The organism is Falsiruegeria mediterranea M17, assembly GCF_900302455.1.
GTDB classification, from domain to species: domain Bacteria; phylum Pseudomonadota; class Alphaproteobacteria; order Rhodobacterales; family Rhodobacteraceae; genus Falsiruegeria; species Falsiruegeria mediterranea.
The window spans coordinates 171515-226847 of record NZ_ONZG01000004.1 but is presented as its reverse complement, the minus strand read 5'-3'; the positions used below and the strand labels follow the sequence as shown (position 1 = coordinate 226847).

The 55333-nt window shown below is 60.4% G+C and carries 56 protein-coding genes (2 of these 56 cut by a window edge); 25 read left to right on the top strand and 31 right to left on the bottom strand.

Going from position 1 to position 55333, the window contains the following annotated elements; all coding sequences use genetic code 11:
• Positions 1 to 193: the end of a LysR family transcriptional regulator gene (locus tag TRM7615_RS09595; protein WP_108787290.1), read on the top strand. It extends 773 nt beyond the left edge of the window; 193 of the gene's 966 nt are visible here — the last part of the coding sequence; its start codon lies beyond the left edge, outside the window; the stop codon is at positions 191 to 193.
• Positions 194 to 348: 155 nt separating this feature from the next.
• Here the strand turns inward: TRM7615_RS09595 and TRM7615_RS09590 are convergent, their stop codons facing one another.
• Positions 349 to 789 (bottom strand): low molecular weight protein-tyrosine-phosphatase, encoded by a 441-nt coding sequence (locus TRM7615_RS09590; protein ID WP_108787288.1) that lies wholly within the window; start codon positions 787 to 789, stop codon positions 349 to 351.
• A 44-nt stretch (positions 790 to 833) separates the two neighbouring features.
• Here TRM7615_RS09590 and TRM7615_RS09585 point away from each other — a divergent pair, with 44 nt between their 5' ends.
• Positions 834 to 1529: an NAD-dependent deacylase gene (locus TRM7615_RS09585; protein WP_108786856.1), complete on the top strand. Its 696-nt coding sequence runs from the start codon at positions 834 to 836 to the stop codon at positions 1527 to 1529.
• A 145-nt stretch (positions 1530 to 1674) separates the two neighbouring features.
• Here TRM7615_RS09585 and TRM7615_RS09580 read toward each other — a convergent pair whose 3' ends face one another.
• From TRM7615_RS09580 to meaB, 5 genes are all read right to left on the bottom strand, one after another.
• A complete protein-coding gene (locus TRM7615_RS09580) occupies positions 1675 to 2142 on the bottom strand; it encodes a copper chaperone PCu(A)C (RefSeq protein WP_108786854.1) in 468 nt (155 codons plus the stop codon).
• Between the two features lie 44 nt (positions 2143 to 2186).
• Entirely contained in the window at positions 2187 to 2537 is a 351-nt protein-coding gene (locus tag TRM7615_RS09575) for a hypothetical protein (protein ID WP_108787286.1), read from the bottom strand.
• A 164-nt stretch (positions 2538 to 2701) separates the two neighbouring features.
• Entirely contained in the window at positions 2702 to 2989 is a 288-nt protein-coding gene (gene rpmB, locus TRM7615_RS09570; protein WP_085794823.1) for a 50S ribosomal protein L28, read from the bottom strand.
• 122 nt (positions 2990 to 3111) lie between these two features.
• Positions 3112 to 3879 (bottom strand): alpha/beta hydrolase, encoded by a 768-nt coding sequence (locus TRM7615_RS09565; protein WP_235824053.1) that lies wholly within the window; start codon positions 3877 to 3879, stop codon positions 3112 to 3114.
• Positions 3880 to 3929: 50 nt separating this feature from the next.
• The gene (gene meaB, locus TRM7615_RS09560) at positions 3930 to 4907 is read right to left on the bottom strand and encodes a methylmalonyl Co-A mutase-associated GTPase MeaB (RefSeq protein ID WP_108786849.1); all 978 of its coding nucleotides are present in this window, start codon (positions 4905 to 4907) and stop codon (positions 3930 to 3932) included.
• Positions 4908 to 4987: 80 nt separating this feature from the next.
• Here meaB and TRM7615_RS09555 point away from each other — a divergent pair, with 80 nt between their 5' ends.
• A complete protein-coding gene (locus tag TRM7615_RS09555; protein WP_108786847.1) occupies positions 4988 to 5704 on the top strand; it encodes a DUF3108 domain-containing protein in 717 nt (238 codons plus the stop codon).
• A 32-nt stretch (positions 5705 to 5736) separates the two neighbouring features.
• Positions 5737 to 8187 (top strand): ATP-dependent helicase HrpB, encoded by a 2451-nt coding sequence (hrpB, locus tag TRM7615_RS09550; protein ID WP_108786845.1) that lies wholly within the window; start codon positions 5737 to 5739, stop codon positions 8185 to 8187.
• A 114-nt stretch (positions 8188 to 8301) separates the two neighbouring features.
• On the opposite strand, the gene TRM7615_RS09545 is transcribed toward hrpB, so the two are convergent.
• Both TRM7615_RS09545 and gnd read right to left on the bottom strand, forming a co-directional pair.
• Positions 8302 to 9051: an SDR family NAD(P)-dependent oxidoreductase gene (locus TRM7615_RS09545; RefSeq protein WP_108786843.1), complete on the bottom strand. Its 750-nt coding sequence runs from the start codon at positions 9049 to 9051 to the stop codon at positions 8302 to 8304.
• A 9-nt stretch (positions 9052 to 9060) separates the two neighbouring features.
• On the bottom strand, positions 9061 to 10476 hold the full coding sequence (gnd, locus tag TRM7615_RS09540; RefSeq protein WP_108786841.1) for an NADP-dependent phosphogluconate dehydrogenase: 1416 nt from the start codon (positions 10474 to 10476) through the stop codon (positions 9061 to 9063).
• A 162-nt stretch (positions 10477 to 10638) separates the two neighbouring features.
• On the opposite strand from gnd, the gene TRM7615_RS09535 reads away from it, so the two are divergent.
• Positions 10639 to 11097, top strand: a complete 459-nt coding sequence (locus tag TRM7615_RS09535; protein WP_108786839.1) for an NUDIX hydrolase — start codon at positions 10639 to 10641, stop codon at positions 11095 to 11097.
• 91 nt (positions 11098 to 11188) lie between these two features.
• The gene (locus TRM7615_RS09530; RefSeq protein WP_108786837.1) at positions 11189 to 12667 is read left to right on the top strand and encodes an inorganic phosphate transporter; all 1479 of its coding nucleotides are present in this window, start codon (positions 11189 to 11191) and stop codon (positions 12665 to 12667) included.
• A gap of 10 nt (positions 12668 to 12677) precedes the next feature.
• Here the strand turns inward: TRM7615_RS09530 and TRM7615_RS09525 are convergent, their stop codons facing one another.
• Together TRM7615_RS09525 and TRM7615_RS09520 are read right to left on the bottom strand one after the other, a co-directional pair.
• Positions 12678 to 13634 carry a 2-dehydropantoate 2-reductase gene (locus tag TRM7615_RS09525; protein ID WP_306417724.1) on the bottom strand — a complete coding sequence of 319 codons (957 nt, stop codon included), beginning with the start codon at positions 13632 to 13634 and terminating at the stop codon, positions 12678 to 12680.
• Positions 13635 to 13817: 183 nt separating this feature from the next.
• Complete coding sequence (locus TRM7615_RS09520) at positions 13818 to 14798, bottom strand: sterol desaturase family protein (protein ID WP_108786833.1); 981 nt, start codon at positions 14796 to 14798, stop codon at positions 13818 to 13820.
• Positions 14799 to 14910: 112 nt separating this feature from the next.
• Between TRM7615_RS09520 and TRM7615_RS09515 the strand changes: the two genes are divergently transcribed.
• Positions 14911 to 15837: a LysR family transcriptional regulator gene (locus tag TRM7615_RS09515; protein WP_108786831.1), complete on the top strand. Its 927-nt coding sequence runs from the start codon at positions 14911 to 14913 to the stop codon at positions 15835 to 15837.
• Here the strand turns inward: TRM7615_RS09515 and TRM7615_RS09510 are convergent.
• The 3 genes from TRM7615_RS09510 to TRM7615_RS09500 all read right to left on the bottom strand — a co-directional run bounded on the left by TRM7615_RS09510 (position 15827) and on the right by TRM7615_RS09500 (position 18921).
• Positions 15827 to 16711, bottom strand: a complete 885-nt coding sequence (locus TRM7615_RS09510) for a GNAT family N-acetyltransferase (protein ID WP_108786829.1) — start codon at positions 16709 to 16711, stop codon at positions 15827 to 15829. The two genes, TRM7615_RS09515 and TRM7615_RS09510, sit on opposite strands and share 11 nt — an antisense overlap.
• Before the next feature lie 20 nt (positions 16712 to 16731).
• Positions 16732 to 17658, bottom strand: coding sequence for an ornithine carbamoyltransferase (gene argF, locus TRM7615_RS09505; protein ID WP_108786827.1), 927 nt, complete (start codon positions 17656 to 17658; stop codon positions 16732 to 16734).
• A 75-nt stretch (positions 17659 to 17733) separates the two neighbouring features.
• On the bottom strand, positions 17734 to 18921 hold the full coding sequence (locus TRM7615_RS09500; protein WP_108787284.1) for an aspartate aminotransferase family protein: 1188 nt from the start codon (positions 18919 to 18921) through the stop codon (positions 17734 to 17736).
• A 201-nt stretch (positions 18922 to 19122) separates the two neighbouring features.
• Between TRM7615_RS09500 and TRM7615_RS09495 the strand changes: the two genes are divergently transcribed.
• The 3 genes from TRM7615_RS09495 to TRM7615_RS09485 all read left to right on the top strand — a co-directional run bounded on the left by TRM7615_RS09495 (position 19123) and on the right by TRM7615_RS09485 (position 22747).
• Entirely contained in the window at positions 19123 to 20433 is a 1311-nt protein-coding gene (locus tag TRM7615_RS09495; RefSeq protein ID WP_235824052.1) for an MFS transporter, read from the top strand.
• 74 nt (positions 20434 to 20507) lie between these two features.
• Positions 20508 to 21392, top strand: a complete 885-nt coding sequence (locus TRM7615_RS09490) for a DMT family transporter (protein ID WP_108786825.1) — start codon at positions 20508 to 20510, stop codon at positions 21390 to 21392.
• 107 nt (positions 21393 to 21499) lie between these two features.
• Positions 21500 to 22747 (top strand): MFS transporter, encoded by a 1248-nt coding sequence (locus TRM7615_RS09485; protein WP_108786823.1) that lies wholly within the window; start codon positions 21500 to 21502, stop codon positions 22745 to 22747.
• Here the strand turns inward: TRM7615_RS09485 and TRM7615_RS09480 are convergent.
• Positions 22744 to 23547 (bottom strand): ABC transporter permease, encoded by an 804-nt coding sequence (locus TRM7615_RS09480; RefSeq protein ID WP_108786821.1) that lies wholly within the window; start codon positions 23545 to 23547, stop codon positions 22744 to 22746. The two genes, TRM7615_RS09485 and TRM7615_RS09480, sit on opposite strands and share 4 nt — an antisense overlap.
• A 139-nt stretch (positions 23548 to 23686) precedes the next feature.
• On the opposite strand from TRM7615_RS09480, the gene TRM7615_RS09475 reads away from it, so the two are divergent.
• Positions 23687 to 24271, top strand: a complete 585-nt coding sequence (locus tag TRM7615_RS09475; protein ID WP_108786819.1) for a GcrA family cell cycle regulator — start codon at positions 23687 to 23689, stop codon at positions 24269 to 24271.
• A gap of 70 nt (positions 24272 to 24341) precedes the next feature.
• Here TRM7615_RS09475 and TRM7615_RS09470 read toward each other — a convergent pair whose 3' ends face one another.
• Complete coding sequence (locus tag TRM7615_RS09470; protein ID WP_108786817.1) at positions 24342 to 25130, bottom strand: hypothetical protein; 789 nt, start codon at positions 25128 to 25130, stop codon at positions 24342 to 24344.
• A gap of 115 nt (positions 25131 to 25245) precedes the next feature.
• Positions 25246 to 25764 carry a YHS domain-containing (seleno)protein gene (locus TRM7615_RS09465; protein ID WP_108786815.1) on the bottom strand — a complete coding sequence of 173 codons (519 nt, stop codon included), beginning with the start codon at positions 25762 to 25764 and terminating at the stop codon, positions 25246 to 25248.
• A gap of 254 nt (positions 25765 to 26018) precedes the next feature.
• On the opposite strand from TRM7615_RS09465, the gene yghU reads away from it, so the two are divergent.
• Complete coding sequence (gene yghU, locus TRM7615_RS09460; RefSeq protein ID WP_108787281.1) at positions 26019 to 26897, top strand: glutathione-dependent disulfide-bond oxidoreductase; 879 nt, start codon at positions 26019 to 26021, stop codon at positions 26895 to 26897.
• Between the two features lie 64 nt (positions 26898 to 26961).
• Here the strand turns inward: yghU and TRM7615_RS09455 are convergent, their stop codons facing one another.
• Positions 26962 to 27750: an SseB family protein gene (locus tag TRM7615_RS09455; protein WP_108786813.1), complete on the bottom strand. Its 789-nt coding sequence runs from the start codon at positions 27748 to 27750 to the stop codon at positions 26962 to 26964.
• Positions 27743 to 28339 (bottom strand): uracil-DNA glycosylase family protein, encoded by a 597-nt coding sequence (locus tag TRM7615_RS09450; RefSeq protein ID WP_108787279.1) that lies wholly within the window; start codon positions 28337 to 28339, stop codon positions 27743 to 27745. The genes TRM7615_RS09455 and TRM7615_RS09450 overlap by 8 nt, the downstream gene beginning before the upstream one ends.
• Before the next feature lie 347 nt (positions 28340 to 28686).
• Between TRM7615_RS09450 and TRM7615_RS09445 the strand changes: the two genes are divergently transcribed.
• From TRM7615_RS09445 to TRM7615_RS09430, 4 genes are read left to right on the top strand one after another with little or no spacing between them, the layout of a single operon-like run.
• Complete coding sequence (locus tag TRM7615_RS09445; protein ID WP_108786811.1) at positions 28687 to 29346, top strand: ABC transporter ATP-binding protein; 660 nt, start codon at positions 28687 to 28689, stop codon at positions 29344 to 29346.
• Positions 29324 to 30982, top strand: coding sequence for a KpsE/RkpR family capsule polysaccharide export protein (locus TRM7615_RS09440; protein WP_108786809.1), 1659 nt, complete (start codon positions 29324 to 29326; stop codon positions 30980 to 30982). The genes TRM7615_RS09445 and TRM7615_RS09440 overlap by 23 nt, the downstream gene beginning before the upstream one ends.
• Positions 30983 to 30986: 4 nt before the next feature.
• Entirely contained in the window at positions 30987 to 31820 is an 834-nt protein-coding gene (kdsA, locus tag TRM7615_RS09435) for a 3-deoxy-8-phosphooctulonate synthase (protein WP_108786807.1), read from the top strand.
• A 20-nt stretch (positions 31821 to 31840) separates the two neighbouring features.
• A complete protein-coding gene (locus TRM7615_RS09430) occupies positions 31841 to 33337 on the top strand; it encodes a phosphomannomutase/phosphoglucomutase (protein WP_108786805.1) in 1497 nt (498 codons plus the stop codon).
• Between the two features lie 227 nt (positions 33338 to 33564).
• On the opposite strand, the gene TRM7615_RS09425 is transcribed toward TRM7615_RS09430, so the two are convergent.
• Positions 33565 to 35517: an AsmA family protein gene (locus TRM7615_RS09425; RefSeq protein WP_108786803.1), complete on the bottom strand. Its 1953-nt coding sequence runs from the start codon at positions 35515 to 35517 to the stop codon at positions 33565 to 33567.
• Between the two features lie 99 nt (positions 35518 to 35616).
• On the opposite strand from TRM7615_RS09425, the gene rimO reads away from it, so the two are divergent.
• The 3 genes from rimO (at position 35617) to TRM7615_RS09410 (ending at position 38606) form a co-directional block, all read left to right on the top strand.
• A complete protein-coding gene (gene rimO / locus TRM7615_RS09420) occupies positions 35617 to 37029 on the top strand; it encodes a 30S ribosomal protein S12 methylthiotransferase RimO (protein ID WP_108786801.1) in 1413 nt (470 codons plus the stop codon).
• A 215-nt stretch (positions 37030 to 37244) separates the two neighbouring features.
• Positions 37245 to 38141: an FRG domain-containing protein gene (locus TRM7615_RS09415; RefSeq protein ID WP_108786799.1), complete on the top strand. Its 897-nt coding sequence runs from the start codon at positions 37245 to 37247 to the stop codon at positions 38139 to 38141.
• Between the two features lie 222 nt (positions 38142 to 38363).
• Positions 38364 to 38606: a CDGSH iron-sulfur domain-containing protein gene (locus TRM7615_RS09410; protein ID WP_108786797.1), complete on the top strand. Its 243-nt coding sequence runs from the start codon at positions 38364 to 38366 to the stop codon at positions 38604 to 38606.
• Positions 38607 to 38831: 225 nt separating this feature from the next.
• Here the strand turns inward: TRM7615_RS09410 and TRM7615_RS09405 are convergent, their stop codons facing one another.
• The 4 genes from TRM7615_RS09405 to TRM7615_RS09390 all read right to left on the bottom strand — a co-directional run bounded on the left by TRM7615_RS09405 (position 38832) and on the right by TRM7615_RS09390 (position 40501).
• Positions 38832 to 39092 carry a DUF6455 family protein gene (locus TRM7615_RS09405; RefSeq protein ID WP_108786795.1) on the bottom strand — a complete coding sequence of 87 codons (261 nt, stop codon included), beginning with the start codon at positions 39090 to 39092 and terminating at the stop codon, positions 38832 to 38834.
• A 9-nt stretch (positions 39093 to 39101) separates the two neighbouring features.
• A complete protein-coding gene (locus tag TRM7615_RS09400) occupies positions 39102 to 39356 on the bottom strand; it encodes a DUF6455 family protein (RefSeq protein ID WP_108787277.1) in 255 nt (84 codons plus the stop codon).
• A gap of 72 nt (positions 39357 to 39428) precedes the next feature.
• Positions 39429 to 39797, bottom strand: a complete 369-nt coding sequence (locus TRM7615_RS09395) for a YigZ family protein (protein ID WP_108786793.1) — start codon at positions 39795 to 39797, stop codon at positions 39429 to 39431.
• Positions 39794 to 40501, bottom strand: a complete 708-nt coding sequence (locus TRM7615_RS09390) for a M48 family metallopeptidase (RefSeq protein WP_108786791.1) — start codon at positions 40499 to 40501, stop codon at positions 39794 to 39796. Before TRM7615_RS09390 ends, TRM7615_RS09395 begins: the two co-directional genes overlap by 4 nt.
• A 120-nt stretch (positions 40502 to 40621) precedes the next feature.
• On the opposite strand from TRM7615_RS09390, the gene TRM7615_RS09385 reads away from it, so the two are divergent.
• A complete protein-coding gene (locus TRM7615_RS09385) occupies positions 40622 to 40861 on the top strand; it encodes a DUF8831 family protein (RefSeq protein ID WP_108787275.1) in 240 nt (79 codons plus the stop codon).
• A gap of 58 nt (positions 40862 to 40919) precedes the next feature.
• Here the strand turns inward: TRM7615_RS09385 and TRM7615_RS09380 are convergent, their stop codons facing one another.
• A complete protein-coding gene (locus TRM7615_RS09380; protein WP_108786789.1) occupies positions 40920 to 41198 on the bottom strand; it encodes a DUF167 domain-containing protein in 279 nt (92 codons plus the stop codon).
• Between the two features lie 73 nt (positions 41199 to 41271).
• On the opposite strand from TRM7615_RS09380, the gene TRM7615_RS09375 reads away from it, so the two are divergent.
• The 3 genes from TRM7615_RS09375 (at position 41272) to TRM7615_RS09360 (ending at position 44018) form a co-directional block, all read left to right on the top strand.
• Complete coding sequence (locus tag TRM7615_RS09375) at positions 41272 to 42396, top strand: histone deacetylase-like amidohydrolase (RefSeq protein ID WP_108786787.1); 1125 nt, start codon at positions 41272 to 41274, stop codon at positions 42394 to 42396.
• A 348-nt stretch (positions 42397 to 42744) separates the two neighbouring features.
• Positions 42745 to 43323, top strand: coding sequence for a nitroreductase family protein (locus TRM7615_RS09365; RefSeq protein WP_108786783.1), 579 nt, complete (start codon positions 42745 to 42747; stop codon positions 43321 to 43323).
• Positions 43320 to 44018 (top strand): EI24 domain-containing protein, encoded by a 699-nt coding sequence (locus tag TRM7615_RS09360; RefSeq protein WP_181893043.1) that lies wholly within the window; start codon positions 43320 to 43322, stop codon positions 44016 to 44018. The genes TRM7615_RS09365 and TRM7615_RS09360 overlap by 4 nt, the downstream gene beginning before the upstream one ends.
• 189 nt (positions 44019 to 44207) lie before the next feature.
• Here TRM7615_RS09360 and TRM7615_RS09355 read toward each other — a convergent pair whose 3' ends face one another.
• Together TRM7615_RS09355 and mce are read right to left on the bottom strand one after the other, a co-directional pair.
• Positions 44208 to 44483 (bottom strand): DUF1467 family protein, encoded by a 276-nt coding sequence (locus TRM7615_RS09355; protein ID WP_108786781.1) that lies wholly within the window; start codon positions 44481 to 44483, stop codon positions 44208 to 44210.
• Positions 44484 to 44537: 54 nt separating this feature from the next.
• Positions 44538 to 44942: a methylmalonyl-CoA epimerase gene (gene mce / locus TRM7615_RS09350; RefSeq protein WP_108786779.1), complete on the bottom strand. Its 405-nt coding sequence runs from the start codon at positions 44940 to 44942 to the stop codon at positions 44538 to 44540.
• 158 nt (positions 44943 to 45100) lie between these two features.
• On the opposite strand from mce, the gene TRM7615_RS09345 reads away from it, so the two are divergent.
• Positions 45101 to 45820: a response regulator gene (locus tag TRM7615_RS09345; protein ID WP_108786777.1), complete on the top strand. Its 720-nt coding sequence runs from the start codon at positions 45101 to 45103 to the stop codon at positions 45818 to 45820.
• Positions 45821 to 46048: 228 nt separating this feature from the next.
• On the opposite strand, the gene TRM7615_RS09340 is transcribed toward TRM7615_RS09345, so the two are convergent.
• The 5 genes from TRM7615_RS09340 to TRM7615_RS09320 all read right to left on the bottom strand — a co-directional run bounded on the left by TRM7615_RS09340 (position 46049) and on the right by TRM7615_RS09320 (position 52448).
• Positions 46049 to 47224, bottom strand: coding sequence for a DUF1501 domain-containing protein (locus TRM7615_RS09340; RefSeq protein ID WP_108786775.1), 1176 nt, complete (start codon positions 47222 to 47224; stop codon positions 46049 to 46051).
• 12 nt (positions 47225 to 47236) lie between these two features.
• Entirely contained in the window at positions 47237 to 48619 is a 1383-nt protein-coding gene (locus tag TRM7615_RS09335) for a DUF1800 domain-containing protein (RefSeq protein ID WP_108786773.1), read from the bottom strand.
• A gap of 109 nt (positions 48620 to 48728) precedes the next feature.
• On the bottom strand, positions 48729 to 50513 hold the full coding sequence (aspS, locus tag TRM7615_RS09330; protein ID WP_108786771.1) for an aspartate--tRNA ligase: 1785 nt from the start codon (positions 50511 to 50513) through the stop codon (positions 48729 to 48731).
• 196 nt (positions 50514 to 50709) lie between these two features.
• Complete coding sequence (locus TRM7615_RS09325) at positions 50710 to 51372, bottom strand: aminotransferase class IV family protein (RefSeq protein WP_108787271.1); 663 nt, start codon at positions 51370 to 51372, stop codon at positions 50710 to 50712.
• Positions 51327 to 52448, bottom strand: coding sequence for an aminodeoxychorismate synthase component I (locus TRM7615_RS09320; RefSeq protein ID WP_108787269.1), 1122 nt, complete (start codon positions 52446 to 52448; stop codon positions 51327 to 51329). Before TRM7615_RS09320 ends, TRM7615_RS09325 begins: the two co-directional genes overlap by 46 nt.
• A 183-nt stretch (positions 52449 to 52631) precedes the next feature.
• Here TRM7615_RS09320 and carB point away from each other — a divergent pair, with 183 nt between their 5' ends.
• Positions 52632 to 55333 carry the 5' portion of a carbamoyl-phosphate synthase large subunit gene (gene carB / locus TRM7615_RS09315; protein ID WP_108786769.1) on the top strand. It continues 643 nt past the right edge of the window, so 2702 of the gene's 3345 nt are visible here — the first part of the coding sequence; its start codon is at positions 52632 to 52634; its stop codon lies beyond the right edge, outside the window.

Below are 55333 nucleotides of genomic sequence, written 5' to 3'. Positions count from 1 at the left end.
GATCGACGCCTACCCGCTGCCGTTCTCGTCTTTTTCGCGCACCATCTCGCTCTTTGCAGGGGCCGATTGGGCCGACCGGGTGCCACGCGACGTGGCCCAGACCATGCGCCGCTTGGTGCAAAGCCAGATGATCGACCCTGCGGTGGCCAAGCTGCCCTGGCTCAACACCCAGCTGCGCGTGATCGACAGCTAGGCTGGCAAGGCGCGGTCTGGCGCAGAGCGGTGACATTGCGGGGCGATCCTGTCGAAAAGGGTGAAGCTATCACTCGGATAAATCCCACGCACCGGCCTTCGGACAAGAGTGGCTGGTTCAGTTTCCTGATCAGCAGATCATTGTTTTGACTTTGCTTAAGTAAGGCTCCGCTTCAATCCCTGTGCCGCCCGTTCGATCAGATCCAGCGCACCGTCAAAATCGCGGGTGTAATAGGGGTCGGGCACGTGATCGATGTCAGGATCGTCGATGTAATCGGTCAAGACACACACCGGCGTGTCATTCCCCACAGTGCGCAGAGCTTCGATGTTTTCGATGTTCTCGGCATCCATCCCGACGATCAGATCGAACCGGTCAAAGTCATCCGGCTGAAACTGCCGCGCCCGCAAATCCCCGATCTCCAGCCTCCTCTGCCGGGCCGCGTCTTGCATGGGGCCATAGGGCGGTTTGCCCACATGCCAGCTGGCCGTTCCGGCGCTGTCGGTGCTGGCCTCGGGCATCAACGCACGAAAAACACCTTCGGCCGCAGGGGAACGGCAGATATTACCAAGACAGACAAAGAGGATTCGGTGGGTCATGGGCATGCTCCTTTGAGCCACCAGTCTTAGGGATTGGAGCGGGCATGGAAAAGATCGTCATTCTCACCGGGGCCGGAATATCGGCAGAAAGCGGGTTGGGCACCTTTCGCGACGAGGGTGGGCTTTGGTCACAACACCGGATCGAAGATGTGGCAACCCCCGAAGGGTTCGCGCGCGACCCCGCTCTGGTCCAGGGGTTCTACAACGCCCGACGCGTGCAGGCAGCTCGGGCGCAGCCGAACGAAGCCCACCGGGCACTTGCGCGGCTGCAACGGGACTGGCCGGGTGAGGTGGTGATCGTGACGCAGAACGTTGACGGTCTGCACGAAGCAGGCGGGGCCAGCGACGTATTGCACATGCACGGCATCCTTGCCGGGGCGCTCTGCGCCAGCTGCGGTCATCGTTGGACAGCACCGGACCAGATGCAGGTGGGCGAGCCCTGCCCCTCTTGCGGGGCTCCTGCGGGCCGCCCGGATGTGGTGTGGTTCGGCGAGATGCCGTATTTCATGGATCAAATCTATGACCACCTGGCCAAGGCCAGCATCTTCGCCGCCATCGGCACGTCGGGACAAGTCTACCCGGCTGCGGCCTTTGTACACGAAGCAATTGCCGCGGACGCGCGAACGGTCGAGTTGAACCTGGACCCCTCGGCAGTGGTATCCAGCTTTGACGAGACACGCTTTGGTCCAGCCAGTGAGACGGTACCAGCCTGGGTCGATGAGCTTCTCGGCAACCGATAGGGCACAGTGCTGACTTCAAACCAGCGTAAAGTGCAGCGCTCTGCGGTGACGCGCCGGGCGCAGCCCGGCGCCCGGCCCAACGGGAGGAGGGCATCTTTGATGCACGAACGACGGGCGGGAGCCTCCCCGCCCACCAGATCGATCTTCAGTGTTTGTGCGCGCCCGCTTCCGGCTTGCGTTCAAGGTCCACCGGCACTTCGATCTCGACCTCACCGGCCTTTTCGAACACCAGTGTCACCGGGATCATGTCGCCTTGTACAAAGGGTTGGTTCAACCCCATGAACATCACGTGGTCACCCCCGCGTTGCAGCCCGTGCATCTCGCCTGCAGGAATGGCAAAGCCCTCTTCCACGTGCAGCATCTGCATGACGCCATCGGCGTTTTCTTTATGGGTGTGCAGCTCAACCCGGGCGGCCACGTCCGATTTGACGTCAACCAGCCGATCATCCTCGGTCCCGTGGTTCATGATCATCATGAAGGCCGCACCGGTCTTGGCCGCTTTGCCGGCCGATCGCGCATAAGGGTCCTTGATCATGATCGCGTCGCCCGCAAAGGCGGATGTTGCAACGGTAACGGCTGCCAGAGCTACGGCGAAAACTTTGGTGAAGCGCATGTCTTCTTTCCTGTATGTTTGTCTGTCTGAAAGGGATTTGGATGTCAGACAGTTACAGGCGGTGCCCGCGCAAACGGGGCCATCAACGGAGCCGGTATCAAGGCTTCAGTCAAACGTGCAGGCGCAGAGGTCTCTACAGGCGCCTCGGGGCGCAATGCCACCTCATCGGGCAGAACTGCACCCAGCAGTGTTAGAGCATATTCAGGACAAAACGCCGGGGCTTGTGTTGGCTGGCCATGTTCATCGACCATGACCACGATCGGCCCGGTGCCGGTACAGATCACCATCTGCCCCACCGCCGCATCCATCCCGCGCGATGCGGCCATGCCCTGTCCGGTCAAAACAACCAGCAGGCTTAGCGCAAGGGCAAGATATGTGCGAAGGGAGGCGCTCATCCTGCCACCGGAGGTGACACCGCGTGGCGCAAGCTGCAAGCTGAAATCGACGCCTGCAACCTCATGACGCAACCCTTGGGCGTACCACCCATGAGGCACCAAAACGAAAAACCCTGCACGCAGCGTGCAGGGTTCTCCTGAAATTCGAAAAGCGCGTGAAGCGATCAGGCCGCGGCTTGTGCCTTGGCGATCTCTTTCTTCACTTTCAGCGCGTTTGCCGACAGCTCTTCGTCCTTGGCCTTGGCCAGGAACGCGTCCAGACCACCACGGTGGTCGACCGAGCGCAGAGCAGCCGCCGAGATGCGCAGCTTGACGCCACGGCCCAGGGTTTCCGACTGCAAGGTGACGTCGTTCAAGTTCGGCAGGAAACGACGACGAGTTCTGTTTTTGGCGTGGCTGACATTGTTGCCAGTCATCGGGCCTTTTCCGGTCAGTTCGCAACGGCGCGACATGGTTTCTTCCTTTGTTTCTGGAGGCTCGGGATCACCCGCAGCCAAATCACAAGGGGCGCTATCCGTTGACGCGCCCGAAAACTGGTTGGATGCGTTTAGGAGGAATCGCTGCCAGCGTCAAGTCATCTGCCAGCCTTTTCCGACGCTTTGTCTTTCATCAGCTGAATATGTCTGCGCTCGGCCGTTGCCGCAAGTTCCTGTCGGCCGCTTTGTTCCGCCCGTTGCGCCAGATGACGCCAGTAAACCGGGCTGCCACGCCGTGACGTGCGATGCAATTTGCACAGCTGCGACACACCAACCATTTCGGTTCTGAGCAGCCTTTGCAGGGCGCCAAGTTTCCCACCCTGGCGCAAGACCTGTGTTGCCGGATGCCCCGAGGCCGCCAAGCGGGCCACGCTCATGCCAGGAAACACCAGATCAATCATCTGCGCATGCACCAGATCCGCCGTTCTGAATGGATCGGCAAGCACGACCCCCTGGACGGGGTGCTCTCGCTCCATCAACCCCCCAAGGTCCGGGTCAAACTCCTTTGCAAACTTTCGATATCGGCGATCAAAAGGCACATGATCAGGTGCGATTGAATACTGTGGCGATACAGCGATCAGGTGCGACAGGTTCAACGCCTTGGCAAATCTGAGGGCCGCATACCCACCCATCGAGAACCCTATCGAATGGACGGCTGCGAACTGTCTGGAAAAACGGTCAAGTTCAGCTTCCAACGCTTGCGTTTCGGAATTGATATACCAATCATTCAACCGCGCTTGCAGGTGCAAATGTGTGTATCCGGCACTTACAAATGACCTCACGGGAACAGCTTCGGAGTAGGCCCCTGCCTCTTGGGTGCGCTGGCGGAAACTGACAAACAGGCGATCCTGTCCTGGATTGAACATGCTGGCGCGCAGCCTGTCCCCATCAAAAAGTCGCGTTTCCGGCAATACACTCAAACTTTCAGGTGCCCCCTCAACATCTGATCTGCAGCAGCCGAGGGGCTCATGGCACCGTCTGCGACATTGCTGCTCAACGAATCCATCATAGCGCGCGCCTCTGGGGCATCCAGCCGCGCCAACAGGGCCTGACGGACCTCTTGGTCGAACCAATAGCGGGCCTGATTTGCCCGGGTCGCCTCCCAGAACCCGTTTTCCTTACGCCAGTTGATCAGCGCCTGCATCTCGTCCCAGGCTGTGACCAGACCGTCCTCTTGCAAGGCCGAGACCATCATGGCCTTGGGAAACTCTTTTGGATCTTGCGGACGTTTGCGCAGCAGGCGCAAGGCACCCGCGTAATCGGCACAGGTGCGAGTGGCCGCCGGTTTCAGATCACCATCGGCCTTGTTGACGAGAATCAGGTCTGCCATTTCCATGATGCCGCGTTTGACCCCTTGCAGCTCGTCCCCCCCGGCCGGGGCCAACAGCAACAGGAACAGATCCGACATCTCGGCCACAACCGTCTCTGACTGGCCAACACCCACCGTCTCGATCAGCACGACGTCGAACCCCGCCGCCTCGCATAGGGCAACGGCCTCGCGCGTGCGTCGCGCCACACCGCCCAGATGGGTCTGGCTGGGGGACGGGCGAATAAACGCGTTCCGCTCGCGGCTCAACCGCTCCATCCGGGTCTTGTCACCCAAGATCGACCCACCCGAGCGGGACGAGCTGGGATCGACAGCCAGAACCGCAACGCGCAGCCCCTGCCCCACCAGATGCATGCCAAAGGCTTCGATGAACGTGGATTTGCCCACCCCTGGTGTTCCCGACAGGCCAATCCGCATCGCTTGTCGCCGCGCGGAACTCAGCTGTTCCAGCAGAGCTGTGGCTTGTGCTCGGTGATCTGCGCGCCCACTTTCCACCAGTGTGATCGCGCGCGCCAAAGCCCGACGATCGCCTGTCAGAATCTTGTCACCCAGCTGTGCGATGTCCATGATGGTTCGACCCTTATTTAATTTGCGCTACTTGACGCCGAGCGGGTTGCTTTGTCCAGAGTTTGAAGGGGTTTCACAATATGTATCTTCGCCGCATTGCCTTTACCCTCGTGGTCCTGCCCCTGTTTGGCGCCCATTCTGCACGGGCCGCAGACACCGATGCGCTCTTTGATGTGCAGGCCTGGGGCGTGAAAATTGGTGAGTTTCGCATCTCGGGCCAGGATCGTAGCAATAGCTACTCCGTGACTTCGAAATTCGAGACAACCGGTCTGGTCAAACAGCTTGGACGCATCTGGTTCACGATGTCCGCCAAGGGGCAAAAGTCGGGCGGCAGCTTTATCCCTGCACGCTATGCCGAGCGGGTTCAGACGGGACGGCGCAAATCCGAAGCCCAGATCGACTATTCTTCGGGCTTTCCGCTGCTAACGGGTGGCAAACTTGGCACCGAAGACGCCGAGGTTCTGGATGCCGCCGCGCAGACGGACACCGTTGATCCGCTGACGGCCATGTTCATCGCCCTAAGCGATCAACCGCGCGCTGGCTTGTGCACGCTGAACCAACCGATCTTTGACGGCGCGCGCCGTACCATAGCCTTTATGACCGGACGCCGCGACGACGGCGACAACGTGGTCTGCACCGGCCAGTTTCAACGCTTGGGCGGCTATTCGGCCAAGCAACTGCGGCAGGGGCGCAATTCCAGCTATGAGCTTACCTATGTCCCCGCCGGTGTCTTGATGCGGGTGCAAGAAGCGCGCGTCACCAGCTCTCGCGGCACCGCCATCCTGACCCGACGCTAGACGCCGTCGCCTGCTTTGGCGATAAGGCGGGCATGAGCAAGCTCCCCATCGAAGACGCCCTGCCCGACCTGATTGACGCCCTGCGCCGCACGGGCCGCGCCGTGCTGCAGGCCCCTCCCGGCGCAGGCAAGACCACGCGCGTGCCACTTGCCATGCTCGAGGCGGACCTGTGCGACGGGCGGATCATCATGCTGGAACCCCGCCGCCTGGCCGCTCGTGCGGCCGCCGAGCGGATGGCGCAAACCCGGGGCGAGCCAGTTGGACAGACGGTGGGTTACCGGATTCGGGGCGACTCCAAAACCACGAAAGCGACCCGGATCGAGGTTGTGACCGAGGGTATCCTGACCCGCATGTTGCAATCCGAACCAGACCTGCCGGGCGTCAGTGCGATCTTGTTCGATGAATTCCACGAACGTTCTTTGAACGCCGATCTTGGCCTGGCCCTATGCTTGGAAGTTGCCGAGGCCCTGCGTGACGACCTGATGCTGATCGCGATGTCCGCGACACTCGACGCTGGCCCAGTTGCCGACCTGATGAAAGCACCGCTGGTGACCTCGCAAGGGCGCAGCTTCCCTGTCGAAACCCGCTGGCTCGACCGACCGTTGCCCCCCAAGGCACGCAAGTTGGATGCCCTGGTCGACTTGGTGGTACAGGCAGAGCGTGACACACGGGCCGACGGCGGCGGTATTCTGGTGTTTCTGCCCGGCGAAGGAGAGATCCGCCGCGCCGAGGGGGCCTTGAACGGGCGGCTGTCCGGGGATTGTACCGTCCGACCGCTGTTTGGCGCGATGCCCTTCGGTGATCAACGCGCCGCTATTGCCCCAGTCCAATCAGGTCGAAAAGTGGTGCTGGCAACGTCGATTGCTGAAACCTCACTCACCATTCAGGACATCCGCGTGGTGGTCGACATGGGTCAGGCCCGCCGCGCCCGGTTCGATCCCGGTTCGGGCATGTCGCGGCTGGTCACTGAACGCGTGACCCGGGCCGAGGCCACCCAACGCGCAGGCCGCGCGGGTCGCGTGGCTGCCGGCGTGTGCTATCGCCTCTGGACCAGAGGAGAGGAAGGCGCGCTCTTTGCCTATCCCCCGGCCGAGATCGAAGCCGCCGATCTGACCGGGCTTGCATTGGAACTGGCGCTTTGGGGCGCGGAAACCTCCGACCTGGCGTTCCTGACGCCCCCGCCCGAAGGCGCTTTGGCCGAGGCTCGCGCGCTCTTGCAGATGCTGGGCGCTTTGGACACCTCCAACCGGATGACCGACCACGGGCGCGCTTTGACCGCCCTGCCCTTGCATCCGCGCTTGGCACATATGTTGGTGACCGCCGGGCAAGCGGCGGCCCCCTTGGCTGCGTTGTTGGCCGAACGCGACCCTCTGCGTGGAGCCCCCACCGATCTGACCCTGCGGCTCGAGGCTTTGCGCGATCCAAAAGCGTTTCAGCGCAAGAGGTCTTATCAGGTGAACTTTGGCGTCCTTGATCGCGTCCGGGCTGAGACCAAGCGCCTGCGCGCCCTGACCCGCCCCCAAGACAGCGACCTGTCACCCGTCGCCATGGCCGCACTCGCTTATCCCGACCGGATCGGACAGCGGCGCAAAGGCGACGCGGCGCGCTATGTCCTGTCAGGCGGCAAAGGCGTGGTGATGGAGGACAGCGACACTCTGGCCGCAGCACCGCTGATCGTTGCACTCGACACCGACGGCAACCCCCGCGAGGCGCGCGTCAGGTTGGCTGCACGCATCTCCGAGGGTGAGGTCCGCGCCCTCTTTGCTGATCAGATCGCGTGGCTCGATCACTGTGAATGGTCGAAACGCGAGCGCCGCGTGGTGGCCCGCAGGCGTGAATGCTTCGGTGCAATCGCGCTGGATGACCGCATTTGGAAGGACGTCCCGCCTGATGCGGTTGCCCTGGCCATGCTGGATGGCGTGCGCGATCTGGGGTTGCGTCTAGACGGGGCTGGTGCGCGCCTGGCGGCCCGGGTGGAACTCGCCCGTGCGGACGGGGCCGAGATGCCGGATTTCTCGCACGACGGACTGATGGCCACGCTTGAGGATTGGCTGCTGCCGATGCTCCCCGGCGTTCGCAGCGCCGAAGACTGGAGGCGGTTTGACCCGCTGCCTGCGCTGCAATCGGCACTCAGCTGGGGCCAGACGCAGGCGCTCGATCGCCTGGTGCCGTCGAAATTCGTGACACCTTTGGGGCGTAAGATCGCCATCGACTATGACGCCGACGGCAACCCTGAAATCCAGGTTCGCCTGCAAGAGATGTTCGGGGTGACGCGGCATCCCACCAGCGGCGGGGTGCCCCTGAAGATCACGCTTCTGTCGCCCGCACAACGCCCGATCCAGATCACCCGCGATCTGCCCGGGTTCTGGACCGGATCCTATGCGGATGTGCGCAAGGATATGCGGGCGCAATATCCCAAACACCCCTGGCCCGAAGACCCCACCCAAGAGGACCCCACCCTGCGCGCCAAACGGCGTAAGTGATCCGCTTTTGCCCAAACACGTGCGGCTGAACGCAACTGCAGCGCGCCGCAGGCGCGCTGCCGGGCCCAACGGGAGGGCGTGCATCTTTGATGCATGTCCCGACGGGCGGGAGCGCTACGGGCGCAAGCTTGGCAAACCGATCCCGGTTGCCTGAAACCCGCCATCAGCTGCCAGGATCTGGCCGGTGATGTAACTCGCCTTGTCGCTCAGCAGGAAGGTGATGGCCGCGGCAATCTCATCCTCGCTACCATAGCGGTTCAAAGGAATGGCATCGTGATAGGCCGCGCGGATGTCGGGCGTGTGCACGGCCAGCGCCAGCTTGGTGTTCACCGGTCCCGGTGCCACGGCGTTGACACGGATGCCAAGCTCGCCCAATTCCGCGGCCTGCTGCAAGGTCAACTGCGCCAGCCCCGCCTTGGACGTCCCATAGGCCACCCGCAAGGTTGACGCGCGCAGGCCCGAGATCGAGGTGATGTTGACCACCGCGCCGCCATCACCCTCGGCCAACAGCCCGGTCAGCGCCTGCGTCATCAGAAACGGCCCGTCCAAGTTGGTTGCCATGACGGTCTTCCACCGCTCGAAACTGGTTTCGCGGATCGGGCCGAAATCAGCCACACCTGCGTTATTCACCAACCCGTCCAGACGCCCGAATTCAGCCCCCAGCCAATCGGCAACGCGCGTGGCATCCTCGGGGATTGAGACATCCGCCTCACAGGCCACTGCCCCTTCGACGCTGTGAACGGCCTCGGCCAGAGCTTCGGCATCACGATCCAGCATGATCACCCGCCAGCCCTGTTCCGTCAGTTGCCGTGAAGTTGCCAGCCCGATGCCGCGCGCGGCGCCGGTTATCAATGCAGTTTTCATTCTCCGTCTCTATCCCCAATCGCCATGATGTTTGCCCGGCATGTCCATACGCTCGAATCCGTGTACCCCAAAGGCATCCCGCTGCGCCTGAATCAGGTTGGCCGTGCCAGTGCCCTGACGCGCCGTGTCGAACCACGCCAGTCCCGCTGACAAGGCCGGAACCGGAAGTCCAGCCGCAACCGCCGTCCCCACCACCTGCCGCAAAGCCGGGATCGCGGGCGCCAACAACTCGGCCATCCCATCCGCCAGCAAGACCGGCCGTTGAGGCGTCTTACGCAGCAGCGGCGCCAATTCATCCAGCAGGCTGGAGCGGATGATGCAGCCCGCCCGCCAAATCTCGGCAATACGGGCCAAATCCAATGACCAGTCAAACTCGGCCGAGGCCGCGCGCAGAACCTCGAACCCTTGCAGGTGCGCCAACACGCGACCGGCAAAGAGCGCGTTTTCCAGTGTAGCCGGATCCAGCTCCACCTGTCCCACGCCCGGAAACTGCGTCGCCGCGGCCAGTCGCGCGGACTTCGCCGACGACCAGGCACGCGCGCCAACAGCGGCCTCAATCGCGCTTGCGGATTGGCCCAGCTTCAACGCTTCGATCACCGTCCAGCGGCCGGTGCCCTTTTGCCCGGCCTGATCCCTGATCACATCGACCAGTGGCTTGCCGCTGTCAGTATCGGTCACGTGCAGCACCTTGGCGGTGGTTTCGACCAGGAATGACGCCAGCTTGCCCGCGCTCCAGTTCGCAAACAGCGCGCCAATCTGCGGGGCCTCCCAGCCCTGTCCATCGCGCAGCACGCCATAGACCTCGGCAATCATCTGCATGTCGGCATATTCGATGCCATTGTGCACCGTCTTGACGAAATGCCCCGCCCCATCCGTGCCCACATGGGCCACACAGGGATCGCCCTGGAACTCGGCCGCAATGGGTTCAAGGATTGGTTGCAACTGCTGCCAACTGTGATCGGAACCACCAACCATCATCGACGGGCCGTGGCGTGCGCCCTCTTCGCCGCCCGAGACACCCATACCAACAAAATGGAACGTCTTGGCCTGAGCCGTTCTGCGGCGGGTTTCATTGAAGTCTGCGTTGCCCGCATCAACGACCGTATCATCCGGATTCAGCAAGGGGGACAATTGGGCAAGCATGTCATCCACGGGCGCACCGGACGGGATCATCAAGATGATCACCCGAGGCGAGGCAAGCGCGGCGACAAAATTGCCTAAATCGGCCGCGCCGGTGATGCGCGACGACAGCGGGCCGGCCTCCTCCAGAAACGGGTCGATCCAGTCTGCCTCGCGGTTGCTGACGGCGATGCGAATGCCCTTGTCCGCGAGGTTCAACGCCAGGGCGCTGCCCATCGTTCCCAGACCATACACCCCGACCTGCACTTGGGTCCCCGCCGACGCCTCCGCCTGTTGTTGTGCCATGCACCACCTCTTACCAACTCAGCCCGACAAAGGTGCGCCATCCCCGCGACAGACGCAAGACGCCGAAAAGTCGAACAAATAATGGGCATTGTAAGTAATGCTGCATTCCCTATATTCCTTTGGAACTGCTGTGACAGAATGCAGCATGATCGAGCGTGAACCATGACAGATGCACTGATCAAAGCCTGGGAAGAGGTTGTGAGACCTTTTTTCCTGCGCCCCAAACGGGTGCAGGTGGCGGCACTGTGCACGCGTGATGGCGCGGCCGGGAAAGAGGTTCTGCTGATCACCAGCCGCGGCACCGGGCGCTGGATCGTACCCAAGGGATGGCCGATTGATGGGCTCAATGGTCCAGAGACTGCATTGCAGGAAGCTTGGGAAGAAGCCGGTGTTCAGGGCACACAAACCCACAAAGATCCAGTCGGGCGTTACAGCTATGACAAGATAAAGGGCAACGGCCTGGCCGTTCCGGTCGAAACCGAAGTCTATCGGATCGAAGTGTCAAAGCTGGCGGATGACTACCCCGAGGTTGGTCAACGCGAGCGCCGGTGGGTGCCCCCCAAAGAGGCCGCAAAGCTGGTACGAGAACCCCAATTGCAGGCCATTTTGCTCGATTTGTAACAGTTTCACGACTGTTTTATGGCAGCCGACTTGCGCCTGTCGCATGCAGCCTCTAATTGGCCGCGCGACACTCACAATAGACGGCAGACAAATGGCTGACGCAGAAAACAGCAACAAATGGACGACACTTGATCGCGACTTGAACCGCATATCGCGAGTTGAGATGGCGACCGCCTATGTTGCGCGACCCCTGGTTGGGCCAGGGATTGCGTTGGCGTTCATGGTGATTGCTGCCTTGGTTGCCATGCTGGCATTCGGCACCACATCCGGGAGCCTGATCATTGCGGCGGCCGCCGCCTTTGGCGCCTATATGGCGATCAACATCGGCGCCAATGATGTTGCCAACAACATGGGCCCCGCTGTGGGGGCCAACGCGCTGACCATGGGCGGCGCCATTGCCATTGCCGCCATTGCAGAAAGCGCCGGGGCTCTGCTCGCAGGTGGGGACGTTGTCTCGACCATATCCAAAGGGATCATCGACCCGTCCGGTATGCAAAGCACCGAGATTTTCATCTGGGCGATGATGGCGGCGCTGATCTCGTCTGCCTTGTGGGTCAATCTGGCCACGTGGGTGGGCGCACCGGTTTCCACCACCCATTCGGTCGTCGGTGGTGTCATGGGGGCAGGCATCGCAGCCGCTGGCATGGCCGCCGTCAGTTGGCCAACCATGGGCAAGATTGCTGCAAGCTGGGTGATCTCACCCGTTCTGGGTGGCGCCATTGCTGCTGCATTTCTGGCGTTGATCAAGGCCCGCATCCTGTATCAGGAAGACAAAATTGCAGCTTCGCGCCGCTGGGTCCCGATCCTGGTGGGCGTGATGGCGGGTGCCTTTTCCGCCTATCTCGCAGTCAAGGGCCTCAAGCGGATTGTAAAGATTGAGCTGGAGATCGCCCTGTTGATCGGGGTTTTTGGCGGTCTGGCGATTTGGGCACTCTGCGTGCCCCTGATCCGCCGTCAATCCGAGGGGTTGGAGAACCGAAACAAATCGGTCAAAACGCTTTTTGGCCTGCCTTTGGTCGTCTCCGCTGCCCTCCTCAGCTTTGCCCATGGCGCCAACGACGTGGCCAATGCTGTTGGCCCTCTGGCCGCCATTGTACACGCCACCGAATTCGGAGACTTTGCATCCAAAGTTGCAATCCCGACCTGGGTCATGGTCATCGGAGCCTTTGGCATCTCGTTCGGCCTGTTCCTGTTTGGACCCAAACTGATCCGCATGGTAGGCAGTCAGATCACCAAGCTGAACCCAATGCGCGCCTATTGCGTTGCCCTGTCCGCCGCGATCACCGTAATCGTCGCAAGCTGGTTGGGCTTGCCGGTCAGCTCAACCCATATCGCCGTCGGCGGCGTGTTTGGCGTGGGTTTTTATCGTGAGTGGCACATGGAGCGCCGACTGCAGAAATCCAGCGCCAATCGCCCAGTGGAAAGACGCATTGCGCGCGAGGAACGCCGCCGCCGCAAGCTGGTTCGCCGGTCGCATTTCATGACGATCATTGCGGCTTGGGTCATCACGGTGCCCGCCGCTGCGCTCATGTCGGCCAGCATCTTCTGGCTGCTCTCGCTGATGCTGTGATCCGGACAAGCTAGCCCCTGACGTCGCTTGCCGTCAGCGGAGGCTCTGCCGTTTCGATCAGTTTGGCCACCCTGCTGCAGATCGGGGTGGCCACGCCAGCTTGCTGCCCCAAACGCATGATCTCGCCCTGCAAACTGTCAATCTCGGTCGGACGCCCCGCCATCACATCATAAGCCATCGACGTCCGCGCGGTGGGGTCGATCGTCAGCATCTTGGCCGCAATCCGGCTGAACAGAGGCGTCGGCAGACGCAGGATGTGCGGCGTCATCCAGGCAGGCAGAGGCGTGGTTGAGGCCACATCCAAGCCTGAACGCTGCAGCACTTTCAGCGCCTCGGTCATCTGGTCCGCCATTACCCGGCGCCAGTCACGATCCAGGAGTTGTTCCTGCAAGGTCAGACCGCTGAGCGCATTCAACGCGTTGTTGAGGTTGATCACCAGCTTGCCCCATTGCACCGCTTCGATCCGGTCGCTTTCGGTCACGGCCAGATGCGGCACGCTCAGGGTATTTCCCAGATCGCCCGGGCCCTGCTCGATCACGATGTCCCCGGATGTGGCCCGGTGAAAGCCCGCGTCCGAGGGGACAACATTGAACGGAACCATACCTGCGCGTACAGCCCGGCCGGGCAATATGGCGCGCAAGGTGGCCGCATTTTCGATCCCGTTTTGCCACGACAGGACCGGAGCGTCTGCTGGTGCGTATTTGGCAATCAGGCGCGCCATCTCCTCTGTCGCGCCGGATTTGACAGTCACGATCACCAGATTCGCTTGGGCAAGACAGCTCGGGTCATCACTCAGACCCAATTGATCGGCTTGCACCACCTGCTCCAACCCCGAGAAATCCGAAACCGTCAGGCCATGCTCGCGGATCAGATCAAGAATGCGAGCCCGCCCCAACAGCGTGACAGGATGGCCAGCCGCAGCCAACAGCCCCCCTGTGAAACAGCCGATACTTCCGGCTCCTGCCATGACAATACACATCCCGATCTCTCCCCTCTGGATGATCTTGCGACCGACGGGGCAGAGAGGCAACCGTGACCATGCGACATGTCCGGGGGTACTCCCGCCCTCGCTGCATGCCCTGGCGGGCTCTTGCTCCGTTGGGCCGGGCGCCTCGCTTGTCGCTCGGCGCGGTCGCGTCCATCTGCGCCGTCAGCCTGCCCGTCTTTGCCTGCGCTCTTTAAGGCGTGCATGCGCCTCGGGCGTGCCATCGTGAAACGAGCCGAACCACTTGTCCCAGGGCATTTCCAGGTTGCCGTAGTTCACTTCGAAATACCTGTGATGCATCTGGTGGTGGAACGTCCCGAGCGCCAGCGCTTTGCGGTCCTTTACCAAAAGGCTTTCGAACCCTGTGTGCGACGTTGCCGCAGTCAGCCCCTGATGTTGCAAGTGGAACAGGATGTGTAGTGGATGGGCAGGAACCAGCAAATGGATCAGGATCGAAGTGAAGAAGAAAAACGCCTCGACGGGATGCATCGACAGCCCCGACCAGGGGCCTACATTGACGTTTCGGTGGTGCAAAGCGTGGGCCAGACGATAGAGCGGCCCCCAATGCAACGCCCTGTGGATCCAGTAGAAATGGAACGAGATCCAGACCGGAGTGAGCAGGAAAAAGAGCACAAACAGAACGGGATGTTCCGAGGGGACAAGCATGAGGACCCAGCCCCGAGCTATGCCATGAAACATCAGCACTTCGAAGAAGGTCCAGCATCCGACCCCGCTGACCAGTGTCCAAAACATGTTGTCGTGCACCTGATTGGCAAAGGTGAACTGCTTGCCTTTTCCCGCCAAGGGGCGCGGATCGAACTTGAGCCGTTCGCCCTGCTTTCGGGCGCGGAAAAAGAACAGATGCAGCCCACCTGCCACCAGTGCCATCAGCCCGAGATTGCGTAACCAGATCAGCGCGATCCAGTCGAGCGACAGCACCGCCATCCGCTCAATTGCTGGTGTTAGCCAGGTCCAGCTGATGAATGCGATCAGCAGCACAAGCACGTTTTCCGCCACCCCCAGCCACCGCACGGCAAGCCACTGTACCATGCGCGCCGGATTTGGCGGCCAGCTGAAAAACGGCGAGACCGCAATAGGCACATCAGGGGTATGCGCCCAGCCGGGCAGCTTTGGACGATCGGACATGGCGGGCCTTTGTTGGTTGCTCAATTGCGTTGACCCAGCATGTCACGTCCCTTTAAACCTGAAAAACAGAACTAATTGACCAATAACATCTGATTTTGTGAGGAAGGGAACGATGGACGATCTTCGCCTGTCTCTCCGATTGCTGCGGGCCTATTCAGTCGCTGTCGACTGCGGATCGATCACCGGTGCGGCGGAGGTATTGAATGTGGCTCCGTCGGCCATTGCCTCGGCCATCGACCGGGTCGAGGCGGAGTTTGGCGCCACATTGCTGGTCCGCGCCCGCGCCCGCGGCATTACGGCGACTCCCGCAGGGCGAGCTTTGGCAGCCCGGATCAAGCCGCTGATCGAAGAGTATTCAGACGTCATGCAGCAGGGCTATGCCCTGAACCAGGGTTTGCGTGGCACACTGCACATTGGCTACTATGCACCTGTCGCTCCGGCGTTTTTGCCGCATATCTTGCAAAATCTGAGCAGTGAAAGCCCTGATTTGAGATTCAATTTGCAGGAATGCGACAATATCACGGCGCAATCTGGGCTTTTGGATGGCACGCTGGATGTGGCCATTTTCGCGGGAGACGAGCTTTTGGCCGGTGTGGACACGCGCCCACTGATGGATCTGCCGCCTTATGTGCTTGCCCCCGACGGACACGAGCTGAGTACAAGGTCAGAGCTGGGTTTGTCCGATTTGCACAACGTGCCCCTGGTCCTGCTCGACCTGCCCGTGGCCGGGGCCTATGTTCGCCGCCTGCTGCGGGCCGCCGGGGTCACGCCGCGGGTCGCCGCCACTTGCACAAGCGTCGAGATGGTGCGCTCGCTGGTTGGCGCGGGCGCTGGCGTGGCCGTTCTGAACATGCGGCCCCGCACACAGCAGAGTTATGGGGGTGACCTGGTGCAGGCTTTGCCGTTGATCGATGGAGAGCCCCTGCATCTGGTCACGGGGCGGGCAGCTGGCTCTCCGCGCCGCTTGGTACAGGTGTTTCAGGACCAGTTGCACGAATGGTTCGCCGGACCTGAAGCACGCGCCCTGATCACCCGGTAGGGGCCTGTTTCGCCGCAGGCCAGCCAAAGATCAGGTTGTCGGATTTCCACAGCGGCCCCTTGTCTTGCTTTTCAGCCACGACGCTACCGCCCTGCGCAGCATAAAACCCGATCGCTAGGGTGTTTTCATTGACAACAGCCAGTGTCACCTGTGCATTGCCCGCATTCGCGGACATGTTTTGGGCCTGCCGCAACAGATGCGCCCCAATCCCGGACCCGCGGGCGGAGTTCACGACATAGAGGTGGTCCACCTCTGCCGCGCATCCAGACAAGGCGCACAGGCCTATGATACGTCCACCAACCTCGGCCACCAGCGTCGGCGCGTTTGTCTCTAGTCGGGCCTGCCAATACCGATTGCGATGAGCCAGATTCAGAGCGAGACGCACCTCGGGCGGGGCGATCTTGGCATAGGTTTCCTGCCAAGTTTCGAAATGGACCTGGGCCAGCGCCTCACCATCGGAAGGCATTGCCAAACGGTAGGTCACCTTGCCATCGCAATAGTGATGCCCTGCCCTGATCCAGGCCATTTGCGCGGCGACGTTTTCTGCGGCACGCACCAGCAGATAGTCGCGATCAAAGGTCGAGGTGACAAAGACACCCAAACCGGCCTGGGAAATCGGCCGCACCGCCGAGAGAACAACGCCGGGTACATCCAAATCGACCAGGTTGGAAACCTGTACTGCCTGCCAGCCGCCTGAGCTTTGCTCGGTTGCGGGCACTCGGTCCTCAAGGCACAGGATCGAGGTTTCATCGGGGGCTTGAGTAACACTCACCAGCCCCTTGCCCTTTACCCATTCAGGCACAGGCATATCGGGCGCGCGCCGGGTCACCGCATAGGCTCCCGGCAGCGCGTTCAGCACGAGCTGCACAGTCATGATGTTTTCCTTAGTTTGGCTTAGGTGCCCAGGCACCAGCGCATGATGGCTTTTTGCGCGTGCAGGCGGTTTTCGGCCTCGTCAAAGATTACCGAGTTCGGGCCGTCCATCACTTCGGATGTCGCCTCCTCCTCGCGGTGTGCAGGAAGGCAATGCATGAACAGCGCGTCGGGTTTGGCATGAGACATGAGCTCGGCGTTGACCTGATAGGGGCGCAACATGTTATGACGACGTTCCTTGGCGGATTGCGCGTCATGCATGGACACCCAGGTGTCGGCCACGATCAGATCGGCACCCTCGACAGCTTTGAACGCATCGCGTTCGATCACGACCTTGGAGCCCTTCTTGCGGGCAAACCCCATGAATTCTTCTTCGGGGTCGAACTGCGACGGACCCGTAAAGGTGAAATCGAACCCGAACTGACCAGCGGCATGCAGGAAGGACGCGCAGACATTGTTGCCGTCGCCGGTCCAGACCACTTTTTTGCCTTTGATCGGGCCGCGGTGCTCTTCGAACGTCAGGACATCGGCCATGATCTGACAGGGGTGCGTGCGGTCGGTCAGACCGTTAATCACCGGCACGCTGGCGTACTCCGCCATCTCGGTCAGGACGGTTTCGTCGAACGTGCGGATCATGATCATGTCGACATAGCGCGACAGCACACGGGCAGTGTCAGCGATGGTTTCGCCGTGGCCCAACTGCATGTCCTTGCCAGACAGAACCATGGTCTGCCCGCCCATCTGGCGCACGCCCACATCAAAGGACACGCGTGTCCTGGTCGAAGGTTTTTCAAAGATCAGCGCGACCATGCGGTCCTTAAGCGGTTGATCTTCGTCAAGCGCGGCCTTGGGTTTGCCTGCGCGCGCGGCTTTGGTTTGGGCAGCTTGGTCGATGATGCCCCTCAGGTCGGCAGCATCGGTTTTGTGGATGTCGAGGAAATGGTTCATATCACTGTCTGTTTTTTGGGCCAAGGCCGGGGGCGCTGCCCCCGGACCCCCGGAGTATTTTCGAAAAGATAAAGATCAGGCGATTTCCAGCTGGCTTTCAACCTGTTTGGCGGCGGCGTCGAGGCGGTTCGTAGCCTCGGCGATGTCGTCTTCGGTCAGGGTCAGCGGTGGCAACAGGCGGATGACGTTGTCGGCAGCGGGAACGGTGACGACCTGATTGTCGTAACCCGCGTTCACCACGTCGATGTTGGTTGCCTTGCATTTGATCCCCAGCATCATGCCGGATCCGCGCACTTCTTCGAACACCTCGGGGTGATCGGCGATCAACCCTTCGAGCTTTTGCCTCAGTAGCCCGGATTTGCGGTTCACTTCGGCCAAGAAGTCGGGGTTCGCCACATGGTCGATGACGGCGCAGCCAACGGCACAACCCAGCGGGTTGCCGCCGTAGGTGGAACCATGCGTGCCTGCAACCATACCCGATGCCGCCTCTTCTGTCGCGAGCACAGCGCCCAGAGGGAAGCCGCCGCCAATGCCTTTGGCGACCATCATGATGTCAGGCGTGATGCCTGCCCATTCATGGGCAAAGAGCTTGCCAGTTCGACCAACGCCGCACTGAACCTCATCCAGGATCAGAAGCAGGCCGTTGTCGTCGCAGATCTGGCGCAGCGCCTTGAGTTCGGCGTCAGGCACGGGGCGAATACCCCCCTCGCCCTGCACTGGTTCGATCATGATAGCGGCGGTATTTTCGGTAATGGCGTTGGTCACGCCATCCAGATCGCCGAACGTCAGATGCACAAAGCCACCCAGTAGCGGGCCGAAGCCTTTGGTCATTTTCTCGGACCCGGCTGCAGCGATGCCTGCCGAGGAACGACCGTGGAACGAGCCGTCAAAGGTGATGATCTCGACCTTTTCCGGCTGGCCTTTGTCGTAGAAGTACTTGCGGGCCATCTTGACCGCCAATTCGCAAGACTCGGTGCCCGAATTGGTAAAGAACACCGTGTCGGCAAAGGTATGCTCGACCAGCTTGTCAGCCAGCGCCTGCTGCTGCGGGATCTCGTAAAGGTTCGACACATGCCACAAGGCCTGCGCCTGATCGGTCAACGCCTGCACCAGAGCCGGATGGGCATGGCCCAGCGCGTTCACCGCGATACCTGCGCCCAGATCCAGGAAACGTCGGCCGTCCGCCTCGATCAGCCAAGCGCCTTCGCCCTTCACAAACTGAAGGGGCGCACGATTATAGGTCGGCAGAACGGACGGGATCATCTGGATCATCCTTTTCGAAGAGTTGAAGCCCGATCAGTGCAACACAGAGGGCGGTTTCGTCAACATTTTGAGGTGGGTTCGCGCGGATTAAGAGACGCGCAGGATCAAACGGGCCGGTTACGCAGCAAAGCGTCGGCGTCGGAGCAAGGTGATATGTGCAACTTTGATCATAGGAAGGCTCCATAACGAAGGAAACGGGGCTTGGAAACCCCTTTTGCAGGGGAGCGCCTGCATTTTGTCACCCTCCTTGACGTTCTGCGCGATTTGGCCGCCAATGCGAGCATGACAACGCTTTGGTCCCTGCGCAATTATCGCCTGCTGTTTTCCGCTTCTGCCATTTCCAATCTGGGCGACGGGGTATCCGCCCTGGCCTTTCCCTGGCTCGCCACCTTGATCACCCGCGATCCGATGCTGATCGCCATGGTTGCCTTTGCTACGCGGCTGCCGTGGCTGTTGTTTTCCATTCCGGCCGGGGTGTGGACCGACCGAATGGATCGTCGCCGCCTGATGGTACAGGCCGATATGGTGCGGATGCTGCTGACCTTTGGCGTAGTGGCCGTGATCCTGAGCGCGCCCGAGTTTCCGGTGGCGCGGGCCGAGCTTTACATCGCGGCGATTTCGGTGCTGGCCTTCTTGCTGGGCTCGGCCGAAGTTCTGCGCGACAACGCGGCCCAGACCGTGCTGCCTGCGGTGGTCTCTGCCGATCAACTGGAACGCGCAAATGGGCAGATCTGGAGCATCGAGCAGATCATGGGCTCCTTTGTTGGGCCGCCGCTGGCCGGGTTGCTGATCGCAATGGCTGTGCCGGCGCCGTTCGTGTTGGACGCCGCCACTTTTGCTCTGGCGGCAGGATTGGTCTGGTGCATGGCGATTGCACCGCGTCTGGCCCCCACACGCCGCTCCTGGGCGGAAGAGGCCCGCGAGGGGATCGCGTGGCTGCGGGGACATCGGGTCATCCTGCAACTGGCAATCCTGCTGGGGCTGATGAACGCAATCTCGCTTATGACGCTGACGATTCTCATCCTCTACAGCCAGGAAATCCTGGGTCTGGGTGCTGCCGGGCATGGCCTGCTGCTAACGGCTGGTGCTGCCGGGGGCGTTGCCGGCGGGCTGCTCTGCCCTGCCATCGCCGCGCGTTTGGGCCGCCGCCAATCCCTCTTGGTTGCGCTGGCTTTATTGTCCGCCGCCTTGGGCGTGATCTGGCTCGCGACATCTATCTGGCTGGTTGCCCTTGCCCTCTTTACCGAGATGTTCGCTGCCCTGCTGTGGAACGTGGTCACCGTGTCTTATCGACAACGGCTAATCCCGGATGACCTGTTGGGCCGCGTTAACAGCCTCTATCGCTTCTTTGGCTGGGGTATGATGCCGTTTGGGGCCTTGATCGGCGGGGCCATCGTCTCGGCAGTAGAACCCTCAATGGGGCGCGAAATTGCGTTGCGTTTGCCCTACATTCTAGGAGCATTAGGCATGGGTATGGTCTGGCTTTACAGCTGGCGACGGCTGCATCTGTAACGCCCTCTGCTGCCTTTGTACCCCACACATTTTCGCGCTTGCCAATCCAAAGCGGCTCGTCCACCGCTAGGGCCATGTATGAGCCCCGCAAACAGAACCCGGCCCTCGCTGCCGCGCTGATTTTCACCGCCACCGCTTTTATCGCAGGCACGACGCTGCTGGCAAAGGCGCTTGGTACTGGCACGTTGGGGCCTGCGCTGCATCCCATGCAGATCAGCCACGGTCGTTTCATGTTTGCATTCATCGCCATTGGCACCGTCGTCGCGGTCGCTCGCCCCCCCCTGCAACGCCCGCATTGGGGCCTGCATATTGGGCGCACGACCTTTGGTTGGTCTGGCGTGACGCTGATGTTTGCCAGTGTCGCCTATATCCCAATGGCAGACGCCACGGCGATTTCATTCCTGAACCCGGTCTTTGCCATGGTTCTGGCGATCCCTCTTCTTGGCGAACGTGTCGGTCCCTGGCGGTGGGGGGCTGCGATTGTGGCCCTGTTCGGGGCGCTGATTCTCCTCCGTCCGACTCCAGACAGTTTTCAACCCGCCGCGCTGCTGGCTCTGGGTGCGGCGCTGGTCATGGGAATGGAACTGATTTTCATCAAGAAACTCTCATCGCGGGAATCTCCGTTCCAGATCCTGCTCGTCAACAATGCAATGGGCCTGGCCATTGCAACCGCCGCCGTGTTGCCGGTCTGGCAGATGCCAACGACGGAACAATGGATGGCGCTAGCTGGCGTCGGGTTCTTGATGGCCTGTGCGCAAGCGTGTTTTGTCAACGGCATGGCGCGGGCGGATGCCTCGTTCGTGGCGCCGTTCAGCTATGCAACGCTGATCTTTGCCGCCCTTTACGACTTTATCAGCTTTGATGTTGTCCCCGACAGCGTGAGCCTGTTCGGTGCCGCAATCATCCTGAGCGGGGCGCTGGTGCTGGCCTGGCGCGAGGGGCGGCACGCCAAGCGCTGAAGAAAATTTCTGGTGCAGGGTCTGCGGGCGACCCCCATGTCGCAAACCCCAAAGACCTGTATTCCACAGCATACACACTGGGCTCAAAAGACAAGTGAGCCCCCACCATGCATGAACGCCGTATTCCCGAATGGGTCCGCCACGCCCCTGCCCCATCTGTCCGGGATTTCGGTATCCTTGCCGGCCTTGAGGCTGTGGTGCGCGGCATCCTGATCTCGGTCTTTCCGCTGATCATGTATCGGACGCTCGGAGATGCCGGCACGGTCTCGTTCATCTATTTCCTGATCGGGATCGTGTCGCTGATCGCTGGCCTGATGGTGCCGTATGCGGTGCGCTATGTGCCGCGCAGATGGGCCTATTCCGCGGGCGCGCTGATGTTCACTGCGTCCGCCGTGTTGGCGATCATCGGCACACCTGTAGCGGTCATCGGTGCGTTGGGGCTGAATACGGTTGCAGCCGTGACCACATTTGTGTGCTTCAACGCTTATGTGCTTGATTACATTGATCGAATCGAATTGGGAAAATGCGAAACCAGCCGCATGTTCTACAGCGCCATTGGCTGGACCGCTGGCCCCATGGCGGGTGTCTTACTGCTCGACTATTGGACACCTGCGCCGTTTGTGATCTCCGCAGTTGCCTCTGTTGTGATGCTTGGGGTGTTTTGGGCCATGCGGCTCGGCAACGGCAAACTGATTGCCCGTGCTCGCAGTCAGGCAGCCAACCCACTGGCCTATCTGCCGCGTTTTTTCGCCCAACCTCGACTCGTTGCTGGCTGGCTTTTTGCCGTGATCCGGTCCTGCGGTTGGTGGATCTATGTTGTTTATCTACCGATCTTTGCGATTCAGAGCGGGTTGGGAGATCAACTGGGTGGCATCCTGTTGTCATTTACCAACGGTATGCTCTTCGCCTCGCCCCTGATCCTGAAATGGATGCAGCGCCGGTCGGTCAAACAATCTGTCCGCATCGGATTTGCGGCGGCGGCTACTTGTTTTGTTGCAGCCACCTTGGTGTCCCCCATGCCCTGGGTGGCCGTTGCCGTGATGGTGGTGGGGTCGATGTGGATGATCGTGCTGGATATCTGCGCCGGGCTGCCGTTCCTGATGGCCGTGAAACCGTCAGAGCGGACCGAGATGTCGGCCGTCTACAGCTCGTACCGGGACGTCAGCGGCATCCTGACCCCAGGCGCGGCCTGGGCCGTGTTGCTGGTGTTCCCGGTGGCGGGCATCTTTGCAGCAGGCGGCGCAGCTCTGGCCATTGCCTGGGTGATCGCAGCCCGTCTGCACCCCCGCCTGGGACAGCCCAAGACGCCCCTGCGGCCCAGCGAGCTGGTGCAGCCACAGGCCGAGGCCGCTTAGGATTTCAAGCGATACCCCGTCTTCAGCATCCACCACGCCAGCAGGCAGACGGCAGTTGTGGCCCCCGAACAAACAGCAAAGCCCAGCCAGGGGGAGCTGTCCGACACGCCAATGACGCCAAAACGGACACCGTCGATCAGATAGAACACCGGGTTCAAGTGGCTGATCAAGTTCAGAACCGGCGGCAACGCCTCAACCGAATAGAACGTGCCCGACAAAAAGGCCAAGGGCGTAACGATGAAGTTGGTGATCGCCGCCATCTGGTCAAACTTGTTGGCAAAGATGCCCGCGACAATCCCCAAGGCGCCCAGAAGCGTTGCACCCATCACCACAAACAGCAACGCAACCAAAGGGTGCTGGGGCACGATCCCCAGCACCAGAGCGAAGGCCACGCTGATGGCAACTGCAACCAGCAGCCCGCGCGCCACGCCCCCCGCCAGATAGCCCAGCAATTGCTCGATGGCCGACAGCGGTGGCATCAGCGTATCGACGATGTTGCCCTGCACCTTGGAAATCACGATAGAGGACGAGGTATTGGCAAACGCGTTCTGGATCACAGTCATCGTCAAAATGCCCGGTGCTAGAAACGTCAGAAAGGGCACACCCATGACGTCGCCGCGTTTGGAGCCTACGGCAATGGTAAAGATCAGCAGGAACAGGCCGGCCGTGACCAAAGGCGCCAACAGCGTTTGCGTCCAAACTACCATGAAACGCGCCGTTTCACGATGTGCCAATGTCCGAAGACCCAGCCAGTTGACCCGCCCAAACCGGCGCTCGCCAAGTTCCATGAAATCCGACATCTGCCCTGCCCCAAGCTTTGCTGCGAAACTGATTCTAAGACGCCTTGTAACTCGCGGCGCAGTGATTAAAATAGGGCGCTGAGACAAATTCCGAAGGCGGCCGCGATGGGGGCCGCTTTCCCGCTTTGAAAGGCATGCCATGTCCTGGACCGACGAGCGCGTAGAACTGCTCAAGAAAATGTGGGGCGAGGGCCAGTCGGCCAGCCAGATCGCCAAGGAACTGGGCGGCGTGACACGCAACGCCGTCATCGGCAAGGTGCATCGCCTGGGCCTGTCGAACCGCGCGACCAGCAATGCCTCGACCAAGGCAGAGCCCAAGGAAAAGCCCGCACCGGCGGCCAAGGCCGAACCGCGCGCCAAGCCTGCGCCTAAGACCGAACCGGCCCGCAAACCGGCGCCCGAACCTGCGGCCCCTGCGGCCGACGCAAAGCCGATCCCGGCCCGCAAGCAGATCATTCCCGCAGGCCAGCCGCTGCCGCCGCAGCCCTCGGCCAATGAAATCAGCCCCGAGGCACTGGCCAAGGTCAACGAGGTTGAGAAGAAAGCCAAGAAGCTGACCTTGATGGAGCTGACCGAGCGCACCTGCAAATGGCCCGTGGGCGACCCTGCAACGGATGATTTCTGGTTCTGCGGCCTGCCCGTGCAACAGGGCAAACCCTATTGCGAGGCGCATGTCGGCGTGGCCTTCCAGCCGATGAGCGCCCGCCGCGACCGCCGCCGGTAAGCGTATTCAGTGTATTCCCAAAAGCCCGCGCAATGTCGCGGGCTTTTGTGTTTCAGCCTCGACCGCTCTGTCAGCCATTGCATCCCTGATACGAACCGATGGGCTGCTGAATCGGCTCGTCCACCTTGAGGATCTGCTCCAACAGTTCCAACCGGTTGGGAATTGCAGTGCGCACGGCCTCTTCGACCTCGACAGGTAAACGTCCTGGGTAACGCAACAGCGCCCATGCAAATAGGGCGCTTTCGGCCAAATCCTCGCCCTGCGGGTTGCGGGCTGCATAATCCGTGATGAATCCACCGTCTGCCTTCTGCGCCTGCTTCCATTCTGCGCTGTCGGCCCAAGGCAGGTCCAATGTGGCGTGAACGGATTCGTGGAAAACGGTCTCCTCGAGGTCATGGTTTTCGATCCGCGTCGCCATGTTGTCGGAATAGACGGTAAAGAACCGTCCGCGATCTTCGGCAAATGCCGTTTCATCGCCGATATGCACCACGACGTGCCGCAGTTTCTGTCGCATCAGGGTGGGCAACGCGCCAATCGGGCGCGAAATTTCATTTGCGAGTTCTTCGGCGCGCTGCATCTCACCTGCATCGGGGTGCACATAGATGTCCACTTGCGTCCCGTCCGTAAAGCGCGCCTGAAACTGAAAGACGTCGTCGGCAAAAAGCTCTTCCCGGCGTTTATCCGGCATCTCGGCCCGAACGCGGTCTTGAAAGACCAAACACCCAAGGGCGTTTTCATCTCTGGTCGTGATGAACTCCAGTTCGTTGGACACAACCGAATTCGGATACAATGGCTCGGCCAGTGCCGCTGTAGCACCACCTACTATCGCTGCCGTCGCAGCCAATATGCGTGACCACATGCCAAGCGCCCCTTGCGTTTGTTTCGGTCAGTCTGACTAAAACAACTGGACAAGGCGACAAAAAAGACGCCCGAAGCAAAATCGGGCGCCTTGTTTTCAAACCATGACGGGTGGATCAGTTCTTGATCGGCGCCTGCGAGGTGAATTTTGGAATCGTGCTGGTCGAGGCATCCTTTCCTTCGATGCCGGGCCAGTTGCCTTGAGCCAGGTTCAGGTTACCGGGAATGTCTTCTTCCCAGAAGCCAACCACAACGTCGGTGATGTTCAGATACAGCTTGTCGTCAACGATCCGCCACAGGTTCGGGTTGCCGGGCACCTTGCCGCCTTTAGAGACGCCATAGGCGCAGTGGCCGTCGTACTGCGGCGCATAGAATGCCGGGTTTGCCACAAAGGCATCCCGGTTGGCTTCGGTCGAAAAGGCGAAGGTCGACCCGTTGTATTCGGCAGTCAAGTCAGCGCGGCCTTTGACACCTTCGGGCTGGGATTGGCCGACCGAAACCTGAGCCAAGCCGCGATAGGCCACGACGTCATAGCCGGATACGGCAAAGCCGGTTTCGTCAACATATTGAGGACCTGCAAGGGCAGGCAAAGCGAACATAGAGGCGGCGGCAAAGGCCAGGGCAAAACGTTTCATGGCGGGGTCCTGTCTGGGTTCAAATCTCTTGGCTGTCCGGCATCTGTACCGGGCGTTCCCAAACAATATGTGAAAAATCTCACCTGCGAAGGGGGGTTAACGCGGCTGTGAGGCGACACGAGAATTCGTGATCAAGACGCCCCGTTTTGTTTCAATGTCCCCCTTGCCCCCACCGCGCGGTTGGACTTTGATCGCCTCTGGACTAGCTCGCAACCGGGGCTTCAGGCCTCAAACAGATACGGATGACACGCGACATGAGCGACGATACAACCTACACCCCGCCCAAAGTTTGGACCTGGGACGCCGAAAGCGGTGGACGCTTTGCCAACATCAACCGCCCCATTGCAGGCGCCACCCACGACAAGGATCTGCGGGTGGGCAAGCACCCGCTGCAGCTCTATTCTCTGGCGACACCCAACGGGGTCAAGGTCACGGTGATGCTTGAAGAGCTGCTGGCACTTGGTCACGAGGGCGCGGAATACGACGCTTGGCTCGTCAACATCGGCGAGGGTGAACAATTTGGCTCGGGCTTTGTCGGGGCCAACCCGAACTCCAAGATCCCCGCGATGATGGACCATTCAGGCGATACGCCGGTGCGCGTGTTCGAATCCGGTTCGATCCTGGTGCATCTGGCCGAGAAGTTCGATGCCTTCCTGCCCAAGAGCGGTGCGGCGCGAACCGAAGTAATGAACTGGCTGTTCTGGCAGATGGGCAGTGCGCCGTATCTGGGCGGCGGTTTTGGTCATTTCTACGCCTATGCGCCCGAGAAATGGCAGTATCCGATCGACCGCTTTGCGATGGAAACCAAACGTCAGCTGGATGTTCTGGATCGGCAATTGGCCGAGACAGCGTTCATCGCAGGCCCCGACTACACCATTGCCGACATGGCGATCTGGGCTTGGTACGGGCAATTGGTTCTGGGACGCCTCTATGACGCAGCCGAATTCCTGGATGTGACCAGCTACGAGAACGTTTTGCGCTGGGCGAAAGACATCGACGCCCGCCCGGCAGTCAGCCAGGGTCGCATGGTGAACCGGGCCTTTGGCGAATTGCACACACAGCTGCGCGAACGCCACGACGCCGGCGATTTCGAGACCAAGACCCAAGACAAGCTCGGGCCAGCCGAAGAGTAGAGCGGACGCGCGGGGGTCGGGGGCATGGCCGCGTTGCGGCCATGCCCCCGACCCCCGCGCCCCCTCACTTCAATCGCGGCGGCTTGTCCGGGTCGCTTCCCGGGGCCGCGTGTTTCACCTCGGGCACTTCTGGTTGCGGAAGGTCAAACCGCAGGCCAACAGCCTCGAGCTTCGCCGCCACCGGATCGCCCGCGTCAAAGAACCCCACATCCATCGCGCCCGCATCAACACCAGAAAACGTCAGCGCCTCAGAGGCCGCTTTGGCCAAGGCCCCCTGCGCGTCTTCGATAGCGCCAACAAACCCCAAAAGATGCCCCTGCCCACCACCAGAGTAAGTGACACCCACAAGATAGGCCGTGTCAGCCAGCCCCTGCGCCGTACTCAGTTTCACGTCCAGCGAGGTGATCAGGCTTTCGGGCAGACCGGTGGGCGGCGTGAACTGCTCCACCTGCGCTTCGACCTCGTCGGGAGCGTGCTCCAACGTCCGTTGCAGCCAGGCTATCGCTTCGGGCGGGATCAGGATCGAGGACGGCGCCACTTCGAGGTTCACGCCCAAACCAACCCCCTGCCCGGCAAGCATCATCGCCAGGATACGCCCCGACAACGCCGCATAGGGCGCGGGTTGGCCGACGAATTGTGCCAGTCGCTCTTCGCGGTCAAAAGCCAGCAGAAACCGCCCATCCGCCACCTCGAACACCTCGGGCGAGATATTCTCGTCCTTGGCCTCTTCCGTCAGCAGCAGGAATAGCTCGCAATCTCCCAACCTCTCATAGAACCGCAGGCGCGCTGCATCGTCCGCAGGTGCTGCCTCCATCGCGGCATGGGCGACATCAAGCGGTGTTGGGTCAGTCATTGAGCACCTCATTCACTCGGGCCCTGAGCGCCGGCAGCAACTCGGCCTCGAACCAGGGGTTTTTCTTCAGCCATCCCGTATTGCGCCACGAGGGATGAGGCAAGGCAAAGACCGCGGGCGCATGGTCGCGCCACCGTTCAACAGTCTGCGTGACCGATCCTTTTGCGCCCATGTGGAATTTTTGAGCGTAGCCGCCGACCAGGATGGTCAGTTGCACCCCGCCCAAGGCCGCCATCACCTGGTGATGCCAGGTCTTGCCGCAAATGGGCGGCGGTGGCAGGTCAGCCTTGCGTTCGTTGTAACCCGGAAAGCAAAAGGCCATCGGCACGATAGCCACGCGGTCCTTGTCGTAAAAGGTCTGTTCATCCAACCCCAGCCAGTCCCGCAGCCGGTCGCCCGACGGGTCGGTAAATGGTCGTCCCGAAGCGTGGACCCGTGCGCCCGGTGCCTGCCCCGCAATCAACAGTCGCGCCGTGGGTCGAAACCACACCACAGGGCGCGGCTTGTGCGCCGACGCCGTCTTGGAAAAGCGGTCGGAACACTGCGTGCACGCCCGAATTTGAGATTTTACGTGTGCGGCTTGGGTCAAAACCAGTCCTTTTTTCGCTTGCAGCGCGTTGCAAATGGAGATCAGAATAGGAAAATTCCGTTGCCGGTCCAGAGTCAGAACAGCCCGGCACACGAAATTGTTCACCAAGTGGAAACAATCTTTTCCGACGCCCCCATCCCAAACGGGTCTTCAATCTGGTAAAACTCTTCTCATGTTGAAACACCGAGATTTGACCGTGACACAACGCGTTGAATATTTGTTTCACATTTCGACATAATGTGGCCAAAATCGCCCTATAAACCAGCCCAACGCCCCACACAAAGAAGGGCCGCCAGCGACCAACGGCTGAGGTTCAGCCATCCGACAAGGCATAAAGCAGTAAACCGATGCTCGAGTTTGACAACGTCAGCAAGTCCTTTTGGACAGGAAGCCACCGCAAGGTGATCCTGGACCGGGTCTCCTTTCGCGTGGAATTGGGAAAATCTCTGGGTGTCCTGGCGCCAAACGGCACCGGCAAGACAACTCTGGTCAACATGATCGCAGGCCTTGAGAAACCGGATGAAGGCGAGATTCGGCGCAACTGCAACATTTCTTTCCCACTCGGTTTCATGGGTGGCGTTGTCGGGCGCGTTTCGGCCATGGAAAACTCACGCTATATCGCCAAGCTCTACGGGTTGGATCCGGATTATGTCGAGGCCTATTGCCGTTGGCTCTGCGGATTGGGAGAGTACTTTGATCAACCCCTTGGCACTTATTCGTCGGGAATGCGGGCCAGATTTTCCTTTGCGTTGATGCTAGCGCTGGATTTCGACATCTACCTCATCGACGAGGGGATGCCCGGCTCGACTGATGTCGAGTTCAACAAACGGGCCGGTTCGATCCTTGAAGAGCGGTTGCGCACAACCACGATCATCATCGTGTCCCACCAACCCGACATTCTTGAAAAATTCGCACGTCAGGCTGCCGTTCTGCTGGATGGCCACCTGCACATGTTTGACACCTTGGAAGAGGCTAAGCAGCTCTATGACTACGAAACCCAAGGCTAAAAAGTTTCGCATCCGCCGCAATCCGGCCAACCCGGCCGAGGGCGGAGCTGCGCCGATAGAGAAAGCTACGCCAGCAGAGGACATGGCGCAATCCGCGGCGCCTGCGCCCGCAACTGACCCGTCTGCGCGCGCCCGGGCCGATCAGGCCGCGATGCAAGGTCAGGTATCTTCGGCGCGCGAAACCAGCGCCGAGACCGAGATCGATGCGATCAAGAAAGAGGGCCTGACCGGACGCCAATTGCGCATGGCACGGCGCGTGGCGCAAAAACACAACTTGCCCGCAACATCCGACTATGATGCCGTACGTCTGCTGCGCCAAAACGGAATTGACCCGTTGAAGCGGTCGAACATGCTTGAACTGGTGGTGCCCAAGAACGAGGCCGAAACAAAACCCGCAGCCAAAAAGGACGAGAAATCCGACAAGGTTCAGTTACCACAAACAGTTGCGCCCCAGAAACAAACCCTGCCGTCCACCGAGCTGAGCCCGGCAGAACGTCGCGATCGCGAGATCGGCCAGATCCAACGCGATATTGCCAAGCGTCGCCGCAAGAAACTCTTGCTGTTGATGACGCGGCTGTCGGCCTTTGTGTTCCTGCCAACTCTGATTGTCGGGTGGTACTTTTACGTCATTGCCACACCGATGTATTCGTCAAAGTCCGAATTCCTGATCCTTCAGGCGGACAACGCCAGTGGGATTGGCGGACTTTTGTCCGGCACACAATTTGCCACCAGCCAAGACTCCATTGCCGTGCAATCCTATCTGGAATCCAAGGATGGAATGCTGCGCCTGGACCGTGATGTCGGCTTCAAGAACGAGTTTGCACAGCTTTGGATTGATCCGATTCAACGACTGCCTGTCGATGCGTCAAACGAAGAAGCCTACAAAACCTACAGCCGCAACGTAAAGATCGGGTATGACCCAACCGAAGGCGTCATCCGGATGGAGGTGATCGCACCAGACCCAGCCGTTGCGACGGAATTTTCGGAAAAGCTGATTTCTTACGCCGAAGAACGCGTCAACAATTTGTCGGTTGAAAAACGCGCCGATCAGATGAAAGACGCAGAAGAAGGTTTGGATATCGCCGAAGAAAAACGGCGCGAAGCACAAGAGGCCCTGATCGAATTGCAGATCAAGGGCGCGCTTCTGGACCCCGAAGGGGTAATCGCCAGCCTGCGCAGTCGCATCAATACGGTCGAGGTACAGCTGCAAGAGAAAGAACTTCAACTGGCAGCCTTGCTGGACAACCCCCGCCCGAACCGCGCCAAAGTTGAAGGTGCACGTGGTGACGTGCAGCGGCTCAGCGATCTTCTCGTCCAACTGAACGCAGAGATGACGGACGCCTCGAACGGCGAAAACTCGCTGGCGCGCTTGGCGGTCAGAATCCAGATGGCTCAGGCCGATCTGGCGACGCGCGACGCCATGCTCCAAGCCTCATTGCAGCAGATGGAAACCACCCGGATGGAAGCCAACCGCCAGGTGCGCTATCTGACGACATCGGTTTATCCGGTGGAAAGCGAGGAACCCGCCTATCCACGTGCCTTTGAAAATACGATTTTGGCATTCCTGGTGTTTTCCGGTATCTACCTGATGATCTCGCTTACAGCGTCCATCCTTCGTGAACAGGTATCATCGTAATCTCATGAAACATGTCCCAGTCGCCGGTCTGACGATCGGCAATGACCTCCCGCTCACCATCATCGCGGGCCCCTGCCAGCTGGAAAGCGCAGACCATGCGCAGATGATTGCCGGCACCCTGAAAGAAGCCTGTGATGCCGTCGGCGCGCAGTATGTGTTCAAGGGGTCGTTCGACAAGGCGAACCGCACTTCGGTCAACGCGGCCCCTGCCCTGGGGCTGGACAAGGGGTTGTCGGTTCTGCAGTCGGTCAAGGATACCATCGGCGTGCCGGTGACAACGGACGTGCACGAAAAAGAGCAATGCGCACCCGTGGCCGAGGTTTGTGATATCCTGCAGATCCCCGCCTTCTTGTGCCGCCAGACCGCCCTTCTCAAGGCCGCGGGCGCAACCGGCGCCACGGTCAACGTCAAAAAGGGCCAGTTCCTGGCGCCCTGGGACATGGCCAACGTGGCGGCCAAGATCGAAAGCACCGATAACCACAAGATCATGCTGACCGAGCGCGGTGTAAGCTTTGGTTACAACCGCTTGGTCGTCGACATGCAGGCGCTGCCGGAAATGGCGCGCACCGGCTATCCGGTGATCATGGACGCAACTCACACAGTCGCACAGCCCGGTGGTCTGGGTGGGTCTTCTGGCGGGCAGCGCGAGTTTGCCCCCCTCATGGCGCGAACCGCAGTGGCGGCGGGTGTTGCGGGTGTCTTCATGGAAACGCACCAGGACCCCGACAATGCCCCCTGTGACGGACCCAACATGATCTACCTGGATCAAATGTCGGCGCTGATCAGCAGCCTCATGGATTTCGACCGGCTTGCAAAAGCCAACCCCATTCAAATCTGACCTTTGACGAGATTTTTGTTATGACCAAACCCCTTGCTGAGGTGACCCCGAACACCTGGAGCTTTCTGCGCGACGCCATGATCAAGCCCACGGGCTTTCGCGAATATGACGCGCGCTGGAAATACCCTGACGAGATCAACCTGCCCGGCATGACGGCACTGGGCCTGGGTTTGGGCACGCAGATACATAAGCGCGGCATCGAACCGGTGATCGCGGTTGGCAACGATTATCGCGACTACTCGCTCAGCATCAAAAACGCCCTGATTGTCGGGCTGATGCAAGCAGGTATTCAGGTCAAGGACATCGGGCCCGCGGTGTCGCCCATGGCCTATTTCGCACAGTTCCATCTGGATGTGCCAGCCGTGGCGATGGTCACCGCCAGCCACAACCCCAACGGCTGGACCGGGGTCAAGATGGGCTTTGACCGCCCCCTGACCCACGGCCCGGACGAGATGGCCGAATTGCGCGATATCGTGCTGAACGGCGAGGGCGTGGCGCGGCCCGGTGGCTCGTATGAATTCGTGGATGGCGTCAAAGAGGCGTATGTCGACGATCTGGTTGGGGATTTCAAAATGTCCCGCCCACTCAAGGTTGTCTGCGCCACAGGTAATGGCACGGCAGCCGCCTTTGCGCCCGAAGTGTTTGAACGTATGGGGGTTGAGGTCGTGGATAGCCACAACCGGCTCGACTATACCTTCCCCAATTACAACCCAAACCCCGAGGCCATGGAAATGTTGCATGACATGTCCGCTTCGGTCAAAGCCTCAGGCGCCGATATGGCGCTTGGCTTTGACGGCGACGGGGACCGTTGTGGTGTGGTGGATGACGAAGGCGAAGAGATTTTTGCCGACAAGGTCGGCGTGATCATGGCGCGCGATCTGTCCAAGATTTACCCCAACGCCACCTTTGTGGCGGATGTGAAATCCACTGGCCTCTTTGCCAGCGACCCCGAGTTGCAGGCCAATGGCGTGACAGCGGATTACTGGAAGACCGGCCACAGCCACATGAAGCGCCGGGTCAAGGAAATCGGCGCTCTGGCAGGGTTCGAAAAATCCGGTCACTACTTTCTCGCCGGGCCAGTCGGACGCGGATATGACTGCGGCATGCGCGTGGCGGTCGAGATCTGCAAGTTGATGGATCGCAACCCCGACAAGAGCATGTCGGACCTGCGCAAAGCCCTGCCCAAGACGTGGGCAACGCCGACCATGTCGCCTTATGCTGCCGACACAGAAAAATACGACATTCTGGCGCGGCTGGTGGACAAGCTGGTGGCCAAATATGACGCGGGCGAAACGCTGGCAGGCCGCCCGATCAAAGAGGTCGTCACCGTCAACGGCGCCCGCGTGATCCTGGACAACGGCAGTTGGGGGCTTGTGCGTGCTTCGTCCAACACACCCAACCTGGTGGTGGTGTGCGAAAGCAGCGAAAGCGAGGCCGAAATGCGCGCCATCTTTGCCGACATCGACGCGGTCATCCGCACCGAACCCGGTGTGGGCGACTACGACCAAACCATCTGACGAGAGGGGCGCGCTCCCGCCCCCTCAACGACCTCTCTGACGAGAGCCCCCTTCGGGGTTGGGCCGGGCCGCGCGTTCCGCGCGGCGGTTGCGTCCGACAACCAAGGGTTCGTGTCGCTCAGGTCGATCAGATAATTGCAACCGCCCCCTGTTTCGTCTCGTGCAAAATTCGGGCGGGGGAGGAACAGCTAGCTGCTACGGGGGCAGAGCCCCCTGCCCGTTCCGCGTCAATCAAGCCCAAAGAGTTTCAGCACGCCTTTCTTGGCTTCATCCTCCAACCGGTCTTTGATCAGTTCCTCGACATCCTGGTCTTCGGTTACGGTGGCATCAAGCTCCTCGCTGAGCTTTTCAAGCGCGCGATCCTTGGCCTCTTGTTCGATCTTGTCGATTTCGACTCCTGCTGCAGCTTCGATCACCTGGCTCAGATCCGGCTTGATCGCCGGATCAGACCAGGGCCCGACAATGCGCACCGGGATCGCAAGCCCCTTGCCCGAATTGGCTCGCAAGGCAACAGGTGTAAACAGATAGTCGATATCGCGATTGCCCAAACCGACGCGCCCACCCCCATCGGCACGGTAGTTATCGAGTTGAAGAAGCAGATCGCGGTTGTCCAGGTTTCCGTTCTGCATTGTGAAGCTTGCCGTCAGGCTGTTGAACACCGTCGTCCCGCCCGAGCCATTGCCCGTGCCCATCAACCCATCCAAATCAATGCCGGAAATCACCCCACGGCCCATCTGCAGACCGCCCCTTCCGGACAGTGAATGCATGATCGCGTCCTCGGTCTGCCCCACGCCCAGAAATTCGACCGAACCGTCAAGCTTGCCGGACAAACGCTCGATGTCAGCGAGCGTGACCAACGTATCTTGTGCGTCGATCCCGTTCAGCTGCAGCTTGCCACCCACCGACAGGCCGTTGCGGTTGTTGGCCACAAGTTGACCGGTCACCGTGCCGCCAAATACGGATACCGGCGACAGCTTGAGAACTGCGCGCGCGCGATCCAGGCCCAGCGTCAGATCACTTGCACCAAGCGCAAGCCCAGAGGTTTTGATCGCATCCGCCGTCAGCCGGATGCTTCCGTTGGCGAGTGACAGGGCTGATGCATCTATCAGGTCTTTTGACCAACCGCTCGCTGCGGAGGCGCCACCCGAGGCCCCTCTGCCCCCTTCAGCTGAAGTCAGGCCAGTCAGGTCGAGGGTGCTGGTCGTAAGCCGTGCAATGATCCGCGGCGGATCAGCCACCAGAAGATCCGCGTTGCCCGCAAAGGTGTTCTGATCGAGCGTCGCCCGCAGCCCGCGCAACGCAAGCTTTCCGTCTTGTGTGTAGGTAACTTGCGTCGACACCTCAGCCGCTTGCCCCAAGCCTTGCGGCAGGCTGATACCCGGCTGCCCAAAAGCGGCCAGCATTCGCGCGGTGTCTTTGGACGCCAGTTTGGCCTGCCCTGAAATCTCGCCCACGCTGCTGACCTTGCCGGAATAGCTGAGCGTCGTCTCTGGCCCCGTCATCGAAAAGCTCATGTCCGTCACGCGCCCCGCTGCAAATCCGGGCAGGTCCGGCAGGGTCATCACCACGTCAATCGTGTCCTTGCCCACGGCCAAGGCTGCCTCGACCTCGAGCGGCGCGGTCGGGTTAGGCCATCGTGCCTTGAGCGTAACGCCAGCAAAATCCAGGTCGGTTTGCCCATCCTTGATATGAACCAGTCGGGCATTGCGCAGCTCCAACCGCTCCAATGTGACGCCAAAACTCTCGGTCGAGGAGGCCCTCGGCGCGGTTGTGCCAGTCGCGTCAGATGCCCCTGCCGCGGTCGAGAAGTTCCAGTTCTGTCGCTCCCCGGCTTCCTCCAGACGCAACACCGGGTTCTGGGCAATCACCCGCTTGATCTGCACCTCACCGGACAACAAAGGCGCTGCGGCAACGCCGATCGACAACGTATCAGCCTTAAGCATCGGCGCATCGCTGGCCCAATCGGCATTGCCAACGGTTACAGCCCCGGTTTCGATCCCCAACACCGGCCACAGCGTGACCTTGACATCTTTGCCAAAATCCACGTCGCGTCCGGTCTGCGCCTTGATCTGATCCGCCGCAAGCGAAGCGATTTTGTCGCCCGGCAACAGCAGCAGCACGCCGACAATCAGCCCGACAACAACAACCAGGATCACACTGATCCGAACCAACCACCCCATGACACTGCTCCTTGACCGTCTTTTGTCCAATTCTATGCCAGCGCACCGCCTGTGGCACAACATTTGCAAGGGCCACCAAACCCCACTATACGCGCGAGCATGAGCACGAACCCGCCAAATCTCCGCCCCGACCTTGCCCCTGCCGCCCGGATGACCGAGCAGCCCCGCGCAGGCCAGCCAACGATTGGAATGGTGTCCCTGGGATGCCCCAAGGCGCTTGTCGACAGCGAACGCATTCTGACCCGTCTGCGGGCCGAAGGGTACGGCGTCTCGCCCGACTACGCGGGCGCGGATGCGGTGATCGTAAACACCTGCGGGTTTCTGGATTCAGCCAAGGCCGAAAGCCTAGATGCCATTGGCGAGGCGTTGACCGAAAACGGCAAGGTCATCGTAACCGGCTGCCTGGGGGCCGAACCGGATTACATCCGTGAACACCACCCCCGCATCCTGGCCGTCACCGGCCCGCATCAATACGAACAGGTGCTCGATGCGGTGCACGGTGCCGTGCCACCCTCGCCCGACCCGTTTGTCGACCTGCTGCCCGCCAGCGGTGTCAAGCTCACCCCGCGCCACTACAGTTACCTCAAGATTTCCGAGGGCTGTAACCACAAATGCAAGTTCTGCATCATCCCCGACATGCGCGGGAAACTGGCCAGCCGCCCGGCCCATGCGGTACTGCGCGAGGCCGAGAAACTGGTGAGCGCAGGCGTGCGCGAACTGCTGGTGATCTCACAGGACACTTCGGCCTATGGACTGGATCGCAAATACGATGTGAACCCCTGGAAAGACGGCGAGCTGCGCAGCCACATCACCGATCTAACGCGCGAACTGGGCAAACTAGGCAACGCGAAAGACCTCTGGGTGCGGCTGCACTATGTCTATCCCTACCCGTCCGTGCGCGAGCTGATCCCGTTGATGGCTGACCCTGAGAGCGCGGTACTGCCCTACCTCGACATCCCGTTCCAGCACGCCCACCCGGACGTTCTGAAACGCATGGCCCGCCCGGCCGCTTCGGCCAAAACCCTGGACGAGATCGCCGCCTGGCGTGCGGTCTGCCCCGACATCACCCTGCGCTCGACCTTTATCGTGGGCTACCCGGGCGAGACCGAGGCAGAGTTCCAGTATCTGCTCGATTGGATGGACGAGGCGCAACTGGACCGCGTTGGATGCTTCCAATACGAAAACGTTGACGGCGCGCGGTCAAACGACTTGGCCAATCATGTTCCGGCCGAGGTCAAACAGGACCGCTGGGACCGCTTCATGGAAAAGGCGCAGGCGATTTCCGAGGCCAAGCTAGAGGCCAAGGTCGGTCAGATCATGGATGTGATCGTGGACGACATCGACCAAGACGGCATCGCCACCTGCCGCACCAAGGCGGACGCACCCGAGATCGACGGAAACCTGTTCATTGATGAGGGAACCGAAGGGTTGAGCATTGGTGAGATCGTGACCGTTGAAGTTGATGAGGCGGGGGAGTATGATTTGTGGGGCACGATCCGCTCGCCCAATTGAACTTTAACAACCTTTTTTTCACAATGGTGAACCGCGCTCGTGCGGAGAGGCGGGAACGAAACGTCCTCGCCTTGGGGATAGTCAGAGCTTTGCACATTCTTTGAATGTGTTCATTTCTGCGCTAAAAATTGGCAAAAACAGTCTAAGGAACTTGACGAACACCTTCCAACAAAGAGACTGTCGCAAGACACATATTTTTTGAAAATCTGAAATCAATGAAACCTGTCAGATCGCTAGCCGAATATCTTGAACGCATCTCATCTCTCAACAAAAAACAGAAAAGAGGCAGGTTACTCTACCGAGGGCATAGCAACAAAAAATATTCTGCAACCCCCTCAGTCTTCAGGAATCCTCGCTGGCGCAAAAATGAAACTGAGATGATAAAACAGCTTCTCGCATCCCATCCCTTGGACTTCGAAAGAGAGACGACGACGCTGGAGCGCTTAGTTCGAGCACAGCACTATGGTCTCCCTACGAGACTACTGGATGTTACAAGAAATCCATTGGTAGCTCTGTTTTTTGCTTGCAAAACAAAGACACAGTCAGATGAGAGGGAAGCAACAGGAGAGGTAATTATTTTCAACCCCACAGAATCAAGGCTAAAGTATTTTGACAGTGACACGGTTAGCTGCCTAGCCAACTTGAGCTTGCTACCTGAGGTTCAAAAGTCGAACATTCACGATCACATCCTTCGAACATACGAATGTGCATCCGAGCGCAACCAAGACGATGAGGAGGAATTCGCAGCGGATTGGATCATCAAATTCAATGATGATCCTGATGTCGAAAAGCTTTGCCAGCTAGTATCACTTGAAAGGCCGGGATTTGAGAAGCGCATCAACCCAAGAGATTTGGCAAATGTCTTTGCCGTCGTACCTAGGAAGCTAAACAACCGTTTGGTGGCACAAGACGGAGAATTCCTTGTCTATGGCCTCCCATTTGAGCCAAACGAACATTTCTTTGTGGATAATGTAGAAATTCAGGAAATTTATATCTCTGGATCAAAGAAGTCACAAATTCTTGACGAGCTAAAAGAGCTAACTATTAGCAAAGAAAACCTCTTTCCGGAAATCGACAATACCGCAGAGTTTATCGCTACCAACTTCTCTTAGCTCTCTAAACCTCAGCAAACTTGATGAAAAGATCCCACGCGCCCGAAACTGGGTGAGTGCGAAAGCGCCCTCCCGTTTTGCCGTAGGCAAACCTACGGTTTGACGGGAGGGTCGGGCGCGGCTTTTGCTTTGCAAAAGCTTGGACGCCACGCCAACAACCTACCAATCCTCCCCCACTCCGCTATCCTCTGGATCAGACACCAGCCATCCAAGGAGAGCCACATGTCCGACGCGCCCATCATCGCCCAGAAAGCCCCCTATCCGGTTGAGGTGACCGAGGGGAAAACCTATTTCTGGTGCGCCTGCGGGAAGTCTCAGAAACAACCCTTTTGCGATGGCTCGCACAAGGGCACCGGCCTGAACCCCGTCAAATACACGGCCCCTGCGGACAAAAAGGTCTTTTTCTGCGGCTGCAAGGCCAGCGACAAATCCCCCCTCTGCGACGGCAGCCACTCCAAGCTTTGAGGGTCAGAGACAGGGGGCTCCCGCGCCCGCGCGATCCTGACTGCGTCAGCACCGCTGGCGGCCTTGGGCCCAGCGCCGGGCGATGCCCGGCGCGGTTTCGCTTGGGGCACCTGTTTCGCTACAAACGCACCCCGCCGAGCGAAGCGAGGCCCGGCCCAACGGGAGGAGGTTTTTCTGTAAAGAAAAATTGACGACGGGCGGGAGTGCCCCCGTTTTGGGGGAACCTTACCGCAAGCAGTTGAGCAAACTCGCGTTGGCGCAGTGCATCGGGGCTTCCTCAACGAGGCCCGTCTGCTGAGCCAACCACTCCTGGCAGGTTTCGGCACAATCCGCGCGGCGGCAAGTGGTGACCATGTAGGCGTACTCACCCTCGGTCAGGCGACCCGTTGCCATCGCCTCGGTCAGCGACACCCCCATGCAACGCGCCACCGATCGGGTCAGCCAGAAGTGCCGGTTGATGGGGCCAAGGGTGTCACGTGTGGTCATGGGATGTGCCTATTTCGGGGCCAGTTCCGCAAACAGATCCGCGTTGCGGCAGTACTCGGGCGATGCTTCAGCGCGTTCGCGCCCCGACAGCCATTGTTGGCAATGTTCGGGGTTAGTGCAGTTTGTGCAGCTGGACACCGCATCGCTGATCTCGTCGATCGAGACATTGCCGCGCAGCGCCTGTTCTTCGAGATCGATGCCACGAACGGTGGCCATCCGATCGACAAGGTCGGCGTGGCGTTTGAGCTGTTCACGGTTGGGCATGGGGTTCATCCTCTGATCGCGCGTGTCACGCCAAAAGCGTAGCGCACCTCACAGAACCCGCCTTGATTCAGATCAATGTGCGATTCCGCGGTCGTCAAAGTAGGCCCGGACAGCATCCTGCACCCGGCGGAACCGGTCCCCGCCCAGTTTCTTGCCACCGTACCAGCGGGTCACGATGATCACGTAATCGCTCAATCCGGCCCGTTCCATCATTCGCAGGATCACGATCCCCGCACCGCTTTCACCATCGTCGGCCTTTAGCGCCCCTTGGGGAAGCATCGCGGCCCAGGTGTTATGCGTGGCCTTGGCGTAGGCGCGGTCTGTCTTGAGTTCGGCCAGCACCGCGTCCACCTCGGCCCGGCTGGTCACCCGCGCGCCCGTAACCGCGTATTTCGAACCGCGGTCGGTCAGCACCACGCCCAACTGGATCAAATCACTCATTGCAGCAACTCCGGGTTTCGAACAGCAAGGCGCACGATCTCCAGCCGTTCGGCGTTGGGAGGATGGCTGCCAAGAAACTTGTCTCCGGGGTCAGGCAAGCGAAAGAAGAACTGCGCGCCTTGGAGGGGGTCATACCCAGCCTCCATGGCGATGACCGAGCCCAAGGCGTCTGCCTCAAGCTCGAATTCCTTTGAAAAGATGCGTGAGCCCACCACGGCGCCCAACTCTTGCGCCTGACGGATATCGTCCGGCGTTCCGCCCTTGCGCGCCTCGCGGTCGCCATAAAATTCAGCTCCGGCTGCAGCATTGTTAGCCTGTTTGTCCAAATGCCCCAAGATGTGGTGAGCTGCCTCATGGCTCATGACAAAGGCCAACTCGTTCGGATTGCGGACGTCCGCCAACATGGCAATCGTGAACAGAACCACCGGGTTGCCCTTGTTGTCGAGGGTTTGAAAGGCGTTGACCGGCGCAGTGGGGTCCAGGTCGATGGCAATGCGAAAGTTGCAATTGATGCCGCGCGTGCGATCACGACAAACGCGCTCGGCCGTGGGGCCGACGGCACCACTGACCTTGCGAAAGCTCAACTCGGCAGCGGCGGCGTCAAAATCGTCAGGCAGATTGCCGCCCCCTTCGGGCAGAACCGGTGCCGGAGCCTGACCGCAGGCGGACAAGAAAACGGCCAGCAGCAGAAGTATCCGGCGCATGAAGGTGCCTTTCCGTAATTGGACCCGTCTGAGAACCTAGCGCGCAGGAAATGGGCCTGCCACCCGGAAATGGCGCGGCTTTTGGTTGCATTGCTGACAGGGGCTGGGCACTCTGGCCTCATGTTTACGATCGAGCACGAATTCGACGCCACCGTCATCACCCTGGTGGACGAGGGCGAAACCCCGCTTCAGGAAGATGTCACAATCAACAGCTTTGCCGAATGTGTCACGCTGGAGCAGTTTGATCCACGCACCGACAGCGTGCAAAAGATCACGCTGTCGCCCGAACAGTTGCGGGATCTGGCCGCAGCGCTGGATCTGCCCGAAGGGGTCTATCAACTGCGTCTGACGCCGGATTAGACGGTGCAATTTGGGGTGATGCCCCCGTAGTTTCGACAAAAGGCGGGTTCATGCGGGCTCAATTGGCCTCTACGCGGAACGTCTTTTGCCGCGAGCTTTGACCGCGCAGCAAGCTTATCCGACTGGGCGCGATCCCCAAGGCCCGGGCCAACAGGCGTGTGACGGCGGCGTTTGCTTTGCCGTGTTCAGGTGGCACGGTAACCAAAGCGTGCAAGAGGCCTTGGTTGAACACCAAACAGGTCCGCGACGCGTTCGGGGTGACCTTGACCACCAATTCCTGACCTGGACGCGCGTGCTCGGAAAGATCGGGAAGGTTTTTGACTTTTGCTCTTGCCATGCGGCCAAGTGTGACAAGACTGAGCCCCAAGCGCCACCGCTATTGTGACGGCACCGAAGGGAGAGGCAGACAGATGAATACGGGTTTTTTCTGGGATGAGCGGTGTTTCTGGCACAGCGGTGGAAACTATGCCTTTACCCTTCCTGTGGGCGGGCTCGTGCAGCCGCTGGCGGCGGGCGGGTTTCCCGAAAGCCCCGAGACCAAGCGGCGTCTGATCAACCTGATGAACGTCACCGGCCTGCCCCGCGATCTGGACATGCGCGGGGCTGATCCCGCCACCCGAACAGATCTGTTGCGCGTTCATCCCGCCAGCTATCTGGACGAATTCAAACACCTCTCGGACGGTACGGGTGGAGAGTTGGGGCGGCGCACCCCCTTTGGCTCGGGCGGGTATGAGATTGCGGCTCTCTCAGCGGGTCTGAGCCTTGCTGCAGTCGAAGCGGTTTGGACAGGCGCGCTGCCCAATGCCTATGCCCTGTCACGCCCTCCGGGGCATCACTGTCTGCCCGATTTTCCCAATGGCTTCTGTCTGCTTGCCAACATCGCTATTGCGATCGAGTCTGCCAAGGCCAATCATGGACTGGGCCGCGTCGCGATCATTGATTGGGACGTGCATCATGGCAACGGCACCGAGGGCATCTTTTATGACCGCTCGGATGTGCTCACGATCTCAATGCATCAAGAGGGCAACTATCCGATGGACACCGGTGCCCTGATCGACCGTGGCAAAGGCGCCGGTGAAGGGTACAATCTGAATGTGCCGCTTCCTGCGGGGGCTGGTCACACCGCCTATATGGCAGTGATGGATCAGATCGTTCTGCCCGCGCTTGATGCATATCGACCCGATATGATTATCGTGGCCTGCGGGTATGACGCGTCCGGTGTGGACCCCTTGGCGCGGATGCTGGCAACCTCGGATACCTTTCGACATATGACGTTGAAGACCAAGGCCGCCGCCGAACACCTGTGTTCGGGCAAGCTGGTTCTAGTGCATGAGGGCGGCTATTCCGAGGTCCATGTGCCCTTTTGCGCCCATGCCACGCTCGAAGCCCTGTCAGGCAGCGACATCACCGCCCCAGACCCTCTGACCGAGGTTCTGGATGCCCGACAACCCTCTGCCAGGTTCGAGGGCTTTCTGTTGGAGTTGGTGCAGGACATGGCCCAGCAGCTGAGCCCCGAAGCCATCACGCCCGGCTGATTACCATTCGTCCCCACGCGGGCCCTGATAATACTTGCGACGCGCTGACCGCTCGGCCTCGGTTCGACCTGGAGGTGGCGCGCTGCCCACGGCAAACACGGGTGACAAAAAGCCGACACTCACAGAGCTGGAAGTCGTAGGCTGGCAGGCAGCCAGAGCTGCGACACACACCAGCAGGGAAAACGATTTCAACATGATGGACCTTTCAGAACTCTCGTCCCCCTTCGTATCTGCCAACTTGGCAGGAAAACAACCCGGATCAGCCCGCCCTGGCGCAAGATTTACCCTTGAAACTTGGGCCTCTCTGACCGAGATACAAGGCAATCCTGATGTAAATAGGTTTCACATATGACACTTGAGAGCCCCGCTGCCCTGGAATTCCTGCTGTCGCGGCGGTCCCGCCCGGCCAAGACACTGGTCGCCCCGGCCCCAACACGCGAAGAGTTGCAGCCCCTGCTGACGGCCGCTGCGCGCAGCCCCGATCACGGCAAGCTGGAACCTTGGCGGTTCATTGTGGTGGACAAGGGGGCCATGCCCCGGCTGGCGGCACTGACCGAGGAACGCGGACGTGCCTTGGGCAAATCGCCCGAGGACATCGCCAAAGGCCGCAGTCAATTTGATCTGGGGCAATTGGCTGTTGTTGTGATCGAGGTTCAGAAACCGTCCGAAAAGATACCTGCCATTGAGCAAACCTATTCTGCCGGTGCGGTGTGCCTGGCTCTGCTCAATGCCGCTCTGGCTGCAGGTTGGGGGGCAAATTGGTTGTCAGGTTGGGTCAGCCACGATCGTGGGTTCTGCGCGCAGGCCCTGGATCTGGCCGACAACGAACGCGTCGCGGGCTTTGTCCATATCGCCACCGAAGGCGCCGCGCCGCCGGAACGTCCTCGCCCCGATGTTCACGCCATCACAAGCTGGGTGTCCGAATGATCATTCTGAATTCGTTCTTTGCTGCCCTGGGCCAGATGGGGGATCCCCGCTTTCGCAAGGTCCTGTTTCTGGGCGTCGGCCTGACGCTTGCCCTGCTTGTTGGCACCACGTTTGGCTTTGTCTGGTTGGTGCAGTTCCTGGTTGGCCCGTCCGTAACCTTGCCCTGGATCGGCGAAGTGACCTGGCTGGGGGATGCGGCGGGATATTCTTCGGTGCTTTTGATGATGGTGCTGTCGGTGTTCCTGATGGTGCCAGTGGCCTCGGCCTTTACCTCGATGTTTCTGGACGAGGTGGCCCAGGCAGTCGAAGATCGGCACTACCCCCACCTGCCCCCTGTTCCGGGCGTCCCCTTTGCCGAGGGGCTGAAGGATTCGCTCAGCTTCCTGGGCGTGCTGATTGCAGCCAACCTGGTGGCGTTGATCCTCTACGTGATTTTTGCCCCTCTGGCGCCGTTCATCTTCTGGGCCTTGAATGGGTTCCTTCTAGGGCGCGAATACTTCACCCTCGCCGCCATGCGCCGTCTGGGCCGCGACGGCGCGCGCAAGCTTCGGTCAAAGCACTCGATCACGATCTGGATGGCAGGTATTCTGATGGCTGTGCCCCTGTCGGTGCCCCTTGTCAACCTGCTGATACCGATCATCGGAGCAGCGACCTTTACCCACATCTACCATCAAGTGGGAGGGCGATCCTCATAAATAACTGCGCGGCCTATCGGCCTTGCGTCCTGCGGACGGCAGGGAGCCAGGCTCACACGGGCAAAGCCCGCGTGAGCCTGGCCCAACGGGAGGCGATGTCCCGAAAGGGGCATCAACGACGGGCGGGAGTGCGTCGAGTTTTGGAAAACGGCTCTGTCCCCACCAAACCAAGGGTTCAAAACCAAACCGTTACTGGTTTGTCGTCAGCTTCTTTGTCCAGTCGAAATCGCTGATCGAAATCCAGCCGCTCAGAATGATCCCGCCGATGATCACCCAAAGCACCAAGGCCACACCGGTGGTGATCCAGGCCTTGCTCTTAAGGTGATGCTCTTCGGGGGCGCCCGCATGGGTACCTGGCACGATATCGCCAAGGTCCCCTTGGGTTTTCACCCGGATCGGCAAGACGATCAGAAAGGTCATGAACCAGATGACGGCATACAGCACCAGTGCTGATGTGATGGACATGATCGCTCTCCTGCTTGCGTCCGGCCCAGTATTGGGCCGCAGCTGTTACGTGGTTCAGACCTGCTCGAGTTCAACCAGGCAGCCGTTGAAATCCTTGGGGTGCAGGAACAGCACCGGCTTGCCATGCGCGCCGATCTTGGGGTCGCCAGAGCCCAGCACACGGGCACCGGTTTCCTTGAGGTGATCCCGGGCCGCGATGATATCCTCGACTTCATAACATACGTGGTGGATTCCACCCGAAGGGTTCTTTTCCAAAAAGCCGTTGATCGGGCTGTTCTCACCCAACGGATAGAGCAGCTCGATCTTGGTGTTGGGCAGTTCGATGAACACCACGGTCACGCCGTGATCGGGTTCGTCTTGCGGCTCACCTACCTTGGCCCCCAAAGCATTGCGATACTGCGCCGAGGCTGCCTCGAGGTCGGGCACGGCAATGGCGACATGGTTCAGACGGCCGATCATGGCAAATCTCCTAAGCTCCTGTTGGTTGGAGGCGGTTATGCGGGGTCCGCGTCATAAGAGCAAGTGCGCCATATCGCCCATCCCCATCAACCCGGGCGTTAACCGCTTGTTAGCCAGGGTTTCATAGCGTGAGAGCAATCTGCCAAGAGGAGCTTGTCATGAACGATTCGGACCCTTTCGCCTCTCCACACCGTATTCCCACGGCCACGCGCCCGTTGCTCGGCCTGACCATCCTGGTGGTAGAGGACAGTCGCTATGCCTGCGAGGCCATGCGCCTTTTATGTTTGCGAAGCGGCGCTCGAATTCGACGCGCGGATTGCCTGAAGTCGGCACGCAGACATCTTCAGATTTATCGCCCCTCGGTCATTGTCGTTGACCTGGGTCTGCCGGACGGGTCAGGCGCGGATCTGATTGAAGAGCTGGCCCATGCCGCACCTCGGGTCGGGGTGATCTTGGGCACCTCGGGGGATGAGTTTGCCGAAGACACCGCGATTGCGGCCGGTGCCGACGGGTTCCTTGCGAAACCGATAACGTCACTGGCCGTGTTCCAATCGTCGGTGCTGTCCAAATTACCCGCGGATAGACACCCGTCGGGACTACGGGTTTTACACGATGAAATCATCGATCCTGATCCCATCGCCTATCAGGACGATATGGCCCATGTGGCTGACGTCTTGACCGACACCTGCGACGGCAAAACCCTGGATTATGTGGCGCAGTTTGTTGGTGGAGTGGCGCGCAGCGCATCGGACAAGGTGCTGGCGGACGCGGCTCACTCTCTGGCCCAGGCCCGCGCAACCGGCGCACCTGTCGCGACCGATGCTGCACGGGTTGCCGGATTGGTGCAAGAACGCCTGGACCGCAGAAAGGCCATCTAAGATGCTCGTGACCTTTCTGATCGCGCTCAGCACCCTCGGCATTGTTCTGTTTGTGCAGGCGCGGATTGCGGCACGCGAAATCCGACGCAATCGCGCGTCGATGACAAGGCACTTGAAAAAGGATCTGGTGTTGTCCCATCGCCCTGCGCCTCGGGAACAATAGCTGTCAGTTCTTTGGCGTCCTCCGCTTCCGGACCTTTGGCGGGCCCTTCCGAAGCTGCAAAGGTGTTACAGAAGAAACCCCGGATCGGACCCAAGTTGAAGCCCAGGAAACACCTGACGTTCAAGATCGGCGGTGTTAAGGCCCAGCGCCCACTTGAGCACCCAGCCGGTCATTTCCCGCACGTCCGCTGTCGGCATCAAATCCCTGCCCTGAAAAAGCTGTGCCTCCGCCAGACCGGGCCAATCCCCAAAGACCCGGCCCCCGCGCACGGCACCACCCGTCAGGATCATCGCGCCCCCAGTACCGTGGTCAGTTCCCCTTGATCCGTTCTCGGCAACGGTCCGGCCAAACTCGCTCATCGTGACGATGGTGGTCTTGTCCCAAATCGCATTCCCCAGTTCGTTGCGCAGCGTCAGGATCGCCTGCGTCAGTCGATCGGCGGCCCGTGCCAATCCCCCTGACTGATCCCGATGGGTGTCCCAACCGTTGAGCGAAAAGGTCACGACACGAGTATCCCCCCGCAGTTGCTCGGCCGCGTAACGGGCGATGTTCACATGCGACGGCCCTTTGCCCTGCTCCGGCTTCCGGTCCCGCGCACCACCAGAAGAGAGCGCAACGGCCTGCGCAAAGGCCTGCGAAAACTCTGGATCCTCGGACATCACCTGCCGGGCACGGTCCAGGGTTTGCGGTGAAAGCGACAGATCGGCGTCGGGTGCCCAATGCGCGACCGGAGCAGACCCGACAAGGACACGTTGCACCCCCTGCCCCAGTCCAAAGGCGGTCTGCATCTCAGCGCCGGGCACCAGTTGCACAGCCCGGTTCAACCACCCGCCCCGCGCCGCATCATGTTTGACAAGTCCGCCCTCAAGCAGATCCTGCCCATCAAAGTGACTGCGCTTGTTGCGATACGGTGTGGCCACCGCCTGCACGAACGCCAACTCGCCCTTTTTCCACAGCGGCATCAGATTTTTGAATGCCGGGTGCAATCCAAAAAACCCATCCAAATCGGGTTGTGCGCTGCCAACTGCCAAAGTGGGGCGCGCCAGTCGATAGTCCGGGTCGCCATAGGGTCGGATCACGTCGATCGCATCCATGCCGCCGCGCAGGATGATCACCACCAACCGGTTTTGACCGGGCGTCTGCGCCAGGCTGAGGGGCGTCAGCAGCGGGCTGGCTGCGGCCGAGCAGCCAAGCGCCAGTGCGCGGTTCAAAACCTGCCGACGGGTTGGAATATCGGTCATCACATGCACCTTCTATCTGCGCTGAAAGGACGGGGACATCAGCACCAGGCCAACCCCCTCCTCCCGCGTTTCGGCTCCGTGCACCTGGCGGCGCAAAACTGGCGAGGCATAAGGCCCCAAGGCATGATCCAAGAACGCGCGTGGGTCGATCAGATCTGGCGTCAACCGCGTTGGCGCCGACATCGCCCAGCCAATGCGCGCGGCCTGCCCCTGAGGGGACAGCCACTCGCTATCATCTTCGGACCAACCATCCGGTCCCGCAGGGCGCAACCAAGGCTGCCCCATCATCTTCATTGGCCCCAGAAACACGCGCTTGAGGTGGTTGGGTTTGGCACCCGTCATGCGCTCTGCCGACAGCGCCAATGCGCGACACCCCGAGGCAACGTAGTCAAAGGCAGGTTTGACGTTTTGCAGGCCCGGCTCCCAAGCCAACGGATGCTCCAGCAGCGCGCGGTAGACCTCGGTCAACTCACCGCGTGTTTCGCGATAGCGCGCGGCAACATGCGCGACCAGCTCTGGCGGGGGCGCGTCTGAAAGGAAATGCACCGCGAGCTTTGTGGCCACATGCTCGGCCGTCGCCGGGTGCCGCGCAAGATCCCTGAGCACGGCCCGCACGTCCCCAAGGCGCGCTTTAGCTCCACCATAGTTTTTGCCGAGGACCGTCTCTGCACCCGGTTCAGCCGCCTTGGCCCGGTAGATGAACCCCTTGTGCGGGAGATACCCCATACCGGTGAACAGCTCGGCCAATTGGCGCACGTCCGCCTGCGTATAAGGCCCGCTCACGCCCAAGGTGTGCAATTCCAACACCTCACGCGCCAGGTTTTCATTCAGCCCGGCGTTGGGCTTTTCCCGAGCAATCTCGCTGCCCGGCCCGATCGAGCTGCGCTGATCGAGGTAATGCACCATCAACGGATGGGTTACGGCATCAAACAACAGATCTTCGAAGCGGCCCGAGATGTTGGGGCGGATCGCCTCTTCTTGATAGGGCAGCCCGCCGTGGGTCATCGCCCCGCGCTTGCCCTGGGCGGTAAAGTGATCCGCCCAGAAATGGACCAGCCGCTCGCGAAACCCCTGGGACGTATGGACCCAGCGCAGCAGCGATTGACCAAACCACAAGATGCTCTCGCGGCGGGTTTGCTTGTTGCGGGCTCGGTTCTCATCCTTCAACACGGCTTGCCGCGCGGGGGAATCGGCCTGGCGCATGGCGCGGGCCAGCCGCTTTTGTTCGACAAGGCGCGCACGGAAGGCTGGAAACGGTTCGATGGGAAAGGCTTGAGCGGCGACATCTGCGGCCAGCAGAGCGTCAACCATTGCAGCCGGGCTTTGCGGGCGCGCTTGAACAGGTGACAAGCCGCAACCGAACCGTATCTCTGCCAATTCCGGTGAAAACACCATGTTTCCGCCCCCTTCCCCGCCACGATATCAGAGCATAGGGGCAAGGCGAAAAAAAACGACCCATCTTTGCTCAGACAGGTCGTTTCCAATTCAGGTCACATGAGGCGGATTACTGATCCTGAGGGATCACCCTCAGGCCCAGCTCCATCAACTGATCCGAGCTCGGGCCAGACGGCGCGTCCATCATCAGGTCTTCGGCGCGCTGGTTCATCGGGAACATCATCACTTCGCGGATGTTGGCCTCGTCCGCCAGCAGCATGACGATCCGGTCGATGCCGGCTGCACAGCCACCGTGCGGCGGCGCGCCATAGTGGAACGCATTGAACAGAGCGCCAAAGCGGCTCTTGACCTCATCCGCGCCATAACCGGCCAGTTCAAACGCTTTCAGCATGATCTCGGGTTTGTGGTTCCGGATCGCGCCCGACACCAGCTCATAGCCGTTACAGGCCAGATCATACTGATAGCCCTTAACGGCAAGCGGATCGCCGTTCAGCGCGTCCATGCCGCCCTGGGGCATCGAGAAGGGGTTGTGCTCGAAATCGATCTTGCCGCTTTCTTCGTCCTGCTCGTAGATCGGGAAATCCACGATCCAGGCAAAGGCAAAACGGTCCTTGTCAGTCAGGCCCAGTTCCTCGCCGATCACGTCGCGCGCCTTGCCCGCAACCTTTTCGAACGCCTTGGGCTTGCCGCCCAGGAAGAAGGCCGCGTCGCCGACGCACAGACCCAGCTGCTGGCGGATCGCCTCGGTGCGCTCGGGGCCGATGTTCTTGGCCAGCGGACCCGCGGCCTCCATACCTTCGCCCTGATCACGCCAGAAGATATAACCCATGCCCGGCAGGCCTTCGCCTTGGGCAAACTTATTCATCCGGTCACAGAATTTGCGGCTGCCGCCTGTGGGGGCTGGAATGGCGCGAATTTGTGTGCCTTCCTGCTCCAGCAGCTTTGCGAAAATGGCAAAGCCAGAGCCACGGAAGTGTTCCGAGCAGTCCTGCATTTCAATCGGGTTGCGCAGGTCGGGCTTGTCCGAGCCGTATTTCATCGCCGCTTCGGCATAGGGTATCTGCGGCCAGTCCTGCGGGGCGTCAACTTTCTTGCCGCCACCAAACTCTTCGAACACACCTGCCAGCACCGGCGAGATGGTGTCGAACACGTCCTGCTGGGTGACGAAAGACATTTCCAAATCGAGCTGGTAGAAGTCGGTGGGCGAACGGTCGGCGCGCGGATCTTCGTCGCGGAAGCACGGCGCGATCTGGAAATACTTGTCAAAGCCCGAGACCATGATCAGCTGCTTGAACTGCTGCGGGGCCTGCGGCAGGGCATAAAACTTGCCAGGATGCAGACGCGAAGGCACCAGGAAGTCACGCGCACCCTCGGGCGAGGATGCGGTGATGATTGGCGTCTGGAACTCTCGGAAGTTCTTGTCCCACATCCGGCGGCGCATCGAGGCGACAACGTCCGAACGCAGGGTCATGCTGTTTTGCATTTTTTCACGGCGCAGGTCGAGGTAGCGATAGCGCAGGCGGGTTTCCTCGGGGTATTCCTGATCGCCGAACACCATCAACGGCAGCTCGTCGGCGGCGCCCAGAACCTCGATGTCGCGGATGAACACCTCGATCTCGCCGGTCGAGATTTTCGCGTTGATCAAGCTCTCGTCGCGGGCTTTGACCTCGCCGTCGATGCGGATGCACCATTCGCTACGGACCTTTTCGATCTCGGCAAAGACCGGGCTGTCCGGGTCGGCCATGACTTGCGTCACGCCATAGTGGTCGCGCAGGTCGATGAAGAGCAGCCCGCCGTGATCGCGCACCCGGTGCACCCAGCCCGACAGGCGGACAGTTTCACCAACGTTGGATTTGTTCAGGTCGGCACAGCTGTGCGAGCGATAGGCATGCATGTCGGATATCCCTTGGGGGCGTAAAATAGCGTCGGGCCGATACACCGCGCCAGCACACAGAAGTCAAGGGAGAGCAGCCTTGCAGCAGGCGCGAGGGCAGATTTTTTCGGGAAATCTGGTTTGGGGAGCGCTGCCCCTCTTGGCCTAGCGGCCAATTCACTACAGCCGTATCTGGAACAAGAAGAATATTGTGGGGCTAGATTAACGGACTGCGTGGACCTTCATAGTCCACGCCAATCTCCCCACGCAGAGAATTGCCCACAGTAATCCATTGCGCATGGCGCAGATCTTGGAGAGTCACGACGCGCTCGACCACGCGGTTTGTGTCCAGCAGCCTTTGACGCAAGACACCCGGCAAACAGCCGCTGCTCAGAGGCGGCGTGACAGCGAGTCCATTGCGCAGTTTCACGAACAGATTGGTGATCGTGCCCTCGCAAACCTCATCGCGTTCGTTCAAGAACAGCAGTTCATCGACACCCTGCGGCAGGTTGGCACGCACCTGATCATAAAGTGCGCGGCGGGTGGTTTTGTGCTGCAACCAGATGTCGTCGGATCGCAGCCGCTCTTGGGCAATTTGAACAGCCCATCTGCCGACACTGCCCGCCAAGGGCGCGGTGGTTGTATTGATCTGCCCCTTTGCGTCCAGCATCAGACGGGCGCGCAAAACCTCGGGGGCATCGATCTTTTGCACCTCAGCCTCTGTCGCACGCCGATCAAAGGGGATCTGGAACGCGCGCGCCGACCGCTCCATCCGCCGCAAGTGGCGTGACAAGTCGTTCGGGCCGGTTTCGGGATCGATCCGAAAGGTTTCGATCAGGCGGAAGTCAGGCTCAACTGGCTTGCGAAGCGGGCTTTCCATAGGGCTTCCTCATATTCCGATGCTGCGGTGCTGTCCCAGACGACACCGCCGCCGACATTCAGGGTGGCGCTTGTGCCCTCGACCTGCAGCGTGCGGATCGACACGTTGAATTCTGACCGGCCATCTGGGGCGGCCCAGCCGATGGTGCCGCAATAGATGTCACGCGGCCAAGGCTCCAGGTCGGACAGGATCTCCATCGCGCGGATTTTCGGTGCCCCGGTGATGGACCCGCAAGGGAAAAGCGCGCGCAGGACGTCGGCAAGCCCCGCATCCGGGTTCAATTTGGCCCGCACCAATGACACCATCTGATGCACAGTTGCATAGGTTTCGACCTTGAACAGCTCCGGCACATGGACCGAGCCGGGCTGCGCGACCCGGCTGATGTCGTTGCGCAGCAGGTCCACGATCATCAGGTTCTCGGCCCTGTTCTTAGCGTCCGACGCCAAAAACGCCTTACGGCGCGCATCTTCGACCGGGTCGGCGCTGCGCGGCTGCGTGCCTTTCATGGGACGGGTTTCGATGGCTCCGCTTGCGTCGGTACGAAAGAACAGCTCGGGGGAGCGACTGAGGATATCGGGCAGCCCATCCTGCCTGACAAATGCCCCGTGACCCACGGCCTGGCGCGCGGACAGGGCCGCATAAAGCTGCTCTGATGTCCCCTCGATCTCGGCGTCGATGGGAAAGGTCAGGTTGGCCTGATAGATGTCCCCTGCCCCGATGGCGTCATGCACCTTGGCAAATGCCCGACCATACCGCGCCTCGTCCCAACGGGGTTTAAACGCCGTGAACCCTCCTCCAGCAGCGGCCAAAGGTCGCTGAACGGGAGCACCATAGACCCCCATACAAACGAGCGGCAGCTTGTGCCCCTTGGGCATCCGGCCCGCCAGTTTCGGTTCCAGTGCATAGCCCAGCTCGTAACTGGCATAGCCCGCCACCCACGCACCGCTTTTTTGTGCGGCGTCGATTTCGTGCAAAGCTTCAGGCACATGGCACGCCTCGTCCGCTCGAACTACATAGAACGGTTCCGCGAAGGTTGTGCCGGGCCCCGCCGGCCCCTGATCAAAGCGTATCTGCAATTTCGACCCCATTTCGGCAGGCTTGCCGTATACTCAATTCAGAACCGACGAAAAGGGGGGAATGCGGCGAATAGCGGTCATATTGCGAAGGCCCTTGCACCTTTTCGCGCGGTGCCTATAACGCAGGACAATTTGGGCGCTTGGGCGGTGCCCTGACTCGCGGACAATCAAAGGAACCAGGCCATGCCGAAGAGAACCGACATCCAGTCGATCATGATCATTGGGGCGGGCCCCATTGTTATTGGTCAGGCCTGTGAATTTGACTACTCGGGTGCTCAGGCGTGTAAGGCGCTGCGCGAAGAAGGTTACCGGGTCGTCCTGGTGAACTCGAACCCGGCGACCATCATGACAGACCCCGGTCTGGCCGACGCCACATACATCGAGCCGATCACGCCCGAGGTTGTCGCCAAGATCATCGAGAAAGAGCGCCCCGACGCACTGCTGCCCACCATGGGCGGGCAAACGGGCCTGAACACCTCGCTGGCACTCGAAGAGATGGGTGTGCTCGACAAGTTCAACGTCGAGATGATCGGCGCCAAGCGCGACGCCATCGAAATGGCCGAAGACCGCAAACTGTTCCGCGAAGCAATGGACCGCCTGGGCATCGAAAATCCCAAGGCAACCATTGTCACTGCCCCCAAGAAAGACAACGGCGCGGCCGATCTGGACGAAGGTGTCCGTATCGCCCTGGAAGCCCTGGACGAAATCGGCCTGCCCGCGATCATCCGCCCTGCCTTTACCCTCGGTGGCACCGGCGGCGGTGTGGCTTATAACCGTGATGACTACATTCACTTCTGCCGCTCGGGCATGGATGCCTCGCCGGTGAACCAGATCCTGGTCGACGAAAGCCTTTTGGGCTGGAAAGAGTATGAGATGGAGGTGGTGCGCGACACCGCCGACAACGCCATTATCGTCTGTTCCATCGAAAACGTCGATCCGATGGGTGTACACACCGGCGACTCGATCACCGTGGCCCCGGCACTGACGCTGACGGACAAAGAGTTCCAGATCATGCGGACGCATTCGATCAACGTACTGCGTGAGATCGGCGTGGAAACTGGCGGTTCGAACGTACAGTGGGCCGTGAACCCTGCCGATGGCCGCATGGTTGTGATCGAGATGAACCCACGCGTGTCGCGCTCGTCGGCTCTGGCGTCCAAGGCGACGGGTTTCCCGATTGCCAAGATCGCGGCGAAACTGGCCGTCGGCTACACGCTGGACGAGTTGGACAACGACATCACCAAAGTGACGCCCGCATCGTTCGAGCCGACCATTGACTATGTCGTCACCAAGATCCCGAAATTCGCCTTCGAAAAATTCCCGGGCTCTGAACCCTACCTGACCACCGCCATGAAGTCGGTGGGTGAGGCGATGTCGATTGGCCGGACCATCCACGAATCGATGCAAAAGGCGCTGGCCTCGATGGAATCGGGTCTGACCGGGTTCAACGAGATCGAAATTCCTGGCCTAACCGTGGGCGTCTGGGACGAGGCCGACGATAAGGCATCGGTCATCAAGGCGATCAGCCAGCAGACCCCCGACCGCATGCGCACCATCGCACAAGCCATGCGTCACGGGTTGAGCGATGACGAAATCCACGGTGTCACCATGTTCGACCCCTGGTTCCTGGCCCGCATCCGCGAGATTGTCGACGCCGAGCATGACCTGCGCAAGGACGGCCTGCCGGTGACGGCCGAGGGCCTTCGCGCGCTAAAAATGCTGGGCTTTACCGACGCGCGCCTGGGCGAACTGACCGGCCGGGACGAAGACAACGTTCGCCGCGCCCGTCAAAACCTGGGTGTCACGGCCGTGTTCAAGCGCATCGACACCTGTGCGGCTGAGTTCGAAGCGCAGACGCCCTACATGTATTCAACCTATGAAGCCCCGATGATGGGCGAAGTGGAATGCGAGGCGCGCCCCAGCGACCGCAAGAAGGTTGTCATTCTGGGCGGTGGCCCGAACCGGATCGGTCAAGGGATCGAGTTCGATTACTGCTGCTGCCACGCCTGTTTCGCGCTGACCGAAGCAGGGTATGAAACCATCATGATCAACTGCAACCCCGAGACCGTGTCGACCGACTATGACACCTCGGACCGTCTGTATTTTGAACCGCTGACGTTCGAACATGTGATGGAGATTCTGACCACCGAGAAGCAGAACGGCACGCTTCACGGTGTCGTCGTTCAGTACGGTGGTCAGACTCCGCTGAAGCTCGCCAACGCTTTGGAGGCCGAGGGTATCCCGATCCTGGGCACCTCGCCCGACGCCATCGACCTGGCCGAAGACCGCGAGCGCTTCCAGGCGCTGGTGAACGAGTTGGGTCTGAAGCAGCCCAAGAACGGCATTGCTTCGACCGACGCGCAAGCGCTGGAAATTGCGGATGACATCGGCTTTCCGCTGGTGATCCGCCCGTCTTACGTTCTCGGTGGCCGCGCGATGGAAATCGTGCGCGACATGGGCCAGCTGGAACGTTACATCGCCGAGGCGGTTGTGGTTTCGGGCGACAGCCCGGTTCTGCTCGACAGCTATCTGGCGGGCGCGGTTGAATTGGATGTGGATGCGATCTGTGACGGCACCGACGTACACGTCGCGGGCATCATGCAGCACATCGAAGAGGCCGGCGTGCACTCGGGCGATAGCGCCTGTTCGCTGCCGCCCTACTCGCTCTCGAAAGAGATCATCGCCCAGATCGAAGAGCAAGCATTCAAACTGGCCAAGGCGCTGAACGTCGTGGGCCTGATGAACGTGCAGTTTGCGATCAAAGACGATGAGATTTATCTGATCGAGGTCAACCCGCGCGCCTCGCGCACCGTGCCGTTTGTGGCCAAGGCCACCGACAGTGCGATTGCGTCGATCGCCGCGCGTGTGATGGCGGGCGAAAAGCT

Coding starts and splice junctions, on each gene's coding strand:
- TRM7615_RS09590 (WP_108787288.1), bottom strand. CDS start 789: ATGACCCACCGAATCCTCTTTGTCTGTCTTGGTAATATCTGCCGTTCC.
- TRM7615_RS09585 (WP_108786856.1), top strand. CDS start 834: ATGGAAAAGATCGTCATTCTCACCGGGGCCGGAATATCGGCAGAAAGC.
- TRM7615_RS09580 (WP_108786854.1), bottom strand. CDS start 2,142: ATGCGCTTCACCAAAGTTTTCGCCGTAGCTCTGGCAGCCGTTACCGTT.
- TRM7615_RS09575 (WP_108787286.1), bottom strand. CDS start 2,537: ATGAGCGCCTCCCTTCGCACATATCTTGCCCTTGCGCTAAGCCTGCTG.
- rpmB (WP_085794823.1), bottom strand. CDS start 2,989: ATGTCGCGCCGTTGCGAACTGACCGGAAAAGGCCCGATGACTGGCAAC.
- TRM7615_RS09565 (WP_235824053.1), bottom strand. CDS start 3,879: ATGTTCAATCCAGGACAGGATCGCCTGTTTGTCAGTTTCCGCCAGCGC.
- meaB (WP_108786849.1), bottom strand. CDS start 4,907: ATGGACATCGCACAGCTGGGTGACAAGATTCTGACAGGCGATCGTCGG.
- TRM7615_RS09555 (WP_108786847.1), top strand. CDS start 4,988: ATGTATCTTCGCCGCATTGCCTTTACCCTCGTGGTCCTGCCCCTGTTT.
- hrpB (WP_108786845.1), top strand. CDS start 5,737: ATGAGCAAGCTCCCCATCGAAGACGCCCTGCCCGACCTGATTGACGCC.
- TRM7615_RS09545 (WP_108786843.1), bottom strand. CDS start 9,051: ATGAAAACTGCATTGATAACCGGCGCCGCGCGCGGCATCGGGCTGGCA.
- gnd (WP_108786841.1), bottom strand. CDS start 10,476: ATGGCACAACAACAGGCGGAGGCGTCGGCGGGGACCCAAGTGCAGGTC.
- TRM7615_RS09535 (WP_108786839.1), top strand. CDS start 10,639: ATGACAGATGCACTGATCAAAGCCTGGGAAGAGGTTGTGAGACCTTTT.
- TRM7615_RS09530 (WP_108786837.1), top strand. CDS start 11,189: ATGGCTGACGCAGAAAACAGCAACAAATGGACGACACTTGATCGCGAC.
- TRM7615_RS09525 (WP_306417724.1), bottom strand. CDS start 13,634: ATGGCAGGAGCCGGAAGTATCGGCTGTTTCACAGGGGGGCTGTTGGCT.
- TRM7615_RS09520 (WP_108786833.1), bottom strand. CDS start 14,798: ATGTCCGATCGTCCAAAGCTGCCCGGCTGGGCGCATACCCCTGATGTG.
- TRM7615_RS09515 (WP_108786831.1), top strand. CDS start 14,911: ATGGACGATCTTCGCCTGTCTCTCCGATTGCTGCGGGCCTATTCAGTC.
- TRM7615_RS09510 (WP_108786829.1), bottom strand. CDS start 16,711: ATGACTGTGCAGCTCGTGCTGAACGCGCTGCCGGGAGCCTATGCGGTG.
- argF (WP_108786827.1), bottom strand. CDS start 17,658: ATGAACCATTTCCTCGACATCCACAAAACCGATGCTGCCGACCTGAGG.
- TRM7615_RS09500 (WP_108787284.1), bottom strand. CDS start 18,921: ATGATCCCGTCCGTTCTGCCGACCTATAATCGTGCGCCCCTTCAGTTT.
- TRM7615_RS09490 (WP_108786825.1), top strand. CDS start 20,508: ATGTATGAGCCCCGCAAACAGAACCCGGCCCTCGCTGCCGCGCTGATT.
- TRM7615_RS09485 (WP_108786823.1), top strand. CDS start 21,500: ATGCATGAACGCCGTATTCCCGAATGGGTCCGCCACGCCCCTGCCCCA.
- TRM7615_RS09480 (WP_108786821.1), bottom strand. CDS start 23,547: ATGTCGGATTTCATGGAACTTGGCGAGCGCCGGTTTGGGCGGGTCAAC.
- TRM7615_RS09475 (WP_108786819.1), top strand. CDS start 23,687: ATGTCCTGGACCGACGAGCGCGTAGAACTGCTCAAGAAAATGTGGGGC.
- TRM7615_RS09470 (WP_108786817.1), bottom strand. CDS start 25,130: ATGTGGTCACGCATATTGGCTGCGACGGCAGCGATAGTAGGTGGTGCT.
- TRM7615_RS09465 (WP_108786815.1), bottom strand. CDS start 25,764: ATGAAACGTTTTGCCCTGGCCTTTGCCGCCGCCTCTATGTTCGCTTTG.
- yghU (WP_108787281.1), top strand. CDS start 26,019: ATGAGCGACGATACAACCTACACCCCGCCCAAAGTTTGGACCTGGGAC.
- TRM7615_RS09455 (WP_108786813.1), bottom strand. CDS start 27,750: ATGACTGACCCAACACCGCTTGATGTCGCCCATGCCGCGATGGAGGCA.
- TRM7615_RS09445 (WP_108786811.1), top strand. CDS start 28,687: ATGCTCGAGTTTGACAACGTCAGCAAGTCCTTTTGGACAGGAAGCCAC.
- TRM7615_RS09440 (WP_108786809.1), top strand. CDS start 29,324: ATGACTACGAAACCCAAGGCTAAAAAGTTTCGCATCCGCCGCAATCCG.
- kdsA (WP_108786807.1), top strand. CDS start 30,987: ATGAAACATGTCCCAGTCGCCGGTCTGACGATCGGCAATGACCTCCCG.
- TRM7615_RS09430 (WP_108786805.1), top strand. CDS start 31,841: ATGACCAAACCCCTTGCTGAGGTGACCCCGAACACCTGGAGCTTTCTG.
- TRM7615_RS09425 (WP_108786803.1), bottom strand. CDS start 35,517: ATGGGGTGGTTGGTTCGGATCAGTGTGATCCTGGTTGTTGTTGTCGGG.
- rimO (WP_108786801.1), top strand. CDS start 35,617: ATGAGCACGAACCCGCCAAATCTCCGCCCCGACCTTGCCCCTGCCGCC.
- TRM7615_RS09415 (WP_108786799.1), top strand. CDS start 37,245: ATGAAACCTGTCAGATCGCTAGCCGAATATCTTGAACGCATCTCATCT.
- TRM7615_RS09410 (WP_108786797.1), top strand. CDS start 38,364: ATGTCCGACGCGCCCATCATCGCCCAGAAAGCCCCCTATCCGGTTGAG.
- TRM7615_RS09405 (WP_108786795.1), bottom strand. CDS start 39,092: ATGACCACACGTGACACCCTTGGCCCCATCAACCGGCACTTCTGGCTG.
- TRM7615_RS09400 (WP_108787277.1), bottom strand. CDS start 39,356: ATGCCCAACCGTGAACAGCTCAAACGCCACGCCGACCTTGTCGATCGG.
- TRM7615_RS09395 (WP_108786793.1), bottom strand. CDS start 39,797: ATGAGTGATTTGATCCAGTTGGGCGTGGTGCTGACCGACCGCGGTTCG.
- TRM7615_RS09390 (WP_108786791.1), bottom strand. CDS start 40,501: ATGCGCCGGATACTTCTGCTGCTGGCCGTTTTCTTGTCCGCCTGCGGT.
- TRM7615_RS09385 (WP_108787275.1), top strand. CDS start 40,622: ATGTTTACGATCGAGCACGAATTCGACGCCACCGTCATCACCCTGGTG.
- TRM7615_RS09380 (WP_108786789.1), bottom strand. CDS start 41,198: ATGGCAAGAGCAAAAGTCAAAAACCTTCCCGATCTTTCCGAGCACGCG.
- TRM7615_RS09375 (WP_108786787.1), top strand. CDS start 41,272: ATGAATACGGGTTTTTTCTGGGATGAGCGGTGTTTCTGGCACAGCGGT.
- TRM7615_RS09365 (WP_108786783.1), top strand. CDS start 42,745: ATGACACTTGAGAGCCCCGCTGCCCTGGAATTCCTGCTGTCGCGGCGG.
- TRM7615_RS09360 (WP_181893043.1), top strand. CDS start 43,320: ATGATCATTCTGAATTCGTTCTTTGCTGCCCTGGGCCAGATGGGGGAT.
- TRM7615_RS09355 (WP_108786781.1), bottom strand. CDS start 44,483: ATGTCCATCACATCAGCACTGGTGCTGTATGCCGTCATCTGGTTCATG.
- mce (WP_108786779.1), bottom strand. CDS start 44,942: ATGATCGGCCGTCTGAACCATGTCGCCATTGCCGTGCCCGACCTCGAG.
- TRM7615_RS09345 (WP_108786777.1), top strand. CDS start 45,101: ATGAACGATTCGGACCCTTTCGCCTCTCCACACCGTATTCCCACGGCC.
- TRM7615_RS09340 (WP_108786775.1), bottom strand. CDS start 47,224: ATGACCGATATTCCAACCCGTCGGCAGGTTTTGAACCGCGCACTGGCG.
- TRM7615_RS09335 (WP_108786773.1), bottom strand. CDS start 48,619: ATGGTGTTTTCACCGGAATTGGCAGAGATACGGTTCGGTTGCGGCTTG.
- aspS (WP_108786771.1), bottom strand. CDS start 50,513: ATGCATGCCTATCGCTCGCACAGCTGTGCCGACCTGAACAAATCCAAC.
- TRM7615_RS09325 (WP_108787271.1), bottom strand. CDS start 51,372: ATGGAAAGCCCGCTTCGCAAGCCAGTTGAGCCTGACTTCCGCCTGATC.